The sequence below is a fragment of the Metabacillus sp. SLBN-84 genome (assembly GCF_053629595.1).
Window position 1 is genome coordinate 3675109 of sequence record NZ_JBRJIP010000001.1, and the last position, 57671, is coordinate 3732779.

The window sequence follows — 57671 nt, forward strand, 5'->3', positions numbered from 1 at the left end:
TGGATAAACCTTGTCAATACAACTTACATCTCTAATAAACAAGAGATTGACATCTTAGCTAATGCATCAAGTGCGCTTCAATGGATGAAGGAAAATAATCTATTGCGTGAGTCTGATGTATTAGCTATAGAAAAAAAGGAATTACTGGATTCTTTAATTGTTGAACTTCAGTCAATCCGTACTCTTTGTAACACCATATTGTCTGAGATCGACCAAAGAGGAGAGATTTCCCTTAATACAACCAATAGAATAAAAAAAGCTGTCGAAAAGCTTCAAGTCAGCCTAACCATTCATTCAGAAAGTGAAAAATTGAAGATGACACTCGAAGGGGAAACAGTTGAAGATCACGTAATGTACAACATTATTGATTCAATGATGAATACTTTTGAAAACACCTCTCTCGGGCGTATTCGGAAGTGTAATCATGAAGAATGCAAACTCTATTTCGTCGATACATCTAAAGCAGGAAAGAGACGTTGGTGTAGTATGGAGTTGTGCGGAAACCGCAAAAAAGCAGCCGGATTTTATTCGAAGAAAAAGAAATCCTAGAAGCCTTTTATGATTGACGCTTTAAAACATAAAGAGACTTCCGATAAGTTGTCCGAAATCCCTTACATTTGTGCTATATTGGTAATTAGGAGGTCGGAATAATGGCACTGAAATATTCAAGCAAGATTAATAAAATCCGCACGTTCGCGCTCAGTCTCATCTTTATTGGCTTTTTCATTATGTATATCGGCATCTTCTTTAGAACATCTCCGATCATTATGACCATCTTCATGATGCTCGGATTATTATCAATAGTAGGAAGCACGGTTGTGTATTTCTGGATCGGCATGCTTTCCACTAAAGCCGTCCAGGTCACTTGCCCGTCCTGCGGGAAGACCACGAAGATTCTTGGAAGAGTGGATATGTGCATGTACTGCAATGAGCCGCTGACACTTGATCCGAACCTTGAAGGCAAAGACTTTGACGAAAAATACAACCGGAAGACAGTAGAATAAAAAGCTTTACACACAAAAGCGGAGAGCGACAGCCCTCCGCTTTTATTCGTATATAAAGAAAAAACTGAATGCCGCTTGCAGCATTCAGTACGATTAATGGGTTTCTTTCTTTTCGCAGGTTCCGCACACGCCGTATATTTCCATACGGTGGTGGCTGACTTTAAAGCCTGTCACGTGAGAAGCAAGGTGTTCTACCTCGTCCAGTCCCGGATAATGAAAATCTACGATCTTGCCGCATTTTTCGCAGATTACGTGGTAGTGCTCTGTTGTAACGAAATCAAATCTGCTAGAGGCATCTCCGTAGGTAAGCTCCTTCACAAGGCCAACTTCCCTGAAGACACGAAGGTTGTTATAGACAGTCGCAACGCTCATGTTCGGAAATTTGCTTTCGAGGGATTTATAGATATCATCTGCCGTAGGGTGAGTCATTGATTGGATAAGATATTCTAAAATGGCATGCCGCTGGGGTGTGATTCTTACTCCAGTCTGCTTCAGCGTGTCAAGGGCTTCTTTTAACTGATGGTCTGACATCCGCTATGCACCTCTTTTCTGAAAAACATTCTTACTTTATAATATTTATAATTAGTGTACAGTGTGTCTGGGACTTTTGTCAATCAGATGCCCCGGGAATTCCTTTAAAAGATGGCTTAGTATTCCTTCTCTAAATCGACCGGGTTTTCAAACGATGATGGGTCAACGTCCAGGTAGTTCCTTAAATTCCGCTTGAAAATCTCCATTGCTCTTGGAAGGTAGTTCTTTGTAATGCCTGACAAATGAGGCGTAACCGTCACCTTCTCCATTTCCCAGAACGGATGATCTTCTCTAAGCGGCTCTTCTTCAAACACATCCAGTACAGCATGCTGCAGGGAACCTTCATTAAGGGCTGTGATCAAATCCTCTTCCACAACGGCATCCCCGCGCCCAATGTTGATGAAAACCGCCTCCTTCTTCATCTGCCTGAAAGCACCCAGGTTCAGGATATGCCTTGTCTCTTTTGTGCTCGGAAGGACCGAAACAGCAAAATCCGCTTCCTGAAGACCCCGGTGCATCTCCTCAAATGTCAGAATCTCATCAAAGTAGTCCACCGGCTTCCCGGAGCGGTTCATTCCTACTGCTGTCATGCCAAAAGCCTTAGCAAGCCTCGCTATTTCCGTGCCTATTGCTCCCGCTCCCAGAACAAAAATGGTCTTGCCGTAAATTTCATTCATCACGACTCTCCGGTCCCACTTCCGTTTTTGCTGATTTTCAGAAAGCTTAGCGGCGTCTCTTGAGATTTGCAGCATCATTGATAGTGTATATTCAGCCATCGGGATCTTATGTACACCTTTAGCATTTGTTACAAGAATTTTTTTTTCACGCAATGCTTCAAACGGCATCCTGTCCATTCCGGCAGATGCGACCATGATCCATTTCAGGGACGACGCCTCTTCAATGATTTCAGCCGTCAAATCCTCCCCGTAGGTTAAAATCACTTCGGCATTGTGCAGTTCATCTCCAGCTTCATCTATTTTGTTGTCAAAGCTGAACTCCGCTTCTGGAAATCCTTTTAATAGGTCTTCTTTCATATGTACTGGCAATTTTACTGTAGAAAATACGTTCATTGTTTCTCCCCCTTTTTTTGTTAGTTTACCAAAGAACAAAAGCGGAAGCGCCTTGGTCAGATCCGAAAGGCAGATAAGAATCCGGCGGAAAAGTCCGGGTTTGACTTTTTTGACGGATTTGTTCTGACAGAGGATCTAGGCGCTGGAGCTGGACGAGAATAACTTTGTTATTTTATCCACATCCTTTTATCCATTATAATTTCTTTAACATATAAAAAGCGTGCAGGAATCTGAATTCCTGCACGTACAATGCGCTAACGAATGAGGAGGTTATGCCTTCCATACAGCATACTCACAGATGAATGGTTCTGTCTGGACGTTTGCCTCATGTTCACATATTTTCTTTTATATACTGCAGCGCTTCTTCTACATGTCCTTTTACTTTCACTTTTCTCCATTCTTTGGCGATTTCGCCGTCTTTGTTAATGATGAAAGTAGAGCGTTCGATTCCCATGTATTCTTTGCCGAAGTTTTTCTTAAGCTTCCACACTCCGAATTTTTCTGCTGCCTCATGTTCTTCATCAACAAGAAGGAGAAACGGAAGGTCGTATTTTTCTTTGAATTTTTCGTGACGGTTTTGAGGATCCGTGCTTACGCCGAGAATGACGGCATCCAGTTCTTCAAAGCTTTTATGCTGATCCCTGAAATCACAGGCCTGAGTCGTACAGCCCGGCGTCATATCTTTCGGATAAAAATAAAGCACAACGTTTTTCCCTCTGAAGTCAGACAGCTTCACTTTTTCCCCAGTATCTGCTGTCAGTTCAAAATCAGGAGCCATTTGGCCGGCTTCGATTGTCATCGTATCATCCTCCGCTAAAATAGGTTTACTAAAAGATTACCCAATTCAGCGGCAGGATACAACTTATGACACTTTATCCATGCCCCATACGGTTCTTGCTACAAACACCGCCGGAAGCACATAGCCGATCAGCGCCTCAAGCACGGCAAGCAGGCGGCCGAACCCGATGGGCACAACATCCCCGTATCCCAGGGAAAACAGCGTCACCGCACTGAAATATAAGCATGTATGCAGCCGCTCAAGGTACGTCCCTTCCAATATCACCCCATTGTCCACCAGCACCACAAAGCCGCTAGCGTCAAGGATCAGGTACATCATACTGAAACCAATCAATATGGAAAGATACAGAAAGATCACGATCAGCAGGGTGTCAATGGAGAGAAAATTCCTTCTCGAAAATGTCCGGATGAAAATGTTGAAGCTCATCAGCAGGCACAGCGTTACAGCTACCGCAAAAAGCCCTCCCATGTATGCAGCACCCCATGTCCAAAACAGGTAATGATACAATATATACAGGAAGGCTTTGTTTATTCGGCCTGTCTGAAAATTACGGCTGTCTCTTGAGCATCTGGACGAAAAACAACAGGCTGAAAGACAGCAAGATCAGGATTCCCGTTAAAAGCCAGGCAAGGTTCATATCACCTGAGTCCATGGCAATATAAATAGCCGTTGCCGCCGTCTGGGTCTGACCGGGGATATTGCCCGCAAACATCAGACTTGCCCCGAATTCCCCCAGGGCTCTTGTAAAAGAAAGCACCACTCCCGTTATGAGAGACGGAACGGCAAGAGGCAGCGTAATGTGGAGAAACGTCTGCATCCCTCCTGCCCCGTCCACCCTGGATGCATCCTCAATTTCCCTGTCCACCATCTGAAAACCAAGCTTTGCCGCCTGATACATAAGAGGAAAAGATACCACTCCTGCAGCGATGACAGCGGCCCAACGGGTAAAAATAACAGGAGATCCCATGACCTGCTCGATCAGCCTCCCTGCCGGACTGTTCACACCGAATACGACAATCAGCAAAAAGCCGACAACCGTAGGCGGAAGAACAAGAGGAAGCATCAGGACGGTTTCAAGGAGCGTCTTGCCTTTAAATGAGGCTCTCGCCATCAGCCTGCCTGCGATAATCCCGAATGCAGCCACAAAGATAGTTGAAATCACCGCAACCTGGATGGACAGCAGAACCGGTCCGCTTGCATCAGTCCACATGTTCGTCACCTGCAGGCAAAACAGCAAATCCGTACTTTTTAAATACCTGCTTTGCCCTGTCTGTTTTTAAAAAATCATAAAAGGCTTCTGCTTCTTTCGGATGCTTCGTTCTCTCCAGAACACCTGCCGGATAGACAATGTCCCCATAAGAATCAGGATCGATGCTTTCCTGCTTCACTTTTTTGGACTGCAGGGCATCTGTCCTGTAGACAATTCCAGCATCGACGTTTCCTGTCTCTACATATGAAAGAACCTGCCTGACGTCCTTTGCAAAGACGGTTTTCGCTTCCACCATATTCCATATACCGTGATATTCAAGTGCTTCTTTTGCATAAGCTCCCGCAGGCACAGTTTCAGGAATGCCGATTGATATTTTCCTTGCCTCGGGCAAGTCCTTAAACTGCAGGCCGCCGCCGGCTGTAACCATAACAAGTTCATTCCCCAGATAGTCCATTTGATGAGAGGCGCTTATGTATCCTTTTTTGCTCAGTTCCGTGAAAAATGGTTTCGAAGCCGAAATCAGCAGATCTGCGGGAGCACCCTGTTCGACCTGCTTCTGAAGGGAACCGGTTGAGCCGAAGTTTATTCGCACTTCAATAGAAGGATTTTCCTTTTCAAACTGTATTTTTACCTCCTGAAGAGATTCCTTCAGGCTTGCTGCAGCCGAAATAAGCAGCACGGTTTTCTTTTCGGGTGATGCCTGTCCCCCGCAGGCGGCAAGCACAAGACATAGTAAGAGTAAGAGATAGTTTCTGCGCACAGGTGCCCATCCTTTTCATAGGTTCATCATTTCTATTATACTAGTCTCATGTGACGTTTTTCATCTTATTTAAACGTGCTAGAATAGACAGCAGACTTATTTTTCAGGAGGATTCTATGAATTTCACAAAATCTGAACAGCTTCATTCCGAAGCATTAGAACATATTGTCGGCGGGGTGAACAGCCCTTCCCGCTCCTATAAAGCGGTTGGCGGAGGTTCACCGGTTGTGATGGAGAGAGCGAACGGAGCTTATTTCTGGGATGTGGACGGCAACAAATACATCGATTATCTTGCTGCGTACGGCCCGATCATCACAGGACATGCCCATCCGCATATTACAAAAGCCATTCAAAAAGCGGCAGAAGACGGCGTACTTTACGGGACCCCAACTCCGCATGAAGTGAAATTTGCCAAGATGCTGAAAGAAGCCATGCCGGGCATGGATAAGGTACGCTTTGTCAACTCAGGTACAGAAGCGGTCATGACGACCATCCGTGTAGCCCGCGCTTATACGGGACGCGACAAAATCATTAAATTCGCAGGCTGCTATCACGGACATTCCGACCTTGTGCTCGTGGCAGCAGGATCCGGTCCTTCCACCCTTGGCACCCCCGATTCGGCAGGCGTGCCGAAAAGCATTGCCAATGAAGTCATCACGGTGCCGTTTAATGATATCGAACCTTTTAAAGAAGCGCTTGATAAATGGGGAGATCAAATCGCAGCTGTGCTTGTTGAGCCGATCGTCGGCAATTTCGGGATTGTCGAGCCGCTGCCTGGATTCCTTCAAGCAGTGAACGACCTGACACACGATGCAGGAGCACTCGTCATCTATGATGAAGTCATTACAGCATTCCGCTTTATGTACGGAGGAGCGCAGGATCTGCTCGGCATCACCCCTGACCTTACTGCCCTCGGCAAAATCATCGGCGGAGGTCTTCCAATCGGTGCATACGGAGGCAAAAAAGAGATCATGGAACAGGTTGCCCCGCTCGGACCTGCTTATCAGGCGGGAACCATGGCCGGAAACCCTGCTTCCATTCTGTCCGGCATTGCCTGCCTTGAAGTTCTGAAGGAAGAAGGCGTCTATGAAAAGCTGGACAAGCTTGGTCAGATGCTTGAAGAGGGCATCCGGAAGCATGCAGAAACCCACGGCATTCCGATTACGATGAACCGCTTAAAAGGAGCCCTCACCATTTACTTCACGACTGAGAAAGTAGTGAACTATGAGCAGGCTGAAAAAACGGACGGCGAAATGTTCGCCAGGTTCTTTAAGCTGATGCTTCATGAAGGCATCAACCTTGCTCCGTCCAAATATGAAGCATGGTTCCTCACTACAGCTCACACGGAAGAAGACATCGCACAGACACTCGCAGCAGTGGAGCGGTCATTCAAACAATTAAAGACTGTATAAATATACAAATTATTCAAACAGGGAATTTACTCCCTGTTTTTTTCTTTTTTCGCATATGTTTGAAAACGTTTACAAATAAGCCATTCAGCCTTTTGTATGAATATTTAAACTTTTCTGGCATGTATGCCTCCACCAAAAAAATGCATAAATAATTGAATTTTCATAATCTAAATGATATGATTAGTATTACATTTCTGAAAATTTTGTTATTAAATCTCACAAAGAAATCTATGTTTTTACATGATAGATTCATATTTTACCCGGGAGGTGAAGGCTATAAGCGGGAAACGAATTCCCCTTTCAAGCCGCTTTTATGAGAGAAAACTGGAGCCCAAGTAAGTTTAAGGACTTTCACAACGCAGAGCATGACGCTTGCGGCATCGTGTCAGTCATTGAGAAACGGAAAGTCCCGACAAAAGAAAATATTGACCTCTGTATTGATGCCCTCGTGACGATGAACCATCGTGCAGGTTTCATCAATGGCGAAGGTGACGGAGTCGGCATCCATATCGACATTCCAAGAGCTCTTTGGAAGGAAAAGCTTGAGAATGCAGGCCTTGACCCGGCGCTTGCCGAGCGCGGAGATTTCATTGTCGGCCACCTGTTTCTATCCAAAAACGAAAACCCGGATACACTTAAAAAAGAAATCAGGCAGCTTCTTTCTGATAAAAACTTCGAACTTCTATTTGAAACGGACAAAGTAACAACTTCATCTGCACTTGGACCCATCGCTTTACAAGAAGAACCTCTCTTTTGGCAATTTGCCGTGATTCCTGCTGGAAATTCTGATTCCCTGAATAAGGATCTATTTGAGCTGACGATACAAATCGAGAAAAATCATCATGTGCATGTGGCATCGCTCAGCCAGCATGCAGCCGTCTACAAAGTAATGGGAGCAGGAGATGTTCTTCCGAAGTTCTATCATGACCTTGCAAACCCGCTTGCAGCGTCAACGATGACTCTTGGCCATAACAGGTATTCTACGAATACGCTTTCCACTTTTTTTCGCGTGCAGCCATTCAGCCTGCTTGGCCACAACGGAGAAATCAATACCATTGCCAAGCTTCGCGATGAAGCAAGGATCATGGATGTCCCGCTTACAGACGGAGGCAGTGATTCCCAGGATCTGAACAGAACGATTGAAACGCTTGTTGCACGAGAAGGATACAGCCTGTTTGAAGCACTTGACGTTCTGTTCCCTCCTATTATTAATGAAATCAAAGCATATCCTGATCACTTGAAGGATTTGTATACGTATATCCGCGAGGCGTGGGGCCACTTTGCACAGGGACCTGCCGGCATTATTTCAAGATTTGCCGATGAAGCTGTCTTCAGTGTCGACGCACTCGGCCTCAGACCGCTCTGGAAAGTGGAATCTGTTTCTTCCTATATTTTCGCATCAGAGCCGGGGATCATTCCGAACTCCCTTTATGCGGGCGAACCAAAGCCGCTTGGACCGGGCGAGAAACTTGGCCTTAAGTGGAAGGAAGACGAGATGGAGCTGTTTGAATATCCATCCCTTCAGGAAGAAGTCTACAAACGATTCTCAAGCAGACTTGAAGTGGACGGCTACAGAGAACGGCTTCTGCACCCTGTCAGCAAAGGCAAATGCTCTGCTTCGCCTATTTTCAAAGTCCACAACGGACATTATGCTGCTTTCGGCTGGGACCGCGAGCATATCCAGCTGCTTGAGCAAATGGCTGAAAAAGGCGCTGAGCCGATCCGCTCGCTTGGACACGACGGACCGCTTGCAGCCATCCATCCGGACCGGAAAAACATCGCAGACTTCATTAAAGAAAGTGTTGCGGTTGTTACGAATCCGGCGATTGACCGTGACCGCGAATCCGAGCACTTTTCAATCCGATCGGTTGTCGGCAAACGTCCTTCGCTGACAGAGCAGCATGATAAAACGGCGATGATTGAACTGCCGTCACCGCTTCTGCTTGAAGGCAAGCTCGGCATTATGGCTTCTGAGCAGATTGATCAGCTGCCTTATGAAGAAGTGATAGACTATTTTTCAAAAGAAAAGCAGCTTCACGTCCTTTCAGCGGTTTTCACAGAAGAGGAAACTCTTAAAGACGCTCTTAACCGCCTGAAGCTTGAAGCCATTCATGCCGTTAATGACGGCGCTGTCCTGCTTGTCCTCGATGACAGAGAAGCACATCAGAACGGCAAGCTCTGGATTGATCCGCATTTGGTCACATCTGTCATTGATCAGGCCTTAGTAAAGGAAAGCCTGCGCAGAAACTGTTCGATCCTTCTCCGCACAGGTGCGGTCAGATCTCTGCATGACATTATGGTGGCTTATGGATTAGGAGCAAACCTGATCAGCCCGTATATTTTGTTTGCCACGGTTGCTGAAGAAGACTCAGCGAAGCCTGCGGTCAATTTGTATGAGTCATTAAATAAAGGCCTTGAAAAAGTCATATCGACGATTGGAATTCATGAGCTGCGCGGATACGGAAGACTCTTCTCCGCTATCGGCTTAAATGAAGAAATTGAAAAAGAACTGAACATCGTTAACTTCCTTGGCTCTCCTTCTTTGAAATTCAATTTTGAAAGCATGAAGGAAGATGCGATTGAACGAAGCAGTGATTTTGAAAATGAAAAAGCACGTCCGAGCAAAACGTTCCACATCTTCCCTCGTATCTGGAAAGCAATCGGCGATGTCGCGAAATCCGGAGATTATGAAGGCTACCGCGAAAAGCTGACAGAGCAGGAAGAAAGCAATCCGATTACAATCCGCCATCTGACTGATCTGAAAAAAGGAAAGTCTTCTGTCCCTCAAGATAAAGTCAATATTGGCGTCGGCGATCACAGCCTTCCGTTTGTCATTGCCTCCATGTCATTTGGTTCGCAAAATGAAGTCGCGTTCCGCGCATATGCAGAAGCGGCAGAACAGCTGAACATGGTGAGCTTAAACGGTGAAGGCGGCGAGATTAAGGATATGCTCGGGAAATACCCGCGTACCCGCGGCCAACAGATTGCGTCAGGACGATTTGGCGTAAATGCCGAGCTTCTGAACTCATCAAACCTGCTTGAAATCAAGATTGGCCAGGGTGCAAAGCCTGGTGAAGGCGGACATCTTCCAGGTTCAAAAGTAACAGCAAAAATCGCTGAATCACGGAATGCTACAATCGGTTCTGACCTGATTTCTCCGTCAAATAACCATGACATCTATTCGATTGAAGATTTGGCGCAGATGATTTCAGAGCTGAAAACAGCCAACGATCAGGCTAAGGTTTCTGTAAAGGTTCCTGTTGTTCCAAACATCGGAACAATCGCAGTGGGAATCGCAAAAGCCGGCGCTGACATCATTACACTCAGCGGTTTTGACGGCGGAACAGGTGCTGCGCGTATTCATGCCCTTCAGCACGTCGGTCTTCCTGTTGAGATCGGGGTAAAGGCGGCGCACAACGCCCTGCTTGAAGCCGGTCTCCGTGAAAAAGTGGAGCTTTGGGCAGACGGCGGCATCAAGAGTGCGATGGACGTCATGAAGGTCATGCTGCTTGGCGCCAACCGCGTCGGCTTCGGTACCCTTTCGATGATTGCCATCGGCTGTACAACATGCCGCGGCTGTCATTTGGATACATGCCATGTTGGTATTGCGACACAGATTGAATCTGAAGCACAGGCGAAAGAGCACGGTCTCCGCCGATTTGTTCCAAGAAAGTACGACCCGTCTGTAGAAGGACTCGTGAACCTGTTCAGCGCGTTCGGTTCAGAGCTTCAGACATTGACTGCTTCCCTTGGCTTTACAAATCTTCAAGACCTTGTCGGACGTTCTGATCTTCTTGAACAAACCCGAGGCAAGGATGAAATGGACCTGTCCCTTCTTCTTGAGACCCTTGAAATTCAGAACATCTCACATAAAGAAGTGGCAGCAAGTCTTGAAAGCAAGCGTCTTGCCGTTGCTGCAGGAGCAGAGTACCTTGACTATGATGAAAGCGAACTTCACAGCTCAAGAGAATTTTCAAGCGTTACATCCGAGCAGCGCATTCTCGGCAGCCGCGTTTCCTGTCACAGGGTCCGCGGACGTCTTGACGGTTCATACCGCAAACTTGATGACATTGAGCTGCACTACAAAGAAGGTTCTATTCCGGGCAACGGACTTGGCGCCTACAACTCAAGCGGCATCAATATCCGCGTAGAAGGCGGCGCCCAGGACGGCACGGGTAAAACGTCCTTTGGCGGTACGATTCAGGTCTTCAAATCAAAAGGAGCAGACGGAAACTACTACAACGGTTCTGTTGGAAAAGGCTTCGGTTACGGCGCACAGAGCGGCCTCCTTCTCGTTCAGGGGAATGCAGATGCACGTGCAGGCATCCGCTTATCAGGTGCCGACATGATCATCGGGGGGAAAATCACAAAGCCAATCCCTGCAGAGGAAAATGGCAATATCGGGGTAAATGCCAACATAAAAGGATTTGCATTTGAATATATGACGAACGGACGCGGACTTGTCCTCGGCGATCCTGGACCATGGATCTGTGCAGGCATGACCGGCGGCGTCGTGTACGTCAGACACCAGCCCCAACTCGGCTTAACAAAACAGGCGCTAGAGCGCCGTGTTGCCAAAGGCGCCAAAATCGAGATCTCATCTCTGAATGCAAAAGGCAAAAACGATGTAACAGAGCTTCTGACAACTTACATCGAATCACTTGAAAAACACGGACAGCGTGATGAAGCAAATGAACTGAAGCCGCTTCTGAACGCAGTCGGAGATCACTTCATTCAGCTTGTTCCAGTTAAAGAACAGGCCGATCCATCTGTATCGACTGAGTGATTGCGGCACATTAAAAATAACACCTGCTATGCGGGTGTTATTTTTTTTACACAAACGGCATAGTTCTAAGTGGTACCGGATAAAAAACTTTCGAAAAAAGGCTTATTTTTTTCATGAAAACGGGAAAAAGTAACTTGAATAATTTCTTTTAACATTGTATAGTCATTACTTGTTTACCAGACACATTTTTCTGTCATAAGGTCCATTATCATATCAGTAAAGAAGGGAATGTAGATACACACCCAATGAAACTTGGTGCCCGCATTATCAAAACGGGGATTGCCATTACACTGGCTCTGTATTTGGCCACTCTTTTAAACATACCGTCTCCAGCCTTTGCCGGTATCGCCGCGATTTTTGCGATACAGCCTACGATTTACCGCTCTTATCTATCTGTTATCGAGCAGGTTCAGGCAAATGTCATCGGAGCAGCCTTTGCCATTTTATTTGGGCTGATTTTCGGTCCCCATCCGTTTGTTATCGGTTTAACTGTCATTATCGTCATTGCGATTAATTTAAGAATAAAGATTGAAAATACAATTCCGGTTTCAGTCGTGACCGTCATTGCTATTTTGGAGAGTCCCGGCGAAGATTTCATCGAATTTGCCCTGATCCGCTTTGGAACAGTTCTCCTCGGTGTCTTATCAGCATTCATCGTGAATCTGATTTTCATTCCGCCAAAATATGAAACAAAGCTGTATTACAGAATTGTGGATAATACAGAGGAAATTATTAAGTGGATCCGTTTTAACACGAGACAGGTGTCGGAATACACGGAGCTCAAGACAGATATTGAAAGACTGAAAGAAAAAATGATGAAGCTCGATCAGCTTTATCTAATGTACAAGGAAGAACGCGCCTATTTCAAACGCAATATTTATGCAAAATCGCGCAAGCTGGTGCTTTTCAGACAAATGCTGGTGACCACCAACAGGTCGCTTGATACCCTGAAAAAGCTGCACCGCCTGGAAAACGAACTGCATCACCTGCCGGAGGAATTCCAGAGCATTCTCGCAAATGAGCTGGACTATCTCGTTGATTTCCACGAACGAAGCCTGCTGAAATTTATCGGGAAAATCAAACCCGAGGCACCGGTGGAGTTTATTAAAGAAGGGCAGTTTAACAAACAGGAGCTTGTTGATACCTTTATGAACTTTAAAGGAAACTGCATTGACCAGGAGTGCTTCTACCACCTGCTGCCGCTTATCGCCATCATCATTGATTACAGTGAACAGCTTGAGCATCTTGATACGCTGATCAACAGCTTCCACAGCTATCATAAAGAGGAAAATGAACTTCAAATTTCGGAGCAGGAAGAGCCAAGTTAAACACAAAAGCGTAAGCGCCTCGAACAGATCCGATAGGCAGATAAGAATCCGCCAGAAAAGTCCGGTTTTGACTTTTTTGGCGGATTTGTTCTGACAGAGGATTTAGGCGCTGGAGCTGGACGAGGATAAAACTTATTAAAGTCAACCACACTCTAGCACTTGAAAAATTTCATCAAGCGACGAAAAAGGACTGAACGGAAATCGTTCAGTCCTTTTTTTTGTTATTCAGCGGCAGAAAGCTCGCTTTCTGTCACCCACTTGTGATTCTTCACTTCTTCGCCGCCGTCTGCAGGTACAAAGTCTACCATGTAAACAGTCGTTTCTTCTGCTGAGTCAATCGTGGCCTCTGCTCCCTCCATGCCTTCCATATGATCGGCTGCAAGGGTCACTTTGTCTCCTTCTTTGTATGGCTCTTCAGCTGCATCTTTAATTTCTTCATGAATGACCCATTTATGATCCGTGACCGGGTCTCCCCCGCCTTCAGGCGTATAAGAAACGGTGTAGACAGTTGTGTCAAATGCACCCGCAATTGTCGCCTCCGCACCGTCCATGCCTTCCATGTGGTCAGCGTTCATAACAGCTTTACTTCCTTTTTCAAACGCAGGATTTTCAGCTTCCTTCAAACCCTCAGGCAACTCGCCTGAACCTGAGTGGTTCATGCCTTCGTGACCGGCATGCTCAGAAGACTCCTCCTTCTTCTGCCCTTCATTTTCATTCGCACACCCTGCAAGCGTCAGTGAAAAAGCTGCAGCAAGAGCAAGCATCAATGATTTTTTCATTTCAATCATCCTTTCGTTATCGTCTAAAGTAATTTTAAAAGAAGATTGTGCAGAAAGTGTGCATATAAGCAACTCGCAAAAACTGTATTGCCACGGAATCTGCAGGAATCGGAGAATTGGGTGGCACTTATCCAGGAGATCAAAACCCTCAAGAACAGGAATTGGAGAATTGATGGCACTTATCCAGGAGATAAGAACCCTCAAAAACAGGAATCCAAGAATTGGTAGCACTTATCCAAGAGATAAGAACCCTCAAAAACAGGAATCCAAGAATTGGTAGCACTTATCCAAGAGATAAGAACCCTCAAAAACAGAAATCTAAGAATTGATGGCACTTATCGGAGAGATCAAAACCCTCAAAAACAGAAATCTAAGAATTGATGGCACTTATCGGAGAGATCAAAACCCTCAAAAACAGAAATCTCAGAATTGATGGCACTTATCGGAGAGATCAAAACCCTCAAAAACAGGAATCTCAGAATTGATGGCACTTATCCAGGAGATCAGAACCCTCAAGAACAGGAATCTCAGAATTGATGGCACTTATCGGAGAGATCAGAACCCTCAAGAACAGGAATCGGAGAATTGATGGCACTTATCCAAGAGATCAGAACCCTCAAGAACAGGAATCGAAGATTTGGTAGCACTTATCCAAGAGATCAGAACCCTCAAGAACAGGAATCGGAGAATTGATGGCACTTATCTGAGAGATTAGAACCCTCAAAAACAGAAATCTAAGAATTGATGGCACTTATCCGAGAGATTAGAACCCTCAAGCATTGGATTCTGAGGTTTGGTGGCACTTATCGGAGAGATAAGAACACTCAAGAACAGGAATCGGAGAATTGATGGCACTTATCGGAGAGATCAGAACCCTCAAAAACAGGAATCTAAGAATTGATGGCACTTATCGGATAGATTAGAACCCTCAAAAACAGGATGGCACTTATCCAGGAGATCAGAACCTTCAAAACAAAAGAAGGACGCTGACCCAGTCAGCATCCTTCTTTCAATGAAGAAATCAAGTAAACTCCCCCTCAATGCTTCCCCTTAGGATCCAAAGCATCACGCAATCCATCCCCCATTAGGTTAAAGCCAAGAACCGTCAGCATGATGGCAATACCCGGGAAGAAGAGGGTCCATGGTGCCTGTACCAGGTACTGCTTAGAATCTGCTAGCATTTTGCCCCACTCAGGGTTCGGGGCCTGGGCTCCGAGTCCGATGAAGCCAAGGGCCGCTGCCTCGATGATGGCCGTTGCGATGGCCAGGGAGGCTTGGACGATAATCGGCGAAAGGCTGTTTGGCAGCACGTGCACGAAAAGGATCCGTGTATCACTTGTGCCAAGGGCTTTTGCGGCCATGATATACTCTTCTTCTTTTACGCTGAGAACCTTTGCCCGGATCAGTCTTCCGAAGTTCGGAATGTTGATGACGGCGATGGCAATCAGGGCATTTTGAAGGGATGGCCCAAGGATGGCTACGATCGCGATGGCAAGCAGGATGCTTGGGAACGCGAGCATGATGTCAAACAGCCTGGAAATGATGCTGTCGATGACGCGGCCGTAGTATCCGGCAAGGATTCCAAGCAGCGTTCCAATTACAGCTGATCCAAGGACGGAGAAAAATCCCACCCAAAGGGATATACGCGCGCCGAACAATACCCTTGAGAAAATATCTCTTCCAAAGTCATCCGTTCCAAACCAATGCTCGGATGACGGAGGAAGCAGGCGCTTTGAGAGCTCCTGATCATCAATGCCCTGCGGTGCAATAAGCGGAGCAGCTATGGCAATAAAGATAAAAAATAATACGAGAACACTTCCTGCGATCGCGAGTTTATTTTGCAGAAATAAACGGAGTTTCTGCTGAAAAGGGGTGATGACCTTTTCCTGTTTGATGATGGCTGTCTTTTCTTCTTGAAGTGCCGGCAGTGACATGGCATTCTCCCCCTTTTCTAGTATTTAATCCTCGGATCAATGGCTGCATACAAGAGATCGACGATCAGATTGATAAAAACAAAGATGGCGGCAATGACTAAGATGCCCGACTGGATGACCGGATAATCACGGTAGCTGATGGCATCGAAAATATACCTGCCCATCCCCGGCCAGCCGAAGATGGTTTCTGTCAGGATCGCCCCTCCGAGAAGCAGTCCTGTCTGAAGACCGATAATCGTTAAAATTGGAATGACTGCATTTTTCAAAGCGTGCTTGTACACAACCCAGAACATGTGAAGGCCTTTCGCTCTGGCTGTTCTAATAAAATCGGATTCCATCGCTTCTATCATGGTTGATCTTGTAATTCTTGCAATAATGGCCATCGGGATTGTAGCGAGGGCAATTCCCGGCATCAGAATATGCTTCAGCACCTGAACAAACTGATCAAACCTTCCCTGCAGAAGCGTATCAAGCAGGTACAGATTGGTGATGCTGTCTACAGGATTTCTGATTTCCTCCCTGCCTGTTGTCGGCAGCCAGCCAAGCTTGATCGAGAAGACGTACTGCTCCATCAGGCCAAGCCAGAAAATCGGCATCGACACACCAACTAAGGCAATGATCATCGCTATGTAATCGAACCATGAATTGCGGAACCATGCACTGATGATCCCCGCATTGATGCCGACAACGATGGCAATGACCATCGCAAAGATTGTCAGTTCCATTGTAGCGGCAAGATAAGGCGTCATCTCTTTACTTATGGCGGCACCTGTCCGGATGGATTGACCGAGATTACCTGTCAGAAGTCCGCCGACGTAATCAAAATACTGTATGTACCATGGCTGATCGAGTCCAAGCTGCTGTGTTAATTTTTCAATGGCCTCCTGTGTTGCACGCTGCCCGAGAATGACCTGTGCCGGGTTCCCCGGTATGGCTCTGATGATGGAAAAGACAACGAGCGTCATTCCGATCAGAACAGGTATGAGCAGACCGATTCTTCTAATTGTATATGAAACCATTTTCTCACCTCTCTTAAGCGAATAGTGCCTCTTAAAAAAGAGAGGAGGACAGGTCCTCCTCTCAACTCATTACTTAAATTCGACCTTTGTCAGGATGTCAGAACCTGTTGGATGCGGCTTGAAGTTCGTCAGCTTGCTGCTTCCGGCCAGGATTGGCGTAGAGTGGGCAAGCGGAATCCAAGGTGCATCTTCTTTAATGATTTCCTGTGCTTTTTTGTATAGCTCGTTTCGTTTTTCCTGATCAGCATTGGATTGTGCTTCAATTAAAATGTCATGAAGCTCATCGTTGCTGTAGTACGTGTAGTTGTTGCTGCCGATGCTGTCTTTGTCAAGAAGCGTGTAAAGGAAGTTGTCGGCATCACCGTTGTCGCCTGTCCATCCAAGCATGAATGAGTCAGCTTCCCCTTTTGCCGCTTTATCAAGGTAAGTAGCCCAGTCGTACGTTTTGATTTCTGCTTCAACGCCGATTTTGGCAAAGCTTGATTTGATGACTTCCGCGACTTTCATTCCTTCAGGCATATATGGACGAGGAACAGGCATTGCCCAAAGCTCCATTTTAAATCCGTCCGGATAGCCTGCTTCTGCTAAAAGTGCTTTTGCTTTTTCAAGATCGTACGGGTATGGCTCAATGTCATCGTTATAGCCCTCTAGTGAAGGAGGCATCGGATTTTTCGCAGGCTCTGCAAGTCCGCCGTAGAAAGAATCGATAATGCCCTGCTTGTCAACCGCATGGTTCAGTGCCTGGCGCACAAGCTTGTTGTCAAGCGGCTTGCGGTTTGTTGTCAGACCGACATAGCCAACGTTCATAGACGGACGCTCGAACGTCTGAAGGTCGCTGTTGCTTGAGATCGATTGCGTATCAGACGGGTTTACACCATCCATTAAGTCGATTTCGCCTGTTTGAAGGGCATTTAAGCGTGCTGAGTTTTCAGGAATCGATTTGAAGATAACCTGATTTAATTTCGGATAGCCCTTCATCCAGTAATCTTTATTCTTTTCAAGAACGATTCTGTCGTTTGGCTTCCACTCTACAAATTTGAACGGGCCGGTTCCAACTGGATTTTCTCTGAATTTGTCGCCGTGCTTCTCGATAGCTGCCGGGCTTGCAATGCCGAAAGGAGACATGGCAAGGTTCTTTAAGAACGGAGCTTGAGGGCGTTTTAATGTGAAAACAACTTTGTTGGCGCCGTCTGCTTTTACTTCTTTAATGACATGTCCTTCGTCCTTTTTAAAGCCACCGAACATTGTGTAGTAAGGGAATTTGTCTGCATCTCCATTCATCCAGCGCTCAAAGTTGAAGACAACCGCGTCTGCATTGAAGTCTGTGCCGTCATGGAATTTGACGCCTTCTCTTAGAGTAAGTGTGTAAGTCAGGTTATCCTCTGACACTTCCCATTTTGTCGCAAGGCCTTCCTGTACTGTTGTATCCTGTTCACCATAGTTTAAGAGTGTTTCAAAAACGTTGACTGTTACTTTGAAGGCTTCCCCTTCTGTAGTTGTAATCGGATCCAGCGAAGTAGAGTCACCGCCGCGTCCAAAAACGAGGCTGTCCTGTTTCTTTTCACTGCTTCCGCCGTCGCCGCCTTCTGATGAAGAGCTGTCAGAACTGCAGCCCATCAAGGCCGCTGATAAAAGCAGCACAAACATAATTGAGACTAACAGGCTTTTCTTTTTCACGCATACATCCCCCTATTTTCTAGTGATGAATCTATCAATCACGCCTCGTGTCACTCATACAAGTGACATGCGACATAATGACCTTCTTTAACTTCCTTCCATTCCGGTTTTTTGACCATGCATGGTTCAAAGCATGCCGGGCACCTCGTGTGAAACGCGCACCCTTTTGGCGGGTCAGACGGGCTGGGAAGATCCCCTTTTAACACAATCTGCTCTTTTACCGCTTCCGGATCAGGCAGCGGCACAGCCGAAAGAAGCGCCTTCGTGTACGGGTGCAGCGGATCTGCATACACCTTTTCGCTGTCTGCAAGCTCTACTAAACTCCCTAAATACATGACTCCCAGTCTGTCGCTTATATGGCGGACAACCCCGAGATCATGGGAGATGAAGATATACGTCAGGGAAAATTCCTTTTGCAGATCCTTCAGCAAATTCAGGATTTGCGACTGGATGGATACGTCAAGGGCAGAGACCGGCTCGTCTGCAATGATGAGCTTCGGATTTGTCATCAGCGCTCTTGCAATCCCGATTCTCTGGCGCTGTCCTCCGCTGAACTGATGCGGGTAGCGCTTGCCGTAGGCTTCATCGAGGCCGACAATCCCAAGCATCTCTTTCACCTTTTTGCGGCGTTCTTCTTTGCTGCCGATTCCGTGGACAATGAGCGGCTCTTCAAGAATTCGTTCAACGGTCATCCTCGGGTTCAGGGAAGCATAAGGATCCTGGAAGACCATCTGCAGCTCCCGCCTCATTTTTCTCATTTCCTTAGGAGATTTCGTTAACAGCTGCTCCTCGCGGAAGGCGACCGATCCGTCTGTCGGCTCAATCAACTTAAGCAATAGGCGCCCCATCGTTGATTTGCCGCAGCCGGATTCCCCGACAATCCCTAGGGTTTCTCCTTCGTACACTTCAAAGGACAGGTCATTAACCGCTTTTACCGCTCCCACTTTTCTGCCGAGAACCCCTCCCGTAATCGGGAAATGCTTTGTGAGCTTTTCTACTTTAAGCAAAGGCTTCGTCATGCTCTAAAGCCTCCTCTCTCGCTAAAAAACATCTCGACTGGTGCGAATCCTGCAGTTTATAAAGCGGAGGCGAATGCTTCACGCACTCTGCCATCGCATATTCGCAGCGGCCTGCAAACAGACAGCCTGTCTGCACAGTGCCCGGACGCGGCACCTGGCCCGAGATGGAATACAGCCGTTCATTTTTCTTCCGGATGTCCGGAACAGATTTCATTAAGCCCTTTGTGTACGGATGCTTCGGATTTTTAAAGATGGTTTTGACGCTGCCTTCCTCCACAACCTGTCCGGCATACATGACCATGACTCGGTCGCACATTTCCGCCACAACTCCGAGGTCATGGGTGATAAACACGATGGAGGTATCCATTTTTTTGTTCAGATCCTTCATCAACTTCAGAATCTGAGCCTGAATCGTCACATCAAGCGCCGTTGTCGGTTCATCTGCAATCAGCACTTTCGGATCACAGATCATCGCCATGGCAATCATGACGCGCTGCCTCATTCCGCCTGAAAGCTGATGCGGATACTCCCCGTAAAGCTCTTCAGGGCGCGGCAGGCCGACGAGCTTCAAAATTTGAATCGCCCGCTCTTTCGCCTGTTTTTTCGTCAGGCTTAAATGAACGCGGAGAGACTCTTCAAGCTGGTTCCCGATTTTAAACAGCGGATTAAGCGAGGTCATCGGTTCCTGAAAAACCATCGCCAGTTCATTTCCCCGCAGTTTGCGCATCGATTTTTCGTTCAGCTTCAGCAGATCTTTCCCCTGAAACAGAATTTCACCTGAGAGCTTTGAAGTTTTTTGGGGCAGCAGCCCCATAATGGATAGGGAGGTCACGCTCTTTCCGCAGCCGGATTCTCCGACAATGCCGAGAACTTCCCCTTTATGTACGTCAAACCTGATCGAATCAACGACACGCGTTTCTTCTTTTCCCTGCAGGAACGTAATGCTCAAATCTTTGATTTCCAAAATCTTTTCCCGCGACAGACCGCTCACCCCCAGTTTGGACACCCTAAACAGCATATGAAGCCGGGTGACCCGCTATGTCATGTTATTTCTGTAAGATACTATTAAAACTACTTAAAATTTGGATATGTACAAATTATAGACTAAAAATTCTAAATATTAAAATAGTTCATTACTCCTATTTCCATCTGTACCTATCTTTTCCATAAGACGGTGAATATGGTGAAATTCATGTCATTTGAAGCATAAAAAATAAGCAGTCCGCAAAGGACTGCTTATTTTTACTTAATTTAGCATTTTATATCTGCTGAAAAGTATTTTTATTATGATAGAAAAATATGGGTTAATCCAGCTGCTGAATCTGGAACAGGGAATAATAGTGGCCCTGTTTTTCCATTAATTCGGCGTGGGTGCCTTCTTCGACAATCTTCCCGTTTTCCATCACGACAATCTTATCGGCATGTGTGATGGTCGACAGTCTGTGAGCAACAATGAAGGTCGTTCTGTCTTCAGCAAGCTTCTCGAGAGCTTCCTGAATAAGATGCTCACTTTCAAGATCCAGTGCCGAGGTTGCTTCATCAAGCACAAGAATCGGCGGATTTTTCAAAAAGACCCTTGCAATGGCAAGGCGCTGCTTCTGCCCTCCCGAAAGCTTGACTCCCCGCTCGCCGACCTTTGTGTTGTAGCCTTCAGGAAAACCAAGGATAAAGTCGTGTGCATTCGCAGCTTTTGCCGCTTCAAACACTTCTTCATCGGTGGCTCCCGGTTTCCCGATCAGAATATTCTCTTTCACAGTCTGGCTGAACAAGAACGTATCCTGAAGCACCATGCCAATCTGATCTCTCAGGCTTTGTGCGCGGTATTCCCGGATGTCTGTGCCGTCAAGTAGAATCCTGCCCTCGGTTACATCGTAAAACCGCGGGATCAGACTGATGAAAGTCGACTTTCCGCCGCCGCTCATTCCAACAAGCGCAACGGTTTCTCCCCTGTTCACCTCAAGTGATACGTCTTCAAGAATCATCGGTTCCTTCTCATCGTATTTAAAGGAAACACGGTCAAACTTAATGGTGCCGCTGATGTCTTTTGCTTCCTTCGCATCGGGCTTGTCTGTAATATCGTATTTTTCATCAATCAGCTCAAAGACGCGGTCCATAGACGCAAGAGCCTGCGTCAGCGTTGTGGAAGATGTCACAAGGCGTCTCAGCGGATTGTAAAGCTGATCAATGTAGGCGATAAACGCCACCATGGTTCCGACTGTCATGTTCCCGTGAATGACCTGGTAGGCTGCAAAGCCAATGACAAGCAGCGGGGCAACGTCCGTAATCGTATTTACTACGGCAAAGGTCTTTGCGTTCCAGCTTGTATGATCAATAGCTTTGTTTAAAAAGTTATGGTTTTCCTTATCGAACTCTTTTTGTTCATGATCTTCAATTGCAAAGCTTCGGATGACAGGCATCCCCTGCACCCTTTCATGAAGATGTCCCTGAACCTGAGCAAGCGCCTGCGATCTCACTCTTGTCAGATGTCTAAGTCTTCCGTAGAAATACTTCACCGAAAAACCGTACAGCGGAAACAGCACGATTGAGACTAGTGTCAATTTAATATCCATCGTGAACATGATGATGACGGCAATGACAATCGTAAAAATATCAAGCCATACATTCATCAGCCCGGTGATGACAAAGTTTTTCGTCTGCTCCACATCATTGATGACGCGGGAAATAATCTCTCCCGCTCTTGTATTCGCATAGTAGCGCAGACTCAGCTTTTGAAGATGGGTAAACAAACTATCCCTTATATCATAGAGGATTTTGCTGCCTGTCCACTGCGCAAAATACTGTCTGTAATATTCAATCGGCGGCCTTGCCAGCAGGAAGATCGCAAACATGATGCCCATGATGGCGAACAGCTTTCCCGTTTTTTCATCAGCGGACATGTTTCCGCCGAGAATGTCATCTACTACATATTTAAGAAGCAGGGGCGTAAGAAGAGGTATGGAAAATTTAATGATTCCAATTGCGATTGTCCCTGTAATCTGCCATTTGTAGGGTTTAACAAATTTCATGTAGCGTTTAACTGAACTCAAGGTTTTGTCTCCCCCTCTCATTTCTTTTTATTTTGTGCTTTTGCGCGCGGTTCATGCCGACCCCATGCAGAAAGAGCCTGCTTTAGAAAACAGGCTCTTAAAAAAACAACCCATTCATTTGTCTTGTGCTTGTCATTTCACATGTGTCAGATAGCGCTCGTACCACTCATCGATAAAGTCAGGTGAAAAAGGACCTTTCCGCTGTCTGATCCAGCGAAGCAGCTTTTCAAGATTGCTTTTTAAAATCAAGTCGATCACATTCGGATAATTCATTTTCTTACGGTGATATTCGTACTCATCTTCATCAAGAATGATGTACGTCATATCGGGAAAAATTTTCACATCCAGGTCATAGTCAATATATTTAAGGGCTTCATCATCCCATGCAAATGGCGAACTGATGTTGCAGTAATAGTAGATTCCGTCTTCCCGGATCATGCCAATTACATTGAACCAGTATTTTGTATGAAAGTAACAGATGGCCGGCTCCCGGGTGATCCATGTTCTTCCGTCAGATTCCGTTACGATCGTCCGGTCGTTTCCGCCGATGATGCAGTGCCCGCTTGCCTTCAGGACTGTTGTCTCATCCCAGATTCTGTGGATATGCCCGTTATGTTTGTAACTATGTATCTGTATGCTGTCTCCTTCCTTGGGAAATCCCATTTTGCTCCCCTACTTTCTATATCGCCGCTCCGCAAATAAGCAAAGATTGTCAACTTTTCGTTTTTACCATTATACCGCCTGCTGTTTAAAAAAGAAAATAAAAGAGCCGCCCATATACAGGAGACTCTCATGGTCCGTCATTTATGCAGAGGCTCCCTGATCTGATAGGACCGGATGACCTCTTCTGTCTGTTTTTGAAAAACCTTCTGAATGGACTGCAGCTCCTCTTTCATGATCTCAATTTCCATCTGGATATCCCCGCACGCTTCACCCGGAAGATTGCTCAGCTGCTCTTTCAGCTCCTGGCATCTCTCAATCTCTCCCTGGAGATCCAGCAGCTTATCCATTGTCTCAAGCTGGCGGCCCACCAATGCATCAAATTCCTTCAAGTTCATTTGCACCTCCGCTTATTTGTCCGCTATACCAATTCGTTTTTCAGGAGCGGATCTCCTTTGACTTTATCTGTTGAGGAATCGGAGGTTTTGTCGGAAAAATTTTGGGCGGGCTCAGCACATTCTATGCGCTTTAATTGGTTTGCCGGTCATAAAATAGGGGAATTGGATAAAAGTTGTAATCCTATTTAAAGGAGATGAGCCGTTCTTTGATTTCCCTTCTCTTTTTAGTGATCACCGTCAGCTGGATGGCTGAATTCATTCTTTTCCGGAACAGGGGAACTTCTGAGGGTGAAATGCAGGAAAGGCGCTCCTATCCTTTTTTGCTTTTAGTCATTGCCCTCACAATTTCAATGGCTGTACTGATGAGGGAATGGAACATCTTTTATGTCGGCAGTACCCTTGTTCACGGGGCTGGCATTGTTCTATATGCATCAGGGGTTCTTCTGAGATACTGGGGTATTTTTCACCTGAAAGAGCAGTTTACCCGCCATGTATCCTTCCGCAAAGGGGATGAGCTTGTCAGCTCCGGCCCGTACCGCAGGCTGAGGCATCCTCTCTATACAGGACTCCTGCTCATTATCATCGGCATATGCCTTTCTCTCGGCAATGCGGTGCTTGCAGGCGCAGGCGGGACAGCCGCCGCTCTTGGCCTTCTTAAAAGAATTCAAATTGAAGAAAAGATGCTGATCGAAGCTTACGGAGAGGAATACCGGAGCTGGGCAGAGAAAAGATACCGCCTTGTTCCGCCTATATATTAACCATTACCTGGAGGTGCTTGCATGTTAAATCAAAAAAAGAAAGCCGTTGTAGTCGGAGCAGGACTTGGAGGCATGTCTGCTGCAATCAGACTTTCGGCAGACGGCTATGATGTGACAGTTTTAGAGAAAAACAGCAATGTCGGAGGCAAGCTTAACCGCAGGTCCGGGAAAGGCTTTACGTTTGATACTGGCCCTTCCATCCTGACAATGCCGTGGGTGCTTGAGAAGCTCTTTAAAAGCGTCAACAGGCATCTTGAAGACTACATAACCGTTGTACGTGTGGAACCTCAGTGGCGCACCTTTTTCGAAGACGGCACATCCATTGATGTATCAAGCGACCTGCCGACGATGATTGCCGAGATGGCAAAGGTGTCGAACGAACCGCACGGCAGCATGAGCAGCCTCCTTTCCTACAGCGAAAAAATGTATGATCTCTGTCTGAAAAGCTTTTACAAATACAGTCTTGAAGACCTGAAAGATCTGAAAAAACACCACACACTGAAAGACTTGATGGCGATGGATCCGCTGAGCACGGTTGCCGATGGAACAGAGAAATATCTTGATTCAAAGCACCTTCAGCAGCTCTTCAACTTCTTTGTAATGTACGTCGGCTCAAACCCTTATTCTGCCCCGGCGATACTGAACCAGCTGATTTATGTGCAGCTCGGCCTCGGTATTCACTACGTAAAAGGCGGAATGTATGAGATCGCAGAAGGCATGAAGAAAGTCATGGACGAACTGAGAATCGAAGTGAAAACAGACACACCTGTTGCCCACCTTGAGCTCGAAGGCAAAAAAGTGACGGGCGTTGTGACAGAGAGCGGAGATGTTTACCGCGCTGATGTCGTCATTTCAAACCTGGAAGCCATTCCGGCCTACCGGAACCTTGCCCCGTCAACCGGGGAAGTGAAGCGTGAAGTGAAAAAGCTCGGCAAGTCTTTCATCCCGAGCGTATCCGGACTCGTGCTTCTGCTTGGGACAGACCGGAAGTTTGAAAACTTAAAACACCACAACTTCTTCTTCTCAGAAGATCCGAAAAAGGAATTCCAGCAAATCTTTGATCAAGGGGTTCCGGCAGATGACCCGACCGTTTATATCGGCATTTCCGCAAGGTCTGACGCAAGCCAGGCGCCTGAAGGAAAAGACAACCTCTTTGTACTGACGCACGTCCCTCCTCTAAAAGAAGGAGCCAAAACAAGCTTCGACTGGGACGAATACAGAGAACTTGTCCTTAACAAACTCGAGCGGATGGGCATGACCGGACTCCGCGACTCCATCGAATTTGAATACCGTTTTACCCCCGAGAACCTTGAAGAGCTTTACGGTCCAAATGGCGGATCCATCTACGGAGTCGCTTCAGATAAGAAGAAAAACAGCGGATTCAAAATCCCGTCCAAAAGCCAGCTGTACGATGGCCTGTACTTTGTCGGCGGCTCAACCCATCCCGGCGGAGGCGTACCAATGGTCACCCTCTCAGGCCAGCTGACTGCGGATTTGATTAAAGAGAATGAGCTTGCTGCTGTGAAATAGGTTCGCGTATATAGAATGCCGTGTTGCCTTTTGGGGTGATGCGGTGTTTTTTTGTGTGGAGAATTTTTAAGTGCTATCAAGCTAATGAGTACCGGGCGTTGTTGGTCTATTTTTTGGGATAAGTGCCGCCAAGGATACGGAATCCGCTTTTGATGATTCCGTTCTCTCCGATCAGTACCACCAACCAAACAAAATCCTCTGTTGAGGGTTCCTTTCTCCCCGATAAGTACCATTAACAAAACAAAATCCTCTGTTGAGGGTTCCTTTCTCCCCGATAAGTACCACCAACCAAACGATATCCTCTGTTGAGGGTTTCATTCTCTCCGATAAGTACCACCAACCAAACGAGATCCTCTGTTGAGGGTTCCATTCTCTCCGATAAGTACCACCAACCAAACGATATCCTCTGTTGAGGGTTCCATTCTCTCCGATAAGTACCACCAACCAAACGAGATCCTCTGTTGAGGGTTCCATTCTCTCCGATAAGTACCACCAACCAAACGAGATCCTCTGTTGAGGGTTCCATTCTCTCCGATAAGTACCACCAACCAAACGAGATCCTCTGTTGAGGGTTCTATTCTCTCCGATCAGTACCACCAACCAAACAAAATTCTCTGTTGATGGTTCCATTCTCTCCGATCAGTACCACCAACCAAACGAGATCCTCTGTTGATGGTTCTTTTCTCTCTGATAAGTGCCACCAACCATGTGGAATCCTCTGTTGAGGGTTCCATTCTCCTCGATAAGTACCGCCAACCAAACAAAATCCTCTGTTGAGGGTTCCATTCTCCCCGATAAGTGCCACCAACTAAATGAAATCCTCTGTTGAGGGTTCTATTCTCTCCGATAAGTACCACCAACCAAACGAGATCCTCTTTTGATGGTTCCATTCTCCCCGATAAGTACCACCAATCAAACTGTTGAGGGCCTTATTAACACTCCCTCCCCCACACATAAAAAAAGACACCTCTCCACACAAGGGAGAAGTGTCTCTTTTCGTTTTTTTAACGGTTTTATTATGAGTTTTGGTTCTTTTTAGCTTCAGCTTGCTGGTTGTACTTCTTTACGTGTTGAGCGTCAGTCTCGCTTGCGAACTCAGCACCGTATTGTTGTTGACCTTGAGCAGCTTGAGCGTTTTGTTGTTTCACGTGTTGCACGCTAGTGCCAGATTGTGTTTTGTTGTTTTGTTGTTGGTTTGCCATCTTTATCACCTCCACGAAATTTATCATGTCCCGGAGGTGATTTTTATATCCGCTTTTTTTTCGATCTTTTTTCCGGACCGATTTACATCAAAAGAGAGCGGCCGCCATCTACAATAATGGTCTGTCCTCTAATCATCGAAGCTTTTTCCGAGCAAAGGAATTCAACGGCATCAACCATGTCTTCTGTTTCGACCATTCTGCCGGCAGGGGTCATTCTTCTTGCATCAGCAAGCAGTTCTTCGCGGTTTGGAAAATGCTTGAGTGCTTCTGTATCGACCGCTCCGCCTGATACGGCGTTGACCACGATGTTTTTGGCCGCAAGCTCTACAGCCAGGTAGCGCGTCAATGATTCAAGCGCAGCTTTTGAAACGCCTACAGTTGTATAGTTTTCAAGTACACGGATGGAGCCGAGGGAGCTGATGCTGACAATTGTTCCTCCGCCGGGTTTTCTCCATGCGCTTGGCCGCTTCCTGGGCACAGAATAAAAGGGCCTTGCTGTTAATATCCATTGTCCAGTCCCAATGCGTTTCTTCAAGCTCCATAAGAGGACGGAGAACGCCTGATGCAGCATTATTGACGAAAATATCAAGTCTGCCGAACGTCTCATCGATTTCGGCGAACATTTCTTTAATTTTCTCGGGCTTGCCCACATTCGCTTTCACGACAAGCGCTTTAACTCCAAGTGCTTCAATTTCTTCCGCTGTCTGCAGGGCGGCGCTTTTGCTGCGCGCATAGTTAATTACGATGTTATAGCCCTGTTTGGCAAGGCGGAGGGCGATTGCTTTGCCGATGCCGCGGCTGCTTCCTGTAATTAGAGCGGTTTTGTTCTGGTTCATATTGACATCTCCTTCAATGCAGTAGTTCGTATAGTTGCCCTTATTGTATCAAACAATAGGAAAAGCGAGTAGTAGAGGAGGAATTCATCATGTACGTAGGCAGAGATATGACGGAACTGTCAATGATGTCCATACACGAATGGAAAGACAGTGAGCTTGCATACTTTCACCACGGGCTTCAGCAGATGATGCCGTATTTAAACGCAGAGGGCCAGACGATCCACCGTGAAATTATGGAGGAGATTGAAGCGCGCGGAGGTCTTAAGCGCGGCGAGGCGGATTACACCCACGGAACCAGAGTGAGCTATGATTGACGAAAATCCGGCCGCAACCGGCCGGATTTTATTTGTGCATTTCCGTCATCTGATAAATTTTCTGATGGGACACGGGAAAGGCATATTTCTGCATTTCCGCTTCTGTTACTTTTAAAAGATTATCGGGGCTGCTGCCCGGCTTCAGCCTTCCTGCATAAACAGAGATATTCCAGACGAGATGGGAAAAAATATGCTGAATGGTTCCTGATAAAGGTTCCAGCTCGGCATTCGCTTCGTATTCATCTTGCAAATACCTAACCAGCTGCTCTTTTTGAGAAAGCAGCCCAATTTCTGTTTCACAGTTCGGGAACTCCCACAGGTTTGCAAGCAGTCCTGATGATGGACGTTTATGAATATAGAAATTTCCGGCATCGTCTTTCAGTACAGCAGCTGCCATCATTACCGGTCTTGGCTTTTTCTTTTTACTTTTTACCGGAAGCTCTGTCTGAACGCCTTCTTCAAATGCCTGGCAGTGTTCTCTCACAGGACAGATCAGGCAGGATGGCGACGTTGGGGTACATACAATTGCACCAAGCTCCATGAGTGCCTGGTTAAATTCAGAGGGCTGTTCTTTTGAAATGACTTCATAAAGAATTTTTTCAAAAATGGTTCTTGTCTTCGGTTTCGCGATGTCTTCCCAGATCGAAAGAATACGCGACATGACTCTCATGACATTTCCGTCAACAGCGGGCTCCGGCACCCCGTATGCAATGCTCAGGATCGCTCCTTTTGTGTAGGGACCGACACCCTTCAGCTTGCTGATTTCCTCAGGCGTATTCGGCACAACGCCTCCGTAGGTACTTACGACTTCTTTAACAGCAGACTGAAGATTCCGGACGCGAGAGTAGTAGCCAAGTCCCTCCCACGCTTTCAGCACATCTTCCTCATCAGCTGCTGCAAGGGCTTCAAGAGTCGGAAATTTCTCCGTGAAGTTCAGGAAATAAGGAATGACCGTGTCCACCCTTGTCTGCTGCAGCATGATCTCAGAGACCCACACCTTATAAGGATCCTGGTCAAGCCTCCACGGCAGATCTCTTTTTTCGCGCAGGTACCATGAGATTAAATCGCGCCTGAAATCTTCTATATGTAATGAGTGCAGATTCTTATCGGCTGCATCAAGCATATTTATCTTTCCTCTCATGTTATTTTTATTGGATATTTGGGAAAATAAAAGGGTATCTTTGTTTTCAACTTAGAAATCATACAGCATTTATCCGTATTTAAAAAGGGAAAGCATGTTAGTGTTTGACTCTTTCATGCCGTTCCATGCAAAATGCCATAAAGAGCACACTTATTCTTTTCATCAAGGGATAGGAAAAGCTCAGTCTTCATAAGAATGTGACAGGAGGTTTTGCAAAGTGGATACAGGCACACACGTTGTGATGGGCATTGCCCTTGGCGGACTTGCGACACTGGATCCCGCTGTCGGTTCAGACCCGGTAACAGCTCAGGCAGTCATGATTGGAGCGATTGCCGGTTCACAGGCTCCTGATCTTGATACGATACTCAAATTCCGAAATAACGCAAAATATATCCGCAATCACCGCGGCATCACCCATTCGATTCCGGCTGTTATTCTCTGGTCGGTGCTCATAACCGGCTTGCTGTACTGGCTTTTTCCCGGCTCGAACTTGCTGCATCTTGGGATATGGACAACAATTGCCGTCGTTCTGCATGTTTTCGTTGATATTTTCAACGCGTACGGCACGCAGGCTCTAAGGCCGTTTTCCCACAAATGGGTGGCCCTCGGCATGATTAACACGTTTGACCCGATTCTGTTCGCCATTTACTGTGCGGGAATATTGTTCTGGGTTTTCGGCACACCTGCTGGGTACACGTTTCTGACTGTATTTGTCATCGTGTTTTTCTATTACATTTTACGCTTCTTTATGAAAAGAAGCATTGTGAAAAAAATCCATCAAAAATACAGCGAAGTGGAAAAAATCATCATTTCCCCGACGATGAAATTCAGACGGTGGCGCGTAGCGATTATTACAAAATCCCATTTCTATGTGGGACGGTCGCTGAACGGAAAATTAACGATACTTGATGAGTATGACCGGGTTCCCGTCCCGCAGACGGCCATCATTCAGGCTGCTGAAGAGGATGAGAACATTTCGGCCTTTCTGTCTTTCTCTCCCGTGTACAGGTGGGAAGTGGATGAGTATACAGACCATTATGAAGTGAAATTCATCGATCTGAGATACAGAAGCAAGGGCCATTATCCCTTTGTCGCCATCGTCCAGCTCGATCAGGACTTGAACATTGTCAGTTCTTACACCGGCTGGATCTTCAGTGAAGAAAAGCTCAGGAAAAAATTAGACCTTTTGCCGGAATAAAAAACTTGGCCTCCTCTATGGAGCCAAGTTTTTTCGTTTAATGGAGCATGCCGTCGCTGTCATTCAGCAGATGACTGTATTTCGGATTCGTCGCCAAAAACTGGTGCAGCTTGTCTCCGTAATTGACAATCCACTGCGTGACAATCTTTTCCGTCATGTTTTTTCCGCGGTACTTCTCCCCCGCTTTGGCATACGTTGTCTCAAAGTCATCCCAGAGCAATTCAACCCATGTTCTCGCCTTGTCATAGGACAGGGCAGGATTTTTTTCCATAAGCAGCCGGGCAAGCCGGTCGTGATACATTTCCATTTTTCATCACCCCGTTCTGTTTATAGTTTTTGCGGAAGCATCACATACTATAAGTAGGCTTCGAATGAAGCTAGTTTAAACCCATTGGAGGTCATACGAATGCGGAATAAAGCGAAAGACTTCCCGATCCAGTCAAGCAATAAGCTTGAGGGAGAGCCAAGAGCAAAAGATGATTTCGCGTCCAAACGGGCTGACGGAACCATCAACACACATCCGCAGGAACGCATGAGAGCTTCCGGCGAGCGCGAAAATCAGTTTTAAAAGACTGCACACATTTTGCGGAGGTGCTTATAATGGGTTCAACACACAAAAAGTTTTTTGAAAATCGAATGGCTAATCCGTTTCAGCAGCCTTGGGCCAACCCAAAGCATGCGCATGCACAGGTTAACGGGCAGACGCAGCAGACTCAGGACTTAATCATTCTCGAGCGTCAGACAAGAAAAAGATCATAGGCAAACGCATAACGGATCATGCTGAATGAATCAGATTCAGCGTGGTTCGTTTTCTTCTTTTTTTCGTCCAAGCATTGAAATCGGTATGCCTTCCTCTTCTGAGTCCTGAGAGTCAAGACGGTTTCCCCACGCAAATACACCATTCATGTAGTCAATTTTAAAATAGGAGCCAGGTGCACCTTCTATTTCAAATACTTCCCCAGGCTTAAAATCATCCGGGTTAAGCAAATAGGCCTTTGCCATCGTAATCTTGCGGTCAAGCACCGCAAATTCATTGACCATGCCAAGCTGCTCGGCTTTGCGGGCTTTCTCAGAAAGAGCTGCGATTTCTGTTTTCAGTTCATATTCTGTCATCGTGCTGTAGCGTTTTGTCTGCATGATGGTACTTCCTTTCTTTTTTGCCTTTTAAAAGGATAAAATAAATGTATGACATCTATAGGAGTGATTTTATGACAGCAATAGTCATCACAGGTGCAGGCTCAGGACTTGGACGATCACTGGCCTTAGCCTACAGCAGGGATTATGACGAGATCATTCTTCTCGGTCGCAGCACGGAAAAGCTTTTGGAAACAAAACAGCTGCTGCCCCATAAGCAGGTATTTACATACGAGCTGGACATTCGTTCGCAGACGGAGATTGAACGGCTGACAGACACACTCTTCAGCCGCCACCCTGTCACTGCGCTGATCAATAACGCTGGAGTCGGCCACTTTGGTCCAATTACGGACATGCCGGCCAATCAGATCAAAGAAATGCTCGATACGAATGTGTTTGGCACCATCCTTTTAACACAGGCATTCCTAAAGCATTTCAAAGAAAAAGGAAAAATCGTGAACATTATCTCAACAGCAGGTCTCAGAGGCAAAGTGAATGAAAGTGCCTACTGCGCCTCAAAATTTGCCCTGAGGGGCTTTACCGAGAGCCTTGTGAAAGAATTTGAAGGCACTGACATCGTTCTGTCGGGAGCCTACATGGGAGGCATGGACACTCCGTTCTGGAACGAAACCGATCATATTAAAGATAAATCGCGGCTTCGGTCACCCGACGTTATCGCAGAAAAAATATACAGTCTTGATGACGGGAGACCTGAAATCATTGTGGAGTAGGGCGTTCAGTCCTGCTCTTCTTCTTCATTCAGGAACCGTTCGATCATGTCGATCTGGAACCCTTTTCTGTATAGCGCCTGCTTCATCTTGAGCCGGTATGCAGACGGCTTTTCTTTGGCGTACTTCCGCTGAAGTTTTTCTGCCTGCTTCACCAGAGACTGATATTCCTCATCGTCATTGTTCTCATACGTCATTTCTTCCGTGACGATTGAAATGACATCGAAATTGAATCCTTTTCGAAGCAGCGTCTGCTCTATCTTCTGCTTCGTCTGTACAGTAGAGCTTTTTGCTTCTTTTCTCACCGTTTTCTCAGCATGAACCATTGCCTGTTCAATCTGATCCTCTTTTGTATACTGCTCCAACGCCTTTTCCGCCGTTGCTTTATCAATCCCTTTTAAGGAAAGCTCCCTTTTAATCACGCCGGGTCCCTTTCCCCCGGTTTTCCAGTGCGTCCGCACAAATGCATCCGCGAATTCACTGTCATTAACATATTTATAATGCCGAAGCTGATGGATAACCTCTGTCACAACCGATTCAGGGTACTCTTTTTTCAGGAGCATATCGGCCGTTTCCTTCTCTGATCTCATTCTGAATCCGAGAAATTCAATCGCTTTGTTAAACGCCTTTTTGACCGAATCCCCGTACTGGATCTCAAGAATCTCCATCTCATCCAGTTCAAGTCCTTTTTTCAGGCCATACTTCAATAGAACGTTCTGGTCGACGCTGAAGGCGAATTTTTCACCTTTGCCATCATTCAAAAACACATTAAACCGTTCTTCACTGCTCTTTTGAGTCGTTATTTTCGATATTGTTGGCATAGGAACACCTCCCCTTTATTTTATCACATTTCCCTTTTTGCACCTTTTAAAAAGCACTCCTTCCGTCTTCACAAAAAACTTTCTCCAGCAGAGCATATTAAAAAGGATTATTGGGGTTTGAGTGCTGAATTATAAGGAAAGAGAATAACAAGGAGTGATGACCGTGAAAATAGCAATCGCAGGCGGAACGGGCTTTGTCGGAAACGAGCTTACTGCCTTTCTCGCAGATAACGGAAACGAAGTACTGATCTTAACGCGATCAAAAAAAGAAAGCGAAAAAAGCGGCGTGCGCTTCGTTGAATGGATGACAGACGGCGCTGCTCCTGAGAAAGAACTCGAGGGCATTGATGCCTTTATCAACCTTGCAGGAAAATCCATCAACGACAGATGGACAGAGGAAAATAAAAAAGAAATCGTGGAAAGCAGAATCAAAACCACCCGGGAAGTATACAGAATCATCGACAGCCTCCAGAAAAAACCTGAAGTCCATGTAAATGCAAGCGCAGTCGGCATTTACGGAACGTCAGAGACCGAGACATTTACGGAAGAATCTAATCCCGGCGCTACTGATTTCCTGTCAGAGACCGTCATCAAATGGGAGCAGGAAGCAGCGGAAATCGGAAAACTTGGTGTACGCACCGTTTTTGTCCGCTTCGGGATCATCCTCGGTGACAAAGGGGCGCTTCCGGCCATACTTCTTCCATATAAATTATTTGCGGGAGGGACAGTGGGCTCAGGCACACAATGGATGTCATGGGTTCATATACATGATGTAGTGAAACTTATACATTTTGTGCTTCAGAAGAAAACAATTGAAGGTCCGGTGAATGCCGTTTCGCCAAACCCCGTGCAGATGGAGGAATTTGGGAAAACTGCGGCAAAAGTGATGAACCGCCCCCACTGGATGCCTGCCCCTGGATTTGCCTTGAAAATGGCTCTTGGGGAACGAAGCATTCTTGTCCTTGAAGGGCAGCGTGTCATCCCGAAGGCAGCGGCAGAAAACGGCTTTACTTTTTCCTTTCCATTACTTGAAGACGCTTTGTCAGACTTATTAAAATCAAGATAGGTCACTCAGAATAGGAGTTTGCCATGGACAGTTTTTTATTTAAGAACGCAACCATTTATCCCATAACGTCAAAAACGCTCTATCAATCAGATCTGCTCGTAACAGGAGGAAAAATCAAAGCAATCGGCAAGAACCTCTCTGCCCCGCCTGATTCATCCATCATCGAGTGCGGGGAGCAGTTTCTTTTCCCCGGCTTTATCGATGTTCATACACACCTCGGCCTTTACGACGAAGGAACAGGCTGGGCAGGCAATGATGCAAACGAAACCATCGAGGTGCTCTCGCCCCACATCCGTGCCCTTGACGGGGTACACCCGCTTGATCAGGGCTTTAAAGATGCAGTCCGGTACGGCATCACAACTGTGCACGTCATGCCTGGCAGCGCGAACGTAATCGGCGGAACAACATCCGTCATTAAAACCCACGGCGTCAATATCAAAGACATGCTCGTAGTAGAAACCGCAGCTCTCAAAATTGCTTTGGGCGAAAACCCGAAGCGGATTCACAGCCACGGCAATAAGGATTCCATTACAAGAATGGGTATCATGGGCATGCTCAGGGAAGCTTTTTATAAAGCCAAATGCAGCATGAATGACTGCGATGACTTCAGATCCATCCCCATCAAAAAAGTGCTTAACCGTGAAATACCAGTCCGTATTCATGCCCACAGAGCAGATGACATCCTGTCTGCTATAAGATTTGCAGAAGAATTCGACCTGGATTTCAGGATTGAACACTGTACAGAGGGCCATCTGATCGCAGATGAATTTATCGGAAAAAACATCAAAGTAAGCGTCGGCCCGACCCTTACCCGCAAATCAAAAATCGAACTCAAAAACAAAAGCTGGGAAACGTATCAGGCACTCGCTGACCGGGGGGTTGAAGTCTCCATCACGACGGATCACCCCTACACCCCGATTCAGTATTTGAACGTGGTTGCATCCATCGCCGTAAGGGAAGGTTTTGACGAAAAACTCGCTCTTGAATCCATCACCATAACCGCTGCCAAAAACCTGATGATCGACCACCTTGTCGGGAGCCTTGAACCGGAAAAAGACGCGGACATCGTCCTGTGGAACCACCACCCGTTCCACTACCTCGCAAAGCCCGAGCTGACAATGATAAATGGGAAAATAGTCTACCAAAAAACCTGAATTTCCCTCTTGTAAAACAGCGCTTTTTCCGTCTCAAAAAATGTGCTCAAATTCACATAAAATTAACAAAAAAAATTGTTCCATTTTGAAAAAAAATCGAGTATGATACTTGAGGAAAGAGTAATACAATAATTACAAAAACCGAATGATGCAATTGCGTGGGAAGGCAAATGGTGCGCCACCAGTAAACTGGTCCTAGTGGGTTCGATTCCCACCCCGAAATTTTTTGGCTAATTTAAAAAATTTCGAGGGTGGGACTTTCACACGACAAGTCTGTAAGTCTGCCCTCTGGTTGGAGGGACAGCAAATGCTTAAAAAACGTGATATTCATGACAGTCAGCCGCTATATGATCATATGATCCACCCTGATGTCTTCCCATTTGTGCGCCACAAAGCAGCATCAATTGATGAATATCTTTTTTTAACCAAACAGACAATTGAAGCAGAAGAGCGCGGGGAATTAATTTCACGTACCATTCTTGATGAATGGGGCTCTCCAATCGGAACAATCAGTCTGTTTGACATTCAGGACAACGCAGGATTTCTCGGCACATGGCTCGGGAAACCCTATCACGGAAAAGGCTATAACCAGGCCGCAAAAGATGCCTTCTTCAATGAACTCTTTTTTGAGCTTGGCATCGAACGGATTTTCCTTCGCATCCGCAAGAAAAACGTCCGTTCAACAAAAGCAGCCGAAAAACTGCCGTACGTTGTCTACGCGAATGAAACAAGAAAACCGCTCCTTGATGAAATCAATCAGGGTGAAGATATCTATAACCTTTACGAAATTTCAAAAGACCTTTACACCTTCTATACGGTGCGCACCGCTGCAGAAACTGAGGAACAGCATCTTAAAGAAGCCTAAAATAAGAAAAGCCTAAAAACCTGCTCATAAGAAGCAGGTTTTTTTGTATGAGATTTTGATGGGATGACGAAAATAGATGTGACACAAATTCGAAAGGGTGAAAAAGCATGTCGGATAAAAGAAAACGCGAAAAAACACGCAACTCTCTAAGCGGCGCTCAGGAAGTAACCTATTCACGAGAATTTAAAATGGCAGACCGCGCGGGCGGGTACATAGGCAGTAAGAGCGGACGCTGAGGCAGAAGCATAAACGTTGGTGAATAAATTTAGAAAGTGCTGTGAACTTTGGTTTACAGCACTTTCTTTGTTGATTAATTTATGGAAAGTGCGCTTAAGTTGAGTTTGCAGCACAAACTTGGATGATTGAGCTTTGGAAAAGTGTTCTTAACCTGAGTTAACAACACAAACTTTCATGATCCCTCTGTGTAAAGTGTTCTTATCCAGCACAAAAACTAATAACAGCTTCACCATAAGTGCACTTAAAGCCTAAAGTCAGCAACTACCAGCATAAGTCCTCCCAAAAAATCCACACTAAAAAGGAACCTTTCGTTCAACTTTTTTTAGGGGGGCTTTTATCATGGGAAGAGCAAACAGCCAGCAGTCCAAAAACAAGAGCAACTTGCCTCAAGTACCGAAAAACTTAAAAAAAGAAGCTGACGGTGTTTACGAGGAATATTCAGCTGAACTCGCAGACAGTGCAGACAAAGAAGCTCAGGCTAGAGCAAAAGCTGCAGACCAGCGTCAGGGAAAATCATTATAGCAGAAAAAAAACAGCCAGTGACGGATCATCCGCCGCTGGCTTTTGAATGGGGATAAAGTTATCCACACGCCTGTTGATAATGTGAACAAATCTATTCCGCCAGAAACACGCCCACTATTCACAACGCCCTCTCCATCCACAGAATTATCAGGCAGACTGTGATGAAACTGTTGATAATGTGTATAAGTTATGTAAACACTTTAATTTCCAGTTTAAATACTTCAATTATCTGTGGATATCTTTGCGCATGCCTCTTTTATCCCATTGTGGATAAACATGAATAGTTTCTTCAAGATATACACATTTTAAAGATACATCCAAGATTGGCCCCATGATATGTACAAAGCTGCCTTCCCGGCGGCTTTTTCTTTTTTATAGCTGTATAATGTAAAACCAGCTGAAAAAGCCCCGCACTAGGTGCAGGACCTTCACTTAACTCACTTTGAATCCACAACTGCTCCATGGTAAAAACGCTTTTTGTGCAGCTCAATTTTGAGGTTGCGGCACAGCTGCTTCAATTCGCGTTCTTCACGTTCTGTCACAAGAGATACAACCGTTCCACTGGCACCATTTCTTCCTGTTCGTCCTGAGCGATGAACATACTGCTCAGAGGTTTCCGGCAGGTCATAGTGAATGACGTGCGTCACTCCTTCAATATCAAGGCCCCGTGCGGCAACATCTGTTGCAAGCAGCATGGAGATCTCCCCTGTTCGGAAGCTCTTCATCGCTAGTTCACGATCGCGCTTTGAGGAGTCGCCGTGAAGAATGCCGAGTTCAATGCCTTTATACATCAGCTTTTCAGCAAGGACCGCTGCATTGCCGATATCCTTTACGAAAGCAATCGCTTTTGTCCCTTCCATTCTTGAAAGCTTTTGAAGAAGATCAATTTTGTCGCGCTGTTCAGATGGGAAATAAATATGTGCAACATCAGACTGAACGGCTTCTCCGCGGCTGATTTTAATCAACTCCGGATTTTGCATCAGCTGTTTGGCTTCTGCTTCCGTTTTTTCAGGAAGGGTCGCCGAGAAAAGAAGAAGCTGTCTGTCTTTCAACGTCGTTTTAATGATGTTTTTGATGTTCGAAAGATGCTCCGGCTGAAGCAGCTGATCGCCTTCATCAAGAACAATTGTCTTAACTTCGTGCATTTTGATTTTTTTCTGATTGATCAGTTCGTAAACACGACCCGGTGTTCCGACGATAATCTGCGGGCGCTTCTTCAGCTTCTCGAGCTGTCTTTTCACATTGGCTCCGCCGATGAAGCTTGCGCCGAGAATCCCGCTCCCTGCTGACCATTTCTGAATCTCCTCATGGATCTGCATGACCAGTTCTCTTGAAGACGCCATGATCAGTGTCTGGATATTTTTGCTCTCAGGATTGATGCGCTGGAGGACAGGCAGCAAATAGGCAAGCGTTTTGCCCGTTCCCGTCGGCGATTCTGCAATCACATCGCGTCCGTCCAGAATGGCAGGAACCGCCTTTTCCTGTATAGCGGTTGGAGTTGTATACGAAGCCTTTTCCCAGGCTTCCTGTAAAAATGGTTTTGCTTCTTCAAGCAGTGACCATGTGCTGTTCATGTGTTTTCACCTTTTCGTATCTGAAGTCCGTCTTTCATAAAGAAAGACGCATTTTCTTATTATATACCATTTCGGCAAAGGGAAAAACAGCTCTTGTTTTTACGCCTGCAAGAATATCCTGAAGATTACCAGTTATTGTTTTAACTTTTCGTTTCCAGCTTATATAATAGACTCCATAAATAGAACTTTTCACAGAGGAGAGAACAGAATGACTGTCATTGGCATCGACCTGGGCACATCCAACAGTCTTGCAGCGTTTTGGTCTGAAGAAGGGCCGAAAATTATTCCAAATGTACTCGGCAGCAATTTGACTCCATCCATTGTCAGCATTGATGATAACGGCGAAATCCTTGTCGGCGAAATTGCAAAAGAGCGCCAGATTTCACATCCCCACCTCACAGCTTCCGCTTTTAAGCGTTATATGGGCACGGCTAAAACTTATGATCTTGGAACCTATCATTTATCTCCGGAGGAATTGTCCTCCTTTGTTCTTCAGTCTTTAAAAAGAGATGCGGAAACGTTTTTGAACGAAGAAATCACGCATGCGGTCATCAGTGTTCCAGCATACTTTAATGACCAGCAGCGAAAAGCGACAAAGCGTGCAGCCGAACTTGCAGGTCTTACGGTTGACCGTCTAATCAGCGAACCGACAGCTGCAGCTATTGCATACGGCTTTCACCAGCAGAATGAAGATACCCGTTTCCTCGTCTTTGACCTTGGCGGCGGAACGTTTGACGTATCGATTCTTGAGCTTTTTGAAGGAGTCATGGAGGTTAAATCTATTGCAGGAGACAATTTTCTCGGCGGCGAGGACTTTACGAACCTGCTCATGCACTATTTTCTGAACGACCACAAGCTTGCGGCAGATGACCTGGATGCACGGGCGCAATCTGTCCTGTTCAAGCAGGCGGAAACATGCAAACGGGAGCTCGGCAGCCATCATCAGCGCGGCCGGATGGTGCTTCATCACAACGGACAGGAGTATGCAACCAGCGTGGACAGGGCCACTTTTGAAAAAATATCACAGCCGCTAGTGCTGAAACTGCGGAATCCTATCGAACGCGCACTGCGCGACGCCGACCTGCAGACAGACGAGATTGACGCTGTGATCCTGATTGGCGGAGCCACAAGACTTCCGATGATCAAAGGCATTGTCACAAAGATTTTCGGCAAGCTTCCGTTTCTAACGATTCATCCTGATGAAGCAGTAGCCCTTGGAACTGCCGTCCAGGTGGCGCTGAAGGAGCGGAATGAAGCCGTTGATGAGCTCATCCTGACCGATGTGTGTCCTTATTCGCTTGGAACAGATGTCGCGAAGCAGCATGATGCCGACTCCTTCACGTCCGGCCATTTCCTTCCGATCATTGAGCGGAACACGCCGATTCCCGTCAGCAGAGTCGAACGCCTCTATACGATCAAGGACAACCAGGACCGGATTGTCATTGACATCTATCAGGGAGAAAGCAGACGCGTTGAAAACAACTTGAAGATAGGGGAACTGACTGTTCACATTCCAAAATCGCCTGCTGGAAAAGAAGCTGTCGATGTGCGCTATACATACGACATAAACGGCCTGCTTGAGGTTGAGGTCACAACCATCAGCACCGGCAGCAAACAGAATATGATGATTGAAAAAAATGCAGGAAGCATGACACCTCTTGAAATGGAAAAAAGAATGGAAGAGCTGAAGGCTCTTAAAATTCATCCGAGAGACCGGACGGAAAACAGGCTCCTTCTTGCAAGAGGCGAACGGTTATATGAAGAAACACTTGGACGCGAACGGGAAGCTGCAGCTGCAGCCCTTGAACAGTTCGAACACATCCTTGCCTCACAGGATGACCAGAAGATCCGCGCAGCCGCAGCACGCTTAAAGGAGATCCTGGAAGACATGGAAAACTGGAGCAGACAGCGATGAATTCAGCGTGGAAGATACTTGGAATCGAACCGACTGACGACATGACCGCTATTAAAAAAGCCTACTCGGCAAAACTCAAAATTCATCACCCTGAAGACGACCCAGAAGGCTATCAGAGGCTGCGGGAGGCCTTTGAAACGGTCAAAAAAGCATGGAAAAACCGAAACTTACGTCCGGCTGAAGAAAGAGCGTATGAAGAGACCGTACATGTACCTATGGAGGAGGAACCTGCCCCTCCCCTCCCGTCTCATTTCCCATTCTCAGAATGGCAGGAGACAGAAACAGATTCCCGCTCAACCATCGATTTGTTCATGGAGAAAGTCGAGCAGCTTTATGAGCATTTCCCTTCCCGCATAAACAAAGAGAAGTGGCTTGAACTGCTCAATGATGATGCACTGTGGGATATGGAGCAAAGAGAGTATCTGAGTGAACAGCTTTTGACCTTTCTCGAGCTGAATCCGTATCTCCCGGACTACATCTGGAAGCTGCTTGAAGACACCTTCCAGTGGACTGACATGCTTCGCGAAGACCCATACATTCTCGGCGAGGAAGAAACCGAAGCATTTCTGCGGCGCCTGAAAGACAATACCGGGCTCTACCCATCGCTTTCATACCAACCGCTTTTACATATCGAGGACATCCCTTATGATCTCTATCTGATGAACCGGGAAAGAGCCCTTGACGAACTCCTTGAAAATCGGCTGGAAGAAGCAGAAACCTATGTGAATACGGCCTTGTCCATTTTTCAGGATGATCCGCAGCTGCAGACAATTGCCGGAATGATTTATGAACGGAGCGGAAGAGTTGAAGAAGCTGCCGCTGCTTTTGAAAAAGCATGTGCACTTCAGCCTGAAAACATCAAAAATCGAATGCTTCTTGCACAGCTGCTATTTAAAACAGGAAAACAGGAAGAAGCGGAACAAGCCTGCCTGAAAATCCTTTCTGACCATCCGGATCACCCGGATGCTCTCAGCCTTTTAGGCAGAATCCATTTTGAAACAGAAGAATGGCAAAAAGCCCGCGAAACCTTTATGCACCTGGAGAGAATTCAGGGAAAAGATGCAGAGACCATGGTTTATCTGGCTAAAATCAATGATTTTCTGTTCCGAAACAGCTATAAGCGGAAGCCGCTTACGAAGAAGGAAATTAAGAAAGAGATCAGGCCTGATACGTTTAAAGATAAGCTGCGTATTTTTCTGTACTGCCATTTGAAATGGAGGATCTTTTTCGCTTTCATTTTTCTACTAGTGAGCCACAACAAACTGCAGGCTCTTGGAGGAGAGGAATGGTATGATCATCCAATTCTTAAGGTCCTGTACGCCGTCTTTTCACTCTTTCAGTATATTAATTTATCACTATATTTTGAGTACACCCTGATTCCGCTTTTCTGGGCAATATTATGGATCTATTCCGTGATTACAATTTTGAGAGAGTGGAACCGAATACGGAAAATGGTTTTATAGAAAGGAGGAGCAGCTTTATGAACCGCAAACAGAAAAAATATATGAACACAATGGCACCGCTGTGTATGATTGGCTATCCCACCTTCTATTACTCTCTTTTTCTGACATATGTTCCGTTCAGCAAACGCGCCGCCAGAAACCACCTTAAAAATTATGGGGCCACAGACAAAAACACTGCAAAGAACCTGCTTGAGTGGTTTTTAACAACAGGAAACAGAAGAGAATTTTACGTTCTGCAAAGCTCCCTTCTGTTCCTCACAGAGAATGAAGCACAGGAGCTGATTTCCGGGGAAGAAGATGAAGTACTGACGGCAAAGCTCTCAGCCGTAAAAAAGTACATGCATCGCTTAAATGAACACAGCATCGGTGCACTTGATCTCTCCAACGCCATTTTTATTGCAAAACACGCACAACAGACCGGTCTCCTTACTCAGGAAGAAGCACACTACTATCAGCTCCGGGCAGTCACACTTGCACAGACCATGTACACGAGCTGGCGTGAATACCTGACCGCCTGCACAGCTGGAGCCGAATTCGTCCAAAAAAGCAATGACCAACAGGAAAAATATCTGAAAGCACAAAAAAGCACTCTGATCAAACTGATGGCATCGAAGCACAGTCCGTTTAGGAAGATTGATTTTATGACCAGTTTTTCTTAAATGAAAGAAACCCGGGAAGGCGTTCCCGGGTTTTACTGTTTCCTAGAAGGAAAATACTCTTCTATTCATTCTCCCTGCTAAAATTCGGCATCCGAATCATTGCAAGTTCTAATCATTTGCTCATGACATGCAGATAAAAATTCAAGTCCGTTTCTAAGTGCTTTTTCATCAGCATTTCCGCTTTTTCACCGTCTCTTGCTTTGATTGCTTCATAAATTTCTTCATGCTCATCAATAAGATGCGGGCGATTGTAGATCACAACGGTCTTTCTAAATAAATAAATGATTGCCTGCATGCGATCAATAATATCGATCATGACAGGATTATTGCTGGCATTGACAATATCATTGTGGAAATTTTCGTTGGCTGACATGATTTCTTTTTTCGTGCCTTTTCTGCCAATCTCAACATACTCGTATAATTTTTCAATATGATGTTCTTTCAGGAAGTTTGCAGCACATCTGGCCGCGTACCCCTCCAGCAGGATTCTGACGCTGAACATATTCCGCAAATCCTTCTCCGTTGGATTTACTACCTTCTTGTTGACTACAAGTCCTTCGTATTCTAATTTCCTTATCGAATCTCTTATCGGTGTTCTGCTGACGCCAAGCTCAGCTGCAATTTTCTCCTCAACGATCTTAGTCCCGCCAGAAAGCTCACCATTCAAAATTTTATCCCGTAGAATTTCATAACAATGATGATATGCCGGTCGTGAGCTGTTACTTTCAAGCACAAAATTCACCCCAGTTTTTCTGTTTCTAATAATACCCATAGTACCAGATTATTTTAATAAAATCACTGAAGTGAAAAGTAAACACTCCATTAAGTATACGATTAAATAAAAAATGTATACAACTTAACCCTAAAATGTATACAAAATTTTATAATTAGTATACAATCAGAAATGTAAACGCTTGTGAAAGCGATTACTTAAAGACTTCTATTCAGAAACAGTCTTATCAATTTGGAACCTATTATAAAAATTTCATCGGATTTTCATAACATAACGCATTGGGAGGAAAACATCATGACAAAGAAGATTGGCTTCATAGGACTTGGAATCATGGGAAAACCTATGGCATTAAACCTCATTAAAGCGGGACATACATTGACAGTTAATGATCTTAACCAAGAAGCAGTCCAAACACTATTGAAAGCGGGTGCAAAGGAAGCCCGTTCGCCAAGAGAGACAGCAGAAAACAGTGATATCATCATCACAATGCTGCCGGCATCCAAACATGTACAATCTGTCGTTTTTGGAGACAATGGCATTTTAGCAGGGGCAAAAGAAGGCTCCATCATTATCGATATGAGCTCGATTACTCCAGGGGTTTCAATTGAATTGGCTGATGCTGCGGCAAAAAGAGGCGTTGGATTCCTCGATGCACCTGTCAGCGGCGGTGAAACGAAAGCAATTGACGGAACATTGGCGATCATGGTTGGCGGCAAGGAAGAAGTATTCGAAGCTGCGAAACCTGTTTTACTCGATATAGGCAGTACGGTTACCTTAGTTGGAGACAGCGGCTGCGGAGTTACAGCCAAATTAGCCAACCAAATCATTGTGAACCTCAATATTGCCGCAATGTCAGAAGCACTTATATTAGCTGCAAAAGCCGGAATAGACATTGATAAAATGTATCAGGCAATCAGAGGCGGATTGGCAGGAAGTGCGGTGCTTGATGCCAAGGTTCCATTAATCCTTGAAAGAAACTTTGCTCCAGGCGGGACCATTGCGATCAACATGAAAGATATCACGAACGTAATGGATACAGCTCATGAGATTGGCGTTCCGCTTCCATTATCAAGCCACCTATTAGAAATCTTCCATGCATTAAAAGCGGATGGAAAATCAATGGATGATCACGGCGGTATCGTTCAGTATTATGAAAAACTTGCAAATATTGAAGTAAGGGGTTCTAGTATATGAGCAGCACTAAAAGAGTAGCAGAAGACGTTTTTGGCAACATACCTTCTGTCGATACAGACCTTGTACATGCAATGACTGAAGAGGAACTTATGCATTTGAATAAAAAAATCATCGTACTCGATGATGACCCAACCGGTGTACAAACCGTTCATGGCGTTTCTGTATTCACAGATTGGACTTTTGAAAGGATCGACGAGGGCTTCCGGGAAGACACTTCCATGTTCTTTGTTTTAACAAATTCTCGTGGATTTACTGCTGCAGAAACAACAAAAGCACACCGGGAAATGGCTGAAAACATTGTAAAAGCAGCGAAAAAAAACAAACGTGAATTTATTATTATCAGCCGCGGTGACTCAACTTTAAGGGGTCACTACCCTCTTGAAACTCAAGTTTTAAAAGAAACAGTTGAAGCAAGTTCGGATTACACGTTCGATGGCGAAGTGATCCTTCCCTTTTTTAAAGAAGGGGGACGCTTCACAGTCGATAACATCCACTATGTTAAACAGGATGAGTATTTAGTTCCTGCAGGGGAAACTGAATTTGCAAAGGACCGCACCTTCGGCTACACCAAATCGCATTTAGGCGAGTGGGCAGAAGAAAAATCCAACGGTGAATATCAGGCGGAGAATATGACCTATATCTCACTTGAAACCATTCGTGCATTGGATATTGACGCCATTGAGCAGCAGCTTTTAAAAGTAAAAGATTTTAATAAAGTAATAGTCAATGCCGTTGATTATGAGGATGTAAAAATCTTTGCGATTGCTTTAATTAAAGCCATGAATAAAGGAAAAAACTTTATGTTCCGAAGTGCGGCCGCACTTACGAAAGTAATGGGAGGTATAACCGATAAAAGCCTGCTCACTTGCGAGGAAATCATGAGCGAGGACAGCAATAATGGCGGATTGGTTATTATCGGCTCCCATGTTAAAAAATCAACCGAACAATTCGAAGAACTGAAAAAGTCGGATTCAGTTGAATTTATTGAATTCAACGTTCATCTTGTACTAGAACCTGAAAAATTCGCAGCAGAACTTGATAGAGTCGTACAGACGACAAATAAGCTAATCATTGAAGGAAAAAATGCGGCCGTTTATACACGAAGAGAAAGGCTGGATCTTGGAGAAGGAAAAAAAGAGGAAGAATTAAAGCTTTCTGTCAAGATTTCCGATGCCGTAACAAGTATTGTAAAACGGCTGGAAGTACGACCATCCTATATCATTGCTAAAGGCGGTATTACCTCAAGTGATATTGGGACGAACGGCCTTGAAGTGAAACGTGCAACAGTAGCAGGTCAAATCCGGCCCGGAATTCCGGTCTGGACAACCGGCAGCGAGAGCAAGTTCCCTGGGATTTCCTATGTGATCTTCCCTGGAAACGTCGGGACAAAAGACGGATTTAAGAGAAGTTGTTGAAATGCTTAGTACAAGGGACCGAAAATAGGGATAAATAGCGGTTTGGCCCTGTGGTAAGGAGTATACACCCGTTTTATAGTCATTCACCTGAAATGAATGAAAAACCTGTGTAAACTCCTTGCTGCAGCGGTCTGCCTCTAAAGAGAGAGGGAGAAAAAATGCCAATTATTTCAGTCACAATAGGGGTTGCCCTGTTATTAGTATTAATGATGGGTTTAAAGTTAAACGCTTTCGTAGCTTTAATCATCGTTTCGCTGGCGGTGGGAATTCTAGAAGGAATGACACCGGTTGAGGCAGTCGAATCCATTGAAGCCGGTCTTGGCGGAACGCTTGGACACCTTACCATGATTATTATCTTCGGTGCGATTCTTGGTAAGTTAATGACAGATTCAGGCGGCGCGCAGCGTATCGCGACAACGCTGATTCATTCCTTCGGGGAAAAAAGAGTTCAATTAGCTTCAGTTATTACTGCCGCTGTTGTTGGAATCGCTTTATTTTTTGAAACTGGGGTTGTTGTTTTAATTCCGTTAGTATTTACGATTGCGACAGCTGCCGGAGTACCGGTCCTCTATCTTGGTATGCCAGTAATTGCTGCCCTGATTACGATGCATGGTTTCGTGCCTCCGCACCCCGGTCCAACTGCTGTTGCAAATGTTTTTGGTGCAAATATTGGTTTAACGATGATTTTGGGAATCATCATTGCGATTCCTGCCTTTATTCTTGCAGGTCCTGTTTATACAAAATTATTTAAAAAAGAAGAATTAGAGATCGACATTCCAAAAGGTCTATTTAATCCAAAAGAATTCAGGGAGGAAGAACTTCCTAAGTTTGGAATCAGCCTTTTCACTGCGCTTTTACCTGTTATTTTAATTGGTTTACAGACGATGGTAGAAATTTTCGCACCTGAATCATCCATTTCATCGGTAACTGATTTTATCGGAAATGCAAATATTGCCCTTTTAATTTCAGTGCTTGTGGCCTTCTTTACCTTTGGATTGAATATCGGAAAAAAAATGCCTGACATTATGAAATCTCTTGCTGACTCTGTAAGCGGTATCGGGATGATCCTATTAATTATTGCTGCAGGCGGTGCGTTCAAGCAAGTATTGATAGACAGCCATATTGACAAATACATTTCCGATCTTATGGCAGGCTCTACCTTATCCCCGCTTGTGCTGACCTGGCTGATTGCAGCCATCCTGAGAATTGCTGTAGGTTCTGCAACAGTAGCAGGTATGACAGCTGCCGGCATCGCTGCACCTCTTATTGCTACAACTGGTGCAAGTCCGGAGTTGATGGTGTTAGCCGCCGGTGCGGGAAGCGTTACCTTTTCGCACGTAAATGATGCCGGCTTTTGGATCTACAAAGAATACTTTAACCTCACCATTGGAAAAACGATTAAAACCTGGTCGGTTATGGTAACAATCATTTCTCTAGTTGGCCTTGCCGGCGTCTTAATCCTGGATCTATTTATCTAACAAGCAAAAAGGCATTGTTCCCGGAACTATGCCTTTTCCGCTTACATCGTAAACTTCTCTTTTTATCGAGTGTAGTCTATTATTCCTCATAAGCCCAAGCAACAATTCTTAACATCTTTTTATACCCTCAGATCATACAAGCCACATGATAAGCGCTGTATCGAGCTATTTAGAAAGTGGAAGTGAATATAAACAATAGACATCTTTTATCCTAAAAGATGTCTATTGTTTATTCCTTTATGTCCAAAAGAACATCGACCTATTTTAAAAGAGCCAGCATCAGCCCCATAACCCTCAGCTTTTCAATCTAACACTATAGAATCTCATTGCCAATAGACTGCCTTCCGACTCGAAAATTCCTGCTTCTATCAGTTTTTTCAGCCGATATTCTAAAAACGAATCGCCGACATACTGCTGTAAATGCCCAAGTACTTCACCAATTAATCTTGCAGATTTCATAAAGTCCTTTGTCTTTGTTTTACTCTGCAGCTTTTTAGCCGTGATTATCATAAAGTCATCATAATAATCTTCCGGAACGCTCTGTAATCCGCCATTTCGCCAAATTCTTAATGTTTCTTGACCATCTGAAAGAGCTAGCCACTCTTTTTCTAAATCTACTCTATCATGATCTTTAACGAACTTTGCATGCCCTTGTTCATAGAGTACTTGAAGCTTTTCAGGGGGAATTTCACCTGTATGAAGTGGTACGTATTTACCCTTTTTCACTTCCAGTATTTCTTTATACTCATCTGCCGTATTAATAAGGTCAATATCCATACTTTTATCCTTTAAAAGATAACTAATAAATCGCAGCCCTGTCTGTTCATGAGCGTTATTGGAAGTCCATATGGTTATATGAGTTCCTTTTGGAATAGCCTCTATTTGGTTAAAAGCTTTTTCAACATCTTGTTTATACCATTCACCATATTCCTCACTTACGCACCGCTTCATCCACTCAAACCTGGATTGCAATCCATTATTTTCATGCAGCTTCCAAACTGGGCCGATTGAGAACATCTCACCAAAAGAGATAACCTTGTCTTCTTTCTCAATACCCATTTCCTTTAAAACAAACTTTAAACTCCCTGAAACTGATGTACCGAATACAATATGTATCATTATAAAGCTCCCATCTATATTTCAATCGTTCTCCAGTAACTTTGTATTAGAAGAAAAATTTGTTAAGAAAAACACTCTTCCGTACGCATCCCCCTGGCTAAAATCCAGCCGTTTAATCCATAAGAAGATTCAACTATGTAGTATATATACCTGTTTTTCACAATATGATCGGTTAATTCCTTTACATTTCTATAATCCATCGGCCATCCATAGTCTTTTGATTCCTTCAGCAGCTCCTTATGATCCTCAGCAAAATCTTTAATATCACCTTCAGTAATGTCAAAGAGAATGCTGCCCGGCAGCTGGTTTTCAAAATAGTGCGCAAAGACATCATTAAACAACAGCTTTGCTTTTGTTCCGAATTCATCTACTGCCTTCATTTCAATGCAGGAGTTTTCAAAATCAACTTGATAGGTAAGGATTTTGCTGTCGTGAATGCTGAACATGGAAGCACCTCCTTAATTGGCCATAGTAAAGTTCTTCTCACTAACCCTTATGGTCACTCAACTGGTACTTGAACTTCCTGAAGACTTCAGGTGGTGAACAATCTGCCTCTTCATCAGGAATATAGTACTCCCGATCATGGTAAGGCAGTTCGATCTTTTCCCAATCAAAGTCCTCTTCCACGCACTTAATGTACATGTCGTACCCCTCACCATCTGATGGAAATAAGCCAATCCTTGATTCTTTATGTTTCAATGCCGTATCAATCGCTTCTTTCATTTCCAGTAAAGCTGCCTCGTTGGCAACAAGGAAGGCACTGTGATGCCACATCCGCTGGCCGTACATATGGCACAACGGAACAGCCTCATCCTCACCATAAAACTGTTTGCTGTAAGCGTGTTTCAGCTGATTCAAAACACCTTTCGGATCTTCCACATCCAAATAGGCATCCATTTCGGTGTCTTCATACTGTCTTTGCCCGTCCCGGAACCGCGAAAGAAAGTCATGATATAACTCATTGTTTTCCACAAACAGATATCTCTCCATCGCATCATCAGGATCCGCTATCAAGTAGTAGCAGTGAAGTTCTCTCGCATTCTTCTTATAAAGATAATGAAAAAGCGAATCTGTTATCTTCTTCGTTTCTGTCAGCTGGTAGTTGTGCTTCTTTAGTTTATTCGGCCTGATGATCTCATGAACAAACGGGATCCCCGGTATATGGATGGCGGTAAACAACTTGGCATCAGCCATTGTTTCATCTCCTTTCTACTAAAAACCTATGTTTCTATTTTAATCCATCCTATCCTGCTTTTCCCTCTATTAAAAAGAAAACCAGATTCACTCTCATATATAGTAAAATAAGGAAAAGGAGAGATGACCGTGTTTACAAAGGAACAATACATGCCTGAGGTTGAAGGCAGGTTTATCAATAGAAGACTTCATCCGGAGCATCCGCATATCGTGATCCTCAACTATACGGATCATGCTACATACGAAAAACGCTGGAATGATGTCACCATTCATTGCAGAGGGCTGATCATTGATGAGTCAACAGGCGAAGTGCTGGCAAGACCGTTTCCGAAATTTTTCAACTATGGAGAGATGACGGAATTAGAGTCCGGCATCCCTTTTTCTGAAACGCCGGAATTTACGGTCAAGCATGACGGTTCGTTAGGCATTTGCTACAGAATCAATGATCAAATCTACTGGTCTACACGGGGGTCTTTTGAATCCGATCAGGCGAAGGCTGCTCAAATGATCTGGGATCAAACCTACTCCCATGTCCAGGTTCCGCCTGAAGTGACACTGCTGGTGGAAATTATCCATCCTGCTACGAGGGTGGTTGTCGATTATGGCGGCATGACCGATTTAATTATCATTGGGGCCGTCAACAGGTTCACAGGCCATGACTACAGCTATGCCGAGCTGCAGGAACTCGGAGCAGCTCTCGGAATGCAGGTCACAGAGCAAATCAAGCTGACGGTTGAAGAAGCCATCAAATTAAAAGACACCATGGACCATAACAGTGAAGGCTGGGTCCTCAGATGGTCCAACGGCATGAGGCTGAAAATCAAGGGAAACAGCTACCTGGACATACACAAAATTGCGTACGGCCTTTCAGATAAATTAAAAACCGAATACTGGGCACTTGGAAAAATAGAAGAACTAATCTTGAAGATGCCTGAAGAATTCCGAAATGAAATCGAGGGCTTTAAAGCTATCCTGGATCGTCAGCTCATGGAATTGACAACAAGCATTGCCCATCACTATTCAAGTGCAAGCGGAAATTCATCCGACAGGAAATCATTTGCCATCTATGTGAACCAGTATGTCCCCCGCGAGCTGAAATACTTAGTATACAAACAGGCAGACGGGAAATTGACGGAGCAAACCGTCAAGGAACACATCTACAAAAATTACCTCAGCTATAAAGGAGAGAGATTGAGTAATGCCATCCTTTCATATGCTGATCGGGTTACCCGGAAGCGGCAAATCCACCTATGCTGAAAAGCTCGCAAAAGAAATCGATGCAGCTGTCTTCTCCTCCGACCTGCTCAGAGAAGAACTGCTTGGCAATGTGCATGATCAAAGCCGGAACGATGACATTTTTGAAGAGATGCATAAACGAATCAACCTTCACCTTGCTAATGGTGGAACTGCCATTTATGACGCCACCAATACGAACCGCAAACGCCGGAAACACCTGATCAGCCATGTCATCAAATGCGAAAAGAAATTTGCCTACTATGTGAATGAACATTATGACACCGTAACAACACGCAACGCGGGTCGCGAGCGCAAGGTTTCAAAGCAGGTCATTGACCGAATGTACAAGTCCATGCAAATACCTTTAACATTTGAGGGCTGGGATGATGTCATCATCGTCTCAGGCGAAAAGAGCATCTCAGACGCCAGACAAGCTACGGAGAAACTCATTACATCCGAAACGGACCATGATCTGCTTTTTACACAGCTTGCTTCCTATATACCTGACTTTCATTCCATCTACAATGTGCCGCATGATTCTTCCTACCACAGCTTTTCCATAAGCAGGCACACATACCACGTGTGGAAGACCATTCTGGAGAATCACCAGGGCACAGACAAGCTCCCATTGCTGTGGGCCGCTTTGTTTCATGATGCGGGAAAAGATTTCTGCAAGTCATTTATCAACTACAAGGGGGAACCGACGAAATACGCCAGCTTCCTTGGACATGAATACGTGTCCTCCCAGCTGGCTGTCTACTGGCTCACGGCTCTCGGCTACGACAAACCCTTCATACAGGTAACAAGTGACCTTATCCAAATGCACATGATCCCAATGAAGGCCTCGGAAAAGAAAATGAAGGAAGTCGAGCAGCTGATCGGTGAAGACGCCTTCACTAAACTGCTCATCCTTCATGAAGCAGATATGGGCGCCAAGTAAAGAGTCTCAAAGTATTAAGCACAGGGATGGTTTCCAGCCATCTCGTGCTTCCAAATGGTCAAAAACCGCATGTCCGTACCGGCAACCTGGGCGACCTGCTGTTTTCAACTTTTAAACATCATCCGTATCAACCTGGAGGAACCATGAAAGACGATCTATCTCATTTTTTGCACGAACACTTTAACAGCCTAAAACTTGAGCCACCCCTCTTCTATTCGTCTCCATACGGCATACGCTTTGAAATTGCTATACCCTGGATGAAACATGAGGACAAACGCAACCTTCGCCAAATCGAAGAACGAAGCACAGGCATATTCAATAAAGTGTTTCAAGTTGGAGATGACGTGCTTTTAATAACCGACATTCACTGCGGAAGGCACGACCGGTCCCTTCAAAAAAGACCGGCAAACGTGTACCAAAAATACATAAAAACAAAAGCGTTGCTGCAAAACCTGCAGCATAAAACACTGCCCAGCGCCTTCTCAGATGAAGAAATGGTCACACACCGTTTCATTCTTCCCTGCAAAAAAAGCGACATTCGGTACAGCGCACTGCTGTCTGCCATCAGCTACGAAGACTTCCGGCACCCATCCACCATCCTGAAGGGCTTCCCCAAAATGGGGATCAATATTTTTTTTATAAATACCACCAGGAATACGATTTACCATCTCTACGATGACCGGGGCTGTGACGTCATTGCATCGAGAAAAGAAGATTTGCTCCCGCTCTATCACGGGCTTAAAGAGTGGATACTGGATTATGACCGGGAGGAGATTGATGGGGTGTTGGGGATTAATTCTGCAATCTAATTTATAAAAAACCTTGAAAGGCTTTGCCAATCAAGGTTTTTTATAAACATTAGTGGTTTTTGCGAACAATAATCCCGATTATCTGGGTGAGAACCGGAGTATTGTATTGAAAGCAGATGAAGAGATTTATGATGAAAGAGGGCTGACTTTGACGAACATTTAAGTCTTTCTCCTACTCCCCTTCCAAAGGAAATTCAAGCCGGAAAACAGTGCCCCTATGTTTTACAGAAGAGACATGAATGCTGCCGCCATGGAGCTCTGCGATTGCGCGGGCGATGCTCATTCCCAGGCCGGCGCCTTCTGTCTGCTCATCTGTGCTTGTGCCGCGAAAGTAGCGGTCAAAGAGGTGCTGGACCGTTTCTTCGTCCATTCCCGCACCGTCGTCAGAGATGGTGACAACGGCGGACTCCCCCTGTCTGCTGACTGAAGCGGTAATGCTCGTTCCCTTTGGATTATGCTTGATGCCGTTATAGATCAGGTTATCGAGCATCCGCTCAAACCAGCGCCGATCTGCATGGATGTAAAGGTTTGAATCTGTGCTTTTAAAATGAAAGGGAACATCTTCAAGGGTGCGGTCGTTGGCAAATTTAAGAAGGATGTCCCTTACTAGTTCATTCAGTTCAGCAGGCTTCAGCTGATGGGGGAGCGACTGGTTTTCGAGCTGGAAGGCAAGGGAGAAATCCTCAGTTAAGGCCGTCATATAATCTCCTTTTTCCCTGATCATCTGTCCCATGTCCTGAAGCTCTTCTTCTGTCCAGCGGTACTGTCCGCTTTCAAGCAAATGGGCATAGCCCTGGATTGTTGAAAGGGGTGTCCTGAGGTCGTGGGATATGCCGGTCATCCACTCTTCACGCGTTTTTTCCAGCCGGTCTCTTTCCTTGTCTGCGGCAGAAAGCTTTTCGGCCATTTCGTAGAAGGCCCCGATCACTTCTTTAAAGAGCTTATACTTCAGGCGCACCTTCCCATTTTTTTTGAAGACTTTTTTGCGCTCTTTTTCTGTCAGTACTTCCCCGTAATTCCCGTATCCCATCCTTTCCAGCCAGCTGGTGAAGAGAAGGAGGGGCTGGCTGTACCTGAATCCCTGCCAAAAGGAAATGCCTAACGTTAATGTGAGCAGAACCACTCCGAGGATAATAATGAGCCTAACAATTTCGGTAAGAATGGAGAAGGTCACTGGCTCTGCACCTTGCTTGGGTGTATGCAGAATCCAAGTAAGACCAGATTTCGGATCCATGAAAATGGCTGTATGGGTTTCGAATTTTCCTGGTGAAGTTGTCCTGACAAGCACATCCAGCGGCTTGTAGTCTTCCTTCATCTTTTCAGAGCCGGTTGACTGGACAACTTTCCCTTCCTGGTTTATCACCTGGATCGAGCCTTCCATTTTCTCTAATTCCCTTTCCAGCTGCTTAAGGTTTTCACCAGAAATCCTGCCATTGCTTGAATACAGTGAAAACAAGTGCTGGAGGCTTTCCTGCTCATTATTTTCATATCCAAGCATATAAAAATACGGCTTTTCAAAGGTGGTATCGACTTGGGAGTAGACGTAGAAGCCTTCATATTGGTTCGTTTTTTCAATCTGGAGAATCTCGCTGACTGAGTATGAGCCAGGCAGGAATTCAGGTGTATTTTCTGATCCGATGACGTCTCCTTCCATATCAACAACCTGCACCCAGAGATTCCGTTCTTCAAGCTGGTGTTTCCACACATCGCTGATGGTGGCCTTATTTTCCTCGATCTGCGTTTCAATCGCAATGTTTTCAAGGGCGCCTTCAGGGAAGTTTTGCTTCATTTCTTCTCTGTTTACATGCATCAGAAGCACAAATAGAAGCACCAAAGAAATAATCCCAACAAACACCATGATGGAAATGAACTGAAGGGAGAAGTGAAGAGCCAGTCTCCGCCTGAGCGACCTCAACCCTTTTTCTCCTTGACCAGCTTGTAGCCCAGCCCGCGCACGGTCACGAGCAGTTCAGGCTGGCTCGGGTCTATCTCGATTCTTTCCCGGATCCTTCGAATATGTACTGTAACGGTGTTGTCATCCACAAAGCTGTCAAATCCCCATACAGCTTCAAGCATCTTCGTCTTAGAAATGACGGTATTCGGGTGCTGGCACAGATACTGCAGCAGGAGAAATACCTGGGCAGGCGTCTGCACGGCCTTGCCCTCGACGATCAGTTCCCCTGCTTCTTCATCCAGGATAAAGCGCCCGAAATCATGCTTCCTTCCAGTCTCTTTTAAGGAAGGCGCATGAGCTTGGTTCCGCCGGAGCCTTGCCTTAATCCTCGCCGCGATTTCAAGCGGGTTAAAGGGCTTGGTAATATAATCGTCCCCGCCGATCGCAAACCCTGTCAGCACATCAAGGTCGGAGACGCGTGCTGTTAAAAAAAGAATATAAGCGTTGGAGATTTCCCTGATTTTCGGGCAAATATTGAAACCGCTCTGTCCGGGAAGCGTAACATCAAGCACCACGATATCAATAGGGTGCCGGGAAACACACTCAAGCGCATCTTCTGCAGTATAAGCTTTGTGTATATGGCTGAATCCTTCTTTTCTAAGAACCGTTTCCATTAATTTAACGATTGATTTTTCATCATCCACTAATAAAATTTCTGTATTCTCCACTTTTATCCACCTCGGTGAATATCGTAGCACATAAACATTACCAGAATATTAACAACTCTCGGAAAAGTTTATCAGAAAGTAAACTTCTGTTTCTTCAAGGGAAATAAAGGCGGCTTATACTGAGTAAAAGAGAATCTTCCAAAAAGGATGCAGCAGCCGAAGATTGGTTTGCTACCCATCACAAGTGAGAGTTTCTAGGGTATGAATTTAAAAATAATAAATTGGAGGATAAATACGATGTCAAAAGAAAAAAGCGATGAAATGAAAAACGAAGGTGCCGCTTTGAAGAATGCCCAGCCGGCCGCAGACAGCACCAGACCGTTCGGTGCCCACATCCTTATGAGCTGGTGGAAGCCACTCGCAATCATCGTTGTGCCATCGGTGGCGCTGGTTGTCGTGCAGGTCTTGTTCCGCCTGGCGGTTGGCCTCATTGAGGGCAGCGATGAACCGCTGTCACCTGCCTATACACCGTTGAGGTTTCTATCAGACAGCTTGAGCATAGGCGTCACAGGTGTACTGGCGGTCTTGCTTCTCGTCTGGATGGCCAAAGTGCCTTGGCGCAGCCTGCTCAGCTCACCGCGGGCATTCGACAGACAGCGCTTCGTGCAGTACCTGATCAGTGCGGCGCTGCTTGTAGGCTTCGGGATCGGTGTGATTGCGCTCGTCGCACCCGAAGCACCGGGATGGACGGCCTTCGGTTTTACTGGCACAACGATGGCGATGCTTGTAGTCACCTTCTTGTTCACCCCGATACAGTCCGCAGGGGAAGAGCTGATGTATCGAAGCGCCGTCATGCCGGCCGCTGCGTCCTGGGTGCGTCCAGTCCTCCCTGCCTTGGTCGTCGGCCTCCTGGTATCCAGCCTTCACTTCACGGTGATGCACGGTTCGACCGATCCTTGGCTGTTTGGGTACTTCTTCGTTGTCGGCGCCTCTACAGCGCTGATTGCCATCATCAGCCGCGGCATCGAGGCGTCGATCGCGTTTCACGTCGCCAACAACGTCATGATGTCGACCGTCAACTCGCTCATGGCTGACGGCAAAGTATACACCTTGGACCGATCCACTGAAACGGGAGATGCGTCCCTGCTCATCCTTGCCTCCGTCAACGTCGCCATGGTCGCATTTGTCTGGATGCGCGAACGGCGGGCGGGCGTTGCCAAGCAGTCGGGATTGACAAATGATATGAAATAAATACGTAAAGTGTACGCATATTACAATCCGCATACTAGGTATGGAGCAGGTATTTTTAAGAGTAACAGCCTTTACGTTTAATAGAATGCAACTTTCCCGGAGAGTGTTGCGTTTAATTCATGAAATGCTAGTGCGATGATTCATGCCTCTAAAATCAATCCGTATGAAAGAATAAAAGGCTTAACACGCAATGGTTTATAGGAAAGCAGCAATCAAACATTCTCCATAAAGGGGTGACCGTCTATGTTAACTTCCAATCCGTTAAATATATCCGGAAAAACTGTAAGGAAAAGGAAGGAGCCTGGCTGGCCTGAAATCGGAATAATGGGCCTCGCATATGTTGTACTTGTGATCGGAATCGCACAAATCATTAATATGACCACGGAGGATGCTTCGGTCATAAGCGGGATCAGTTTTGCTGCATTATCAGGTCTAGCCGGATTAGGTGCTTTCCTTGCAGCTTATGTATTGCGTATTCGCTCCAGAGAAGCTTTCGGCATCCGAGGGACATCTGTACGATGGCTGCTGGCTGGCATCGGCTTCGGGATTGGTGTCTTACTATTCACTCGTATTGTCGCCCTGGTTATGTTTTATATCGGAGTCAGCGGCAATAACACCCAGGTGTCTTATGAATCTGCAGCGAGCGGAGGCACTCTTGCATTCATCTTTCAATTTCTGATGATTGCTGTATTGACACCGCTTGGTGAAGAATTTGCTTTCCGCGCCGTTTTAACCAATGCCCTGAAAAAGTATGGTCCATGGATCAGCATTATTGGCAGTGCTCTTATTTTTGCTGTGGTTCACGGTTTGAATGAAGTATGGCTGGCTGCTTTCGCGACGGGTTTGGCCACTGGTTATTTGTTTTACCGGACGGGCTCAGTGTGGCCCGGGGTTATCGTCCATGCAACCTACAATGGATCGATAACAATCCTGACTGCAGTTGTGGCTAGTTCTCTTTAAAGACTGGGCTCCTATCGTTGCAGAAATGATAAAAAAGGGGTAAGTCATAATGGAACCAACAATAAGTAAGGAACGAATGGATGTTATTGATTTAATTCGAGGGTTTGCCTTAATGGGTCTTCCTTTTGTTAATGTGCTTGCTCTTTGGAGAACAAACGTCAATTTATCAGGAACGCAACAGGATATTTTGGTTCAGCGTTTCTTGTATTTGTTTGTTGAAGGACGCTTTT

General features: G+C 45.6%; 55 protein-coding genes and 2 pseudogenes (2 of these 57 only partly in view). 29 read left to right on the plus strand and 28 right to left on the minus strand.

The annotated features are described in order from the left end of the window. A protein-coding gene (locus RKD52_RS18580) for a CGNR zinc finger domain-containing protein (RefSeq protein ID WP_454100870.1) crosses the window boundary here: on the plus strand, window positions 1-549 show its 3' portion. It extends 36 nt beyond the left edge of the window; the window shows 549 of its 585 coding nt (coding positions 37-585); its start codon lies beyond the left edge, outside the window; it ends in the stop codon at window positions 547-549. A 101-nt stretch (window positions 550-650) separates the two neighbouring features. Further along, complete coding sequence (locus tag RKD52_RS18585) at window positions 651-1004, plus strand: YgzB family protein (RefSeq protein ID WP_029285999.1); 354 nt, start codon at window positions 651-653, stop codon at window positions 1002-1004. 93 nt (window positions 1005-1097) lie between these two features. Here the strand turns inward: RKD52_RS18585 and perR are convergent, their stop codons facing one another. The 6 genes from perR to modA all read right to left on the minus strand — a co-directional run bounded on the left by perR (window position 1098) and on the right by modA (window position 5374). Continuing rightward, window positions 1098-1535 carry a peroxide-responsive transcriptional repressor PerR gene (gene perR / locus RKD52_RS18590; RefSeq protein WP_369735726.1) on the minus strand — a complete coding sequence of 146 codons (438 nt, stop codon included), beginning with the start codon at window positions 1533-1535 and terminating at the stop codon, window positions 1098-1100. Window positions 1536-1651: 116 nt separating this feature from the next. Then, complete coding sequence (locus tag RKD52_RS18595; protein ID WP_454100871.1) at window positions 1652-2605, minus strand: D-2-hydroxyacid dehydrogenase; 954 nt, start codon at window positions 2603-2605, stop codon at window positions 1652-1654. 331 nt (window positions 2606-2936) lie between these two features. Beyond that, window positions 2937-3404 carry a thioredoxin-dependent thiol peroxidase gene (gene bcp / locus RKD52_RS18600; RefSeq protein ID WP_369735728.1) on the minus strand — a complete coding sequence of 156 codons (468 nt, stop codon included), beginning with the start codon at window positions 3402-3404 and terminating at the stop codon, window positions 2937-2939. 63 nt (window positions 3405-3467) lie between these two features. Beyond that, window positions 3468-3872 (minus strand): ion channel, encoded by a 405-nt coding sequence (locus RKD52_RS18605; RefSeq protein WP_454100872.1) that lies wholly within the window; start codon window positions 3870-3872, stop codon window positions 3468-3470. Window positions 3873-3951: 79 nt separating this feature from the next. Further along, window positions 3952-4614, minus strand: coding sequence for a molybdate ABC transporter permease subunit (gene modB, locus RKD52_RS18610; RefSeq protein ID WP_454100873.1), 663 nt, complete (start codon window positions 4612-4614; stop codon window positions 3952-3954). Then, the gene (gene modA / locus RKD52_RS18615) at window positions 4604-5374 is read right to left on the minus strand and encodes a molybdate ABC transporter substrate-binding protein (RefSeq protein ID WP_454100874.1); all 771 of its coding nucleotides are present in this window, start codon (window positions 5372-5374) and stop codon (window positions 4604-4606) included. Before modA ends, modB begins: the two co-directional genes overlap by 11 nt. A 116-nt stretch (window positions 5375-5490) precedes the next feature. Here modA and RKD52_RS18620 point away from each other — a divergent pair, with 116 nt between their 5' ends. The 3 genes from RKD52_RS18620 (at window position 5491) to RKD52_RS18630 (ending at window position 12900) form a co-directional block, all read left to right on the plus strand. Continuing rightward, on the plus strand, window positions 5491-6786 hold the full coding sequence (locus tag RKD52_RS18620) for a glutamate-1-semialdehyde 2,1-aminomutase (RefSeq protein ID WP_454100875.1): 1296 nt from the start codon (window positions 5491-5493) through the stop codon (window positions 6784-6786). A 313-nt stretch (window positions 6787-7099) separates the two neighbouring features. After that, window positions 7100-11572 carry a glutamate synthase-related protein gene (locus tag RKD52_RS18625; RefSeq protein WP_454100876.1) on the plus strand — a complete coding sequence of 1491 codons (4473 nt, stop codon included), beginning with the start codon at window positions 7100-7102 and terminating at the stop codon, window positions 11570-11572. Window positions 11573-11817: 245 nt separating this feature from the next. Further along, the gene (locus tag RKD52_RS18630; RefSeq protein ID WP_454100877.1) at window positions 11818-12900 is read left to right on the plus strand and encodes an aromatic acid exporter family protein; all 1083 of its coding nucleotides are present in this window, start codon (window positions 11818-11820) and stop codon (window positions 12898-12900) included. A gap of 221 nt (window positions 12901-13121) precedes the next feature. Here the strand turns inward: RKD52_RS18630 and RKD52_RS18635 are convergent, their stop codons facing one another. From RKD52_RS18635 to RKD52_RS18675, 9 genes are all read right to left on the minus strand, one after another. After that, complete coding sequence (locus RKD52_RS18635) at window positions 13122-13679, minus strand: DUF1541 domain-containing protein (RefSeq protein ID WP_454100878.1); 558 nt, start codon at window positions 13677-13679, stop codon at window positions 13122-13124. Between the two features lie 1037 nt (window positions 13680-14716). After that, entirely contained in the window at window positions 14717-15613 is an 897-nt protein-coding gene (locus RKD52_RS18640) for an ABC transporter permease (protein WP_454100879.1), read from the minus strand. Window positions 15614-15630: 17 nt separating this feature from the next. Next, entirely contained in the window at window positions 15631-16632 is a 1002-nt protein-coding gene (locus RKD52_RS18645; RefSeq protein ID WP_454100880.1) for an ABC transporter permease, read from the minus strand. 69 nt (window positions 16633-16701) lie between these two features. Next, window positions 16702-18309: an ABC transporter substrate-binding protein gene (locus tag RKD52_RS18650; RefSeq protein ID WP_454100881.1), complete on the minus strand. Its 1608-nt coding sequence runs from the start codon at window positions 18307-18309 to the stop codon at window positions 16702-16704. A 50-nt stretch (window positions 18310-18359) separates the two neighbouring features. After that, on the minus strand, window positions 18360-19328 hold the full coding sequence (locus tag RKD52_RS18655) for an ABC transporter ATP-binding protein (RefSeq protein ID WP_342826785.1): 969 nt from the start codon (window positions 19326-19328) through the stop codon (window positions 18360-18362). Beyond that, the gene (locus tag RKD52_RS18660; RefSeq protein ID WP_369735738.1) at window positions 19309-20346 is read right to left on the minus strand and encodes an ABC transporter ATP-binding protein; all 1038 of its coding nucleotides are present in this window, start codon (window positions 20344-20346) and stop codon (window positions 19309-19311) included. Before RKD52_RS18660 ends, RKD52_RS18655 begins: the two co-directional genes overlap by 20 nt. Before the next feature lie 286 nt (window positions 20347-20632). Next, window positions 20633-22375, minus strand: a complete 1743-nt coding sequence (locus RKD52_RS18665) for an ABC transporter ATP-binding protein (RefSeq protein ID WP_454100882.1) — start codon at window positions 22373-22375, stop codon at window positions 20633-20635. 132 nt (window positions 22376-22507) lie between these two features. Continuing rightward, window positions 22508-23038: a nucleoside tri-diphosphate phosphatase gene (gene ntdP / locus RKD52_RS18670; protein ID WP_369735740.1), complete on the minus strand. Its 531-nt coding sequence runs from the start codon at window positions 23036-23038 to the stop codon at window positions 22508-22510. Between the two features lie 137 nt (window positions 23039-23175). After that, the gene (locus tag RKD52_RS18675; protein WP_454101267.1) at window positions 23176-23427 is read right to left on the minus strand and encodes a YgaB family protein; all 252 of its coding nucleotides are present in this window, start codon (window positions 23425-23427) and stop codon (window positions 23176-23178) included. Between the two features lie 212 nt (window positions 23428-23639). On the opposite strand from RKD52_RS18675, the gene RKD52_RS18680 reads away from it, so the two are divergent. Continuing rightward, window positions 23640-24191, plus strand: a complete 552-nt coding sequence (locus RKD52_RS18680) for a methyltransferase family protein (RefSeq protein ID WP_454100883.1) — start codon at window positions 23640-23642, stop codon at window positions 24189-24191. Between the two features lie 21 nt (window positions 24192-24212). Beyond that, window positions 24213-25721 (plus strand): phytoene desaturase family protein, encoded by a 1509-nt coding sequence (locus RKD52_RS18685; RefSeq protein ID WP_454100884.1) that lies wholly within the window; start codon window positions 24213-24215, stop codon window positions 25719-25721. Between the two features lie 1016 nt (window positions 25722-26737). Here the strand turns inward: RKD52_RS18685 and RKD52_RS18690 are convergent. Then, the gene (locus RKD52_RS18690; RefSeq protein WP_029567071.1) at window positions 26738-26923 is read right to left on the minus strand and encodes a gamma-type small acid-soluble spore protein; all 186 of its coding nucleotides are present in this window, start codon (window positions 26921-26923) and stop codon (window positions 26738-26740) included. Between the two features lie 82 nt (window positions 26924-27005). After that, window positions 27006-27759, minus strand: a pseudogene (fabL, locus tag RKD52_RS18695) (enoyl-[acyl-carrier-protein] reductase FabL). A gap of 89 nt (window positions 27760-27848) precedes the next feature. Between fabL and RKD52_RS18700 the strand changes: the two are divergent. Beyond that, window positions 27849-28073 (plus strand): hypothetical protein, encoded by a 225-nt coding sequence (locus RKD52_RS18700; RefSeq protein WP_454100885.1) that lies wholly within the window; start codon window positions 27849-27851, stop codon window positions 28071-28073. Between the two features lie 28 nt (window positions 28074-28101). Here the strand turns inward: RKD52_RS18700 and mutY are convergent, their stop codons facing one another. Further along, window positions 28102-29196, minus strand: coding sequence for an A/G-specific adenine glycosylase (mutY, locus tag RKD52_RS18705; RefSeq protein ID WP_454100886.1), 1095 nt, complete (start codon window positions 29194-29196; stop codon window positions 28102-28104). A 235-nt stretch (window positions 29197-29431) separates the two neighbouring features. Between mutY and RKD52_RS18710 the strand changes: the two genes are divergently transcribed. Next, entirely contained in the window at window positions 29432-30412 is a 981-nt protein-coding gene (locus RKD52_RS18710) for a metal-dependent hydrolase (RefSeq protein WP_454100887.1), read from the plus strand. A 37-nt stretch (window positions 30413-30449) separates the two neighbouring features. Here RKD52_RS18710 and RKD52_RS18715 read toward each other — a convergent pair whose 3' ends face one another. Further along, complete coding sequence (locus RKD52_RS18715) at window positions 30450-30719, minus strand: YfhJ family protein (RefSeq protein ID WP_029285940.1); 270 nt, start codon at window positions 30717-30719, stop codon at window positions 30450-30452. Between the two features lie 99 nt (window positions 30720-30818). Here RKD52_RS18715 and RKD52_RS18720 point away from each other — a divergent pair, with 99 nt between their 5' ends. Further along, window positions 30819-30980, plus strand: coding sequence for a small, acid-soluble spore protein K (locus RKD52_RS18720; protein ID WP_454100888.1), 162 nt, complete (start codon window positions 30819-30821; stop codon window positions 30978-30980). A gap of 32 nt (window positions 30981-31012) precedes the next feature. Next, complete coding sequence (locus RKD52_RS18725) at window positions 31013-31171, plus strand: YpzG family protein (protein WP_081414247.1); 159 nt, start codon at window positions 31013-31015, stop codon at window positions 31169-31171. Window positions 31172-31207: 36 nt separating this feature from the next. Here RKD52_RS18725 and RKD52_RS18730 read toward each other — a convergent pair whose 3' ends face one another. Then, complete coding sequence (locus RKD52_RS18730; RefSeq protein WP_454100889.1) at window positions 31208-31549, minus strand: YfhH family protein; 342 nt, start codon at window positions 31547-31549, stop codon at window positions 31208-31210. 71 nt (window positions 31550-31620) lie between these two features. Here RKD52_RS18730 and RKD52_RS18735 point away from each other — a divergent pair, with 71 nt between their 5' ends. Next, window positions 31621-32277: an SDR family NAD(P)-dependent oxidoreductase gene (locus RKD52_RS18735; RefSeq protein ID WP_454100890.1), complete on the plus strand. Its 657-nt coding sequence runs from the start codon at window positions 31621-31623 to the stop codon at window positions 32275-32277. A 5-nt stretch (window positions 32278-32282) separates the two neighbouring features. Here the strand turns inward: RKD52_RS18735 and recX are convergent, their stop codons facing one another. Further along, on the minus strand, window positions 32283-33095 hold the full coding sequence (gene recX, locus RKD52_RS18740; protein WP_454100891.1) for a recombination regulator RecX: 813 nt from the start codon (window positions 33093-33095) through the stop codon (window positions 32283-32285). 163 nt (window positions 33096-33258) lie between these two features. Between recX and RKD52_RS18745 the strand changes: the two genes are divergently transcribed. From RKD52_RS18745 to RKD52_RS18765, 5 genes are all read left to right on the plus strand, one after another. After that, window positions 33259-34161: a TIGR01777 family oxidoreductase gene (locus tag RKD52_RS18745; protein WP_454100892.1), complete on the plus strand. Its 903-nt coding sequence runs from the start codon at window positions 33259-33261 to the stop codon at window positions 34159-34161. 23 nt (window positions 34162-34184) lie between these two features. Beyond that, window positions 34185-35315: an amidohydrolase gene (locus RKD52_RS18750; RefSeq protein WP_454100893.1), complete on the plus strand. Its 1131-nt coding sequence runs from the start codon at window positions 34185-34187 to the stop codon at window positions 35313-35315. Between the two features lie 307 nt (window positions 35316-35622). Beyond that, window positions 35623-36180: a GNAT family N-acetyltransferase gene (locus RKD52_RS18755; protein ID WP_369735753.1), complete on the plus strand. Its 558-nt coding sequence runs from the start codon at window positions 35623-35625 to the stop codon at window positions 36178-36180. A 107-nt stretch (window positions 36181-36287) separates the two neighbouring features. After that, window positions 36288-36416, plus strand: a complete 129-nt coding sequence (locus RKD52_RS18760; RefSeq protein ID WP_081414248.1) for a YfhE family protein — start codon at window positions 36288-36290, stop codon at window positions 36414-36416. 340 nt (window positions 36417-36756) lie between these two features. Beyond that, entirely contained in the window at window positions 36757-36939 is a 183-nt protein-coding gene (locus RKD52_RS18765; protein WP_029285923.1) for a YfhD family protein, read from the plus strand. A 437-nt stretch (window positions 36940-37376) separates the two neighbouring features. Here the strand turns inward: RKD52_RS18765 and RKD52_RS18770 are convergent, their stop codons facing one another. Continuing rightward, window positions 37377-38513, minus strand: a complete 1137-nt coding sequence (locus RKD52_RS18770) for a DEAD/DEAH box helicase (protein ID WP_454100894.1) — start codon at window positions 38511-38513, stop codon at window positions 37377-37379. A gap of 208 nt (window positions 38514-38721) precedes the next feature. Here RKD52_RS18770 and RKD52_RS18775 point away from each other — a divergent pair, with 208 nt between their 5' ends. From RKD52_RS18775 to RKD52_RS18785, 3 genes are read left to right on the plus strand one after another with little or no spacing between them, the layout of a single operon-like run. Beyond that, window positions 38722-40428, plus strand: a complete 1707-nt coding sequence (locus tag RKD52_RS18775) for a molecular chaperone HscC (RefSeq protein WP_454100895.1) — start codon at window positions 38722-38724, stop codon at window positions 40426-40428. Next, on the plus strand, window positions 40425-41891 hold the full coding sequence (locus RKD52_RS18780; RefSeq protein ID WP_454100896.1) for a J domain-containing protein: 1467 nt from the start codon (window positions 40425-40427) through the stop codon (window positions 41889-41891). Before RKD52_RS18775 ends, RKD52_RS18780 begins: the two co-directional genes overlap by 4 nt. A gap of 17 nt (window positions 41892-41908) precedes the next feature. Further along, window positions 41909-42550 carry a DUF1266 domain-containing protein gene (locus RKD52_RS18785; protein WP_454100897.1) on the plus strand — a complete coding sequence of 214 codons (642 nt, stop codon included), beginning with the start codon at window positions 41909-41911 and terminating at the stop codon, window positions 42548-42550. 112 nt (window positions 42551-42662) lie between these two features. Here the strand turns inward: RKD52_RS18785 and RKD52_RS18790 are convergent, their stop codons facing one another. Next, window positions 42663-43322, minus strand: a complete 660-nt coding sequence (locus RKD52_RS18790) for a GntR family transcriptional regulator (RefSeq protein WP_454100898.1) — start codon at window positions 43320-43322, stop codon at window positions 42663-42665. 255 nt (window positions 43323-43577) lie between these two features. On the opposite strand from RKD52_RS18790, the gene garR reads away from it, so the two are divergent. The 3 genes and pseudogenes from garR to RKD52_RS18805 all read left to right on the plus strand — a co-directional run bounded on the left by garR (window position 43578) and on the right by RKD52_RS18805 (window position 47370). Further along, window positions 43578-44477 carry a 2-hydroxy-3-oxopropionate reductase gene (gene garR, locus RKD52_RS18795; RefSeq protein WP_454100899.1) on the plus strand — a complete coding sequence of 300 codons (900 nt, stop codon included), beginning with the start codon at window positions 43578-43580 and terminating at the stop codon, window positions 44475-44477. After that, window positions 44474-45920 (plus strand): annotated as a pseudogene (locus RKD52_RS18800) (four-carbon acid sugar kinase family protein). Before garR ends, RKD52_RS18800 begins: the two are co-directional and overlap by 4 nt. Before the next feature lie 130 nt (window positions 45921-46050). After that, entirely contained in the window at window positions 46051-47370 is a 1320-nt protein-coding gene (locus tag RKD52_RS18805; protein WP_454100900.1) for a gluconate:H+ symporter, read from the plus strand. Between the two features lie 294 nt (window positions 47371-47664). Here RKD52_RS18805 and RKD52_RS18810 read toward each other — a convergent pair whose 3' ends face one another. From RKD52_RS18810 to RKD52_RS18820, 3 genes are all read right to left on the minus strand, one after another. After that, window positions 47665-48489 carry a DUF1835 domain-containing protein gene (locus RKD52_RS18810; protein ID WP_454100901.1) on the minus strand — a complete coding sequence of 275 codons (825 nt, stop codon included), beginning with the start codon at window positions 48487-48489 and terminating at the stop codon, window positions 47665-47667. A gap of 62 nt (window positions 48490-48551) precedes the next feature. Continuing rightward, complete coding sequence (locus RKD52_RS18815; RefSeq protein WP_454100902.1) at window positions 48552-48935, minus strand: hypothetical protein; 384 nt, start codon at window positions 48933-48935, stop codon at window positions 48552-48554. 40 nt (window positions 48936-48975) lie between these two features. After that, window positions 48976-49683, minus strand: coding sequence for a hypothetical protein (locus tag RKD52_RS18820; RefSeq protein ID WP_454100903.1), 708 nt, complete (start codon window positions 49681-49683; stop codon window positions 48976-48978). Between the two features lie 129 nt (window positions 49684-49812). Here RKD52_RS18820 and RKD52_RS18825 point away from each other — a divergent pair, with 129 nt between their 5' ends. From RKD52_RS18825 to RKD52_RS18835, 3 genes are all read left to right on the plus strand, one after another. Beyond that, window positions 49813-50940 (plus strand): RNA ligase, encoded by a 1128-nt coding sequence (locus tag RKD52_RS18825; protein WP_454100904.1) that lies wholly within the window; start codon window positions 49813-49815, stop codon window positions 50938-50940. Next, complete coding sequence (locus RKD52_RS18830; RefSeq protein WP_454100905.1) at window positions 50882-51859, plus strand: AAA family ATPase; 978 nt, start codon at window positions 50882-50884, stop codon at window positions 51857-51859. The genes RKD52_RS18825 and RKD52_RS18830 overlap by 59 nt, the downstream gene beginning before the upstream one ends. Window positions 51860-52002: 143 nt before the next feature. Beyond that, entirely contained in the window at window positions 52003-52668 is a 666-nt protein-coding gene (locus RKD52_RS18835; RefSeq protein WP_454100906.1) for a DUF3885 domain-containing protein, read from the plus strand. A gap of 172 nt (window positions 52669-52840) precedes the next feature. Here RKD52_RS18835 and RKD52_RS18840 read toward each other — a convergent pair whose 3' ends face one another. Beyond that, window positions 52841-54583, minus strand: a complete 1743-nt coding sequence (locus tag RKD52_RS18840) for a sensor histidine kinase (protein ID WP_454100907.1) — start codon at window positions 54581-54583, stop codon at window positions 52841-52843. After that, window positions 54580-55290: a response regulator transcription factor gene (locus RKD52_RS18845; RefSeq protein WP_454100908.1), complete on the minus strand. Its 711-nt coding sequence runs from the start codon at window positions 55288-55290 to the stop codon at window positions 54580-54582. The genes RKD52_RS18840 and RKD52_RS18845 overlap by 4 nt, the downstream gene beginning before the upstream one ends. 237 nt (window positions 55291-55527) lie before the next feature. Here RKD52_RS18845 and RKD52_RS18850 point away from each other — a divergent pair, with 237 nt between their 5' ends. The 3 genes from RKD52_RS18850 to RKD52_RS18860 all read left to right on the plus strand — a co-directional run. Beyond that, window positions 55528-56481, plus strand: coding sequence for a CPBP family intramembrane glutamic endopeptidase (locus RKD52_RS18850; protein ID WP_454100909.1), 954 nt, complete (start codon window positions 55528-55530; stop codon window positions 56479-56481). Window positions 56482-56724: 243 nt separating this feature from the next. Further along, window positions 56725-57441 carry a CPBP family intramembrane glutamic endopeptidase gene (locus tag RKD52_RS18855; protein ID WP_454100910.1) on the plus strand — a complete coding sequence of 239 codons (717 nt, stop codon included), beginning with the start codon at window positions 56725-56727 and terminating at the stop codon, window positions 57439-57441. A 49-nt stretch (window positions 57442-57490) separates the two neighbouring features. Continuing rightward, window positions 57491-57671, plus strand: partial view of a DUF418 domain-containing protein gene (locus tag RKD52_RS18860; protein ID WP_454100911.1) — the 5' portion only. It continues 854 nt past the right edge of the window; only the first 181 of its 1035 coding nucleotides appear in the window; its start codon is at window positions 57491-57493; the stop codon falls past the right edge of the window.

Coding starts and splice junctions, on each gene's coding strand:
- RKD52_RS18735 (WP_454100890.1), top strand. CDS start 31,621: ATGACAGCAATAGTCATCACAGGTGCAGGCTCAGGACTTGGACGATCA.
- RKD52_RS18640 (WP_454100879.1), bottom strand. CDS start 15,613: ATGTCACTGCCGGCACTTCAAGAAGAAAAGACAGCCATCATCAAACAG.
- RKD52_RS18855 (WP_454100910.1), top strand. CDS start 56,725: ATGTTAACTTCCAATCCGTTAAATATATCCGGAAAAACTGTAAGGAAA.
- RKD52_RS18785 (WP_454100897.1), top strand. CDS start 41,909: ATGAACCGCAAACAGAAAAAATATATGAACACAATGGCACCGCTGTGT.
- RKD52_RS18770 (WP_454100894.1), bottom strand. CDS start 38,513: ATGAACAGCACATGGTCACTGCTTGAAGAAGCAAAACCATTTTTACAG.
- modB (WP_454100873.1), bottom strand. CDS start 4,614: ATGTGGACTGATGCAAGCGGACCGGTTCTGCTGTCCATCCAGGTTGCG.
- RKD52_RS18720 (WP_454100888.1), top strand. CDS start 30,819: ATGCGGAATAAAGCGAAAGACTTCCCGATCCAGTCAAGCAATAAGCTT.
- RKD52_RS18835 (WP_454100906.1), top strand. CDS start 52,003: ATGAAAGACGATCTATCTCATTTTTTGCACGAACACTTTAACAGCCTA.
- bcp (WP_369735728.1), bottom strand. CDS start 3,404: ATGACAATCGAAGCCGGCCAAATGGCTCCTGATTTTGAACTGACAGCA.
- RKD52_RS18625 (WP_454100876.1), top strand. CDS start 7,100: ATGAGAGAAAACTGGAGCCCAAGTAAGTTTAAGGACTTTCACAACGCA.
- RKD52_RS18635 (WP_454100878.1), bottom strand. CDS start 13,679: ATGAAAAAATCATTGATGCTTGCTCTTGCTGCAGCTTTTTCACTGACG.
- RKD52_RS18780 (WP_454100896.1), top strand. CDS start 40,425: ATGAATTCAGCGTGGAAGATACTTGGAATCGAACCGACTGACGACATG.
- perR (WP_369735726.1), bottom strand. CDS start 1,535: ATGTCAGACCATCAGTTAAAAGAAGCCCTTGACACGCTGAAGCAGACT.
- RKD52_RS18595 (WP_454100871.1), bottom strand. CDS start 2,605: ATGAACGTATTTTCTACAGTAAAATTGCCAGTACATATGAAAGAAGAC.
- RKD52_RS18715 (WP_029285940.1), bottom strand. CDS start 30,719: ATGGAAATGTATCACGACCGGCTTGCCCGGCTGCTTATGGAAAAAAAT.
- RKD52_RS18645 (WP_454100880.1), bottom strand. CDS start 16,632: ATGGTTTCATATACAATTAGAAGAATCGGTCTGCTCATACCTGTTCTG.
- RKD52_RS18755 (WP_369735753.1), top strand. CDS start 35,623: ATGCTTAAAAAACGTGATATTCATGACAGTCAGCCGCTATATGATCAT.
- garR (WP_454100899.1), top strand. CDS start 43,578: ATGACAAAGAAGATTGGCTTCATAGGACTTGGAATCATGGGAAAACCT.
- RKD52_RS18620 (WP_454100875.1), top strand. CDS start 5,491: ATGAATTTCACAAAATCTGAACAGCTTCATTCCGAAGCATTAGAACAT.
- RKD52_RS18820 (WP_454100903.1), bottom strand. CDS start 49,683: ATGGCTGATGCCAAGTTGTTTACCGCCATCCATATACCGGGGATCCCG.
- RKD52_RS18805 (WP_454100900.1), top strand. CDS start 46,051: ATGCCAATTATTTCAGTCACAATAGGGGTTGCCCTGTTATTAGTATTA.
- RKD52_RS18830 (WP_454100905.1), top strand. CDS start 50,882: ATGCCATCCTTTCATATGCTGATCGGGTTACCCGGAAGCGGCAAATCC.
- RKD52_RS18760 (WP_081414248.1), top strand. CDS start 36,288: ATGTCGGATAAAAGAAAACGCGAAAAAACACGCAACTCTCTAAGCGGC.
- RKD52_RS18605 (WP_454100872.1), bottom strand. CDS start 3,872: ATGGGAGGGCTTTTTGCGGTAGCTGTAACGCTGTGCCTGCTGATGAGC.
- RKD52_RS18585 (WP_029285999.1), top strand. CDS start 651: ATGGCACTGAAATATTCAAGCAAGATTAATAAAATCCGCACGTTCGCG.
- RKD52_RS18815 (WP_454100902.1), bottom strand. CDS start 48,935: ATGTTCAGCATTCACGACAGCAAAATCCTTACCTATCAAGTTGATTTT.
- RKD52_RS18725 (WP_081414247.1), top strand. CDS start 31,013: ATGGGTTCAACACACAAAAAGTTTTTTGAAAATCGAATGGCTAATCCG.
- RKD52_RS18700 (WP_454100885.1), top strand. CDS start 27,849: ATGTACGTAGGCAGAGATATGACGGAACTGTCAATGATGTCCATACAC.
- mutY (WP_454100886.1), bottom strand. CDS start 29,196: ATGCTTGATGCAGCCGATAAGAATCTGCACTCATTACATATAGAAGAT.
- RKD52_RS18660 (WP_369735738.1), bottom strand. CDS start 20,346: ATGCTGTTTAGGGTGTCCAAACTGGGGGTGAGCGGTCTGTCGCGGGAA.
- RKD52_RS18685 (WP_454100884.1), top strand. CDS start 24,213: ATGTTAAATCAAAAAAAGAAAGCCGTTGTAGTCGGAGCAGGACTTGGA.
- RKD52_RS18850 (WP_454100909.1), top strand. CDS start 55,528: ATGTCAAAAGAAAAAAGCGATGAAATGAAAAACGAAGGTGCCGCTTTG.
- RKD52_RS18690 (WP_029567071.1), bottom strand. CDS start 26,923: ATGGCAAACCAACAACAAAACAACAAAACACAATCTGGCACTAGCGTG.
- RKD52_RS18750 (WP_454100893.1), top strand. CDS start 34,185: ATGGACAGTTTTTTATTTAAGAACGCAACCATTTATCCCATAACGTCA.
- RKD52_RS18775 (WP_454100895.1), top strand. CDS start 38,722: ATGACTGTCATTGGCATCGACCTGGGCACATCCAACAGTCTTGCAGCG.
- recX (WP_454100891.1), bottom strand. CDS start 33,095: ATGCCAACAATATCGAAAATAACGACTCAAAAGAGCAGTGAAGAACGG.
- RKD52_RS18810 (WP_454100901.1), bottom strand. CDS start 48,489: ATGATACATATTGTATTCGGTACATCAGTTTCAGGGAGTTTAAAGTTT.
- ntdP (WP_369735740.1), bottom strand. CDS start 23,038: ATGGGATTTCCCAAGGAAGGAGACAGCATACAGATACATAGTTACAAA.
- RKD52_RS18730 (WP_454100889.1), bottom strand. CDS start 31,549: ATGCAGACAAAACGCTACAGCACGATGACAGAATATGAACTGAAAACA.
- RKD52_RS18790 (WP_454100898.1), bottom strand. CDS start 43,322: ATGGGTATTATTAGAAACAGAAAAACTGGGGTGAATTTTGTGCTTGAA.
- RKD52_RS18655 (WP_342826785.1), bottom strand. CDS start 19,328: ATGACGAAGCCTTTGCTTAAAGTAGAAAAGCTCACAAAGCATTTCCCG.
- RKD52_RS18630 (WP_454100877.1), top strand. CDS start 11,818: ATGAAACTTGGTGCCCGCATTATCAAAACGGGGATTGCCATTACACTG.
- RKD52_RS18765 (WP_029285923.1), top strand. CDS start 36,757: ATGGGAAGAGCAAACAGCCAGCAGTCCAAAAACAAGAGCAACTTGCCT.